Here is a 57,671-nt window from a genome sequence, read left to right as displayed (position 1 = left end):
CACCGACTCCGGCGCGGCCGAACTGGCCCGGCGCCACGAGGAGTCCGGCGCGTGACCCCGTAACCCGCCCCTCGGGGCCCCGACCCCGCCCGGCGGACGGCCGCGCTCACGCGCCGCCCGCCGGGCGGCCACCACCCGCCGCGCACCGCGAAGAAGGGGCGCCTCCTCCGCCGCGGCGGAGGAGGCGCCCCCAGGGGTGCGCCGCCGGTTACGCGGTGGCCGCCGCCGCGTCCGCCGCCTGGGCCCTCAGGGCGCGCTCCACCCCGGACCGGGACTCCGACATCAGCCGGCGCAGCGCCGCGCTCGGCTCGGCCGACGCCAGCCAGGCGTCGGTGGCCTCCAGCGTCTCGGGGGAGACCTGGAGGGCCGGGTAGAGGCCCACCGCGATCTGCTGGGCCATCTCGTGGCTGCGCGCGTCCCAGACGCCCTTCACCGAGGCGAAGTACTTCTCCGTGTACGGGGCCAGCAGCTCGCGCTGGTCGGACTGGACGAAGCCGCTGATGACCGCTTCCTGGAGCGAGTTGGGCAGCGTGTCGGACTCCACGACCGAGGCCCACGCCCGCGCCTTGGCCTCCTCGGAGGGCTGCGCCGCACGAGCGGTGGCCGCGTGGCGCTCGCCCGCCGCCGTCCGGTCGCGCTCGTACTCGGCGGCGATCTCCTCCTCGTCCAGCAGCCCGGCCGCGGCCAGCCGCTCGACGAACGCCCACCGCAGCTCGGTGTCGACGCTCAGGCCCTCGATCGCGTCCGTGCCGTCCAGCAGCGACTGGAGCAGGTCCAACTGCTGCGGGTTGCGGGCGGTCGCCGCGAAGGCGCGGGCCCACGCCAACTGGTGGTCGCTGCCCGGCTCGGCCGCGCGCAGGTGGGCCAGGGTCGCCTCGGTCCACCGGTTGAGCGCGTTCTCCCGGCTCTCCGGGGCCGCGTACAGGTCCACCGCCAGCTTCGCCTGGCGGTGCAGCGACTGCACGACGCCGATGTCCGTCTCCTTGCCGATGTTCGCCAGCACCAGCGCGAGGTAGTCGCGCGTCGCCAGCTCGCCGTCGCGCGTCATGTCCCAGGCCGAGGCCCAGCACAGGGCGCGCGGCAGCGACTCGGCGAAGTCGCCCAGGTGCTCGGTGACGACCCGCAGCGACTCCTCGTCCAGGCGGACCTTGGCGTAGGAGAGGTCGTCGTCGTTGAGCAGGACGACCGCCGGGCGGCGCGTGTCCGCCGGGAACGGCACCGCGGTGCGCTCGCCGTCGACGTCCAGCTCGATCCGGTCCGTGCGGACCAGCTTGCCGTCCGCGTCCAGGTCGTAGCAGCCGACGGCGATCCGGTGCGGGCGCAGCGTCGGCTCGCCCTTCGCGCCGGCGGGCAGCGCCGGGGCCTCCTGGAGCACGGCGAAGGAGGTGACGCGGCCGTGTTCGTCGGTCGCGATCTCCGGGCGCAGGACGTTGATGCCGGCCGTCTCCAGCCACGCCCGCGACCAGGTCCGCAGATCGCGCCCGGAGGTCCTCTCCAACGCGCCCAGCAGGTCCGACAGGCGGGTGTTGCCGAACGCGTGCGCCTTGAAGTACGCCTGCACGCCCTCGAAGAACGCGTCCTTGCCGACGTAGGCCACGAGCTGCTTGAGCACCGAGGCGCCCTTGGCGTACGTGATGCCGTCGAAGTTGACCAGGACGTCGTCCAGGTCCCGGATGTCCGCCATGATCGGGTGCGTGGAGGGGAGCTGGTCCTGCCGGTAGGCCCAGGTCTTCATGGAGTTGGCGAACGTGGTCCAGGAGTGCGGCCACCTGGAGCCCTCGGCGTCCGCCTGGCAGGCGATCGAGGTGTAGGTGGCGAACGACTCGTTGAGCCAGAGGTCGTTCCACCACTCCATCGTGACGAGGTCGCCGAACCACATGTGGGCCAGCTCGTGCAGGATGGTCTCGGCCCGCACCTCGTACGCCGCGTCCGTCACCTTGGAGCGGAAGACGTACTGGTCGCGGATGGTGACCGCGCCCGCGTTCTCCATCGCACCCGCGTTGAACTCGGGGACGAAGAGCTGGTCGTACTTGGCGAACGGGTAGGCGTAGGCGAACTTCTCCTGGAACCAGGCGAAGCCCTGCCGGGTGACGGCGAAGATCTCGTCCGCGTCCAGGTACTCCGCGAGCGAGGGGCGGCAGTAGATGCCGAGCGGGACGGTCTGGCCGTCCTTCTCGTAACTGCTGTGCACGCTGTGGTACGGGCCGGCGATGAGCGCCGTGATGTACGTGGAGATGCGCGGCGTCGGCTCGAACGCCCAGACGTCGTCCCTCGGCTCGGGCGTCGGGGAGTTGGAGACGACCGTCCAGCCGGAGGGGGCCTTCACGGTGAACCGGAACGTGGCCTTCAGGTCCGGCTGCTCGAACGAGGCGAACACCCGCCGGGCGTCCGGGACCTCGAACTGCGTGTACAGGTAGACCTGCTCGTCGACCGGGTCGACGAACCGGTGCAGGCCCTCGCCGGTGTTGGTGTACGAGCAGTCGGCGACGACCTTCAGCTCGTTGGCGCCCTCGCGCAGGTGCGGCAGCCTGATCCGCGCGTCGCGGAAGACGGCGGCCACGTCCAGGTCCTTGCCGTTCAGCACGACCTCGTGGACGGCCGGGGCGACCAGGTCGATGAAGGACTCCGCGCCCGCCTCGGCGCAGTCGAAGCGCACGGTGGTCACGGACCGGTAGGAGCCGCCCTCCCGCGCTCCGGAGAGATCGAGGTCGATCTCGTACGCGTCCACGGTCAGCAGGCGCGCCCGCTCCTGTGCCTCTTCGCGGGTCAGATTCGTGCCAGGCACGCGGTCATCTCCTAGGGTGCGACTTGATATGCGGCGTTTTCGGCCATCCTTCCACGGACCGCGCCCCCCGCGCGATCTCCGTCTCCCGTGCCGCCGGGGGAGGACGCCCCCTGCGCCGGCGGGCACGCGGAGGGGCGGCCACCGGACACCGGTGGCCGCCCCTGCTCCGTCCGCGTACGGCGGCGGGTCAGCCCTTCAGCTCGGCCGCCACCAGCTCCGCGATCTGCACGGCGTTCAGCGCCGCGCCCTTGCGGAGGTTGTCGCCGGAGACGAAGAGCGCGAGACCGTTCTCGACCGTCTCGTCCACCCGGATGCGGCCCACGAAGGAGACGTCCTTGCCGGCCGCCTGGAGCGGGGTCGGGATCTCCGAGAGCTCGACGCCCTCGGCGTCCTTCAGCAGCTCGTACGCGCGCTCGACGGCGATCGGCCGGGCGAAGCGGGCGTTGATCTGGAGGGAGTGGCCGGAGAAGACCGGGACCCGCACGCAGGTGCCGGAGACCTTCAGCTCCGGGATCTCCAGGATCTTGCGGGACTCGTTGCGGAGCTTCTGCTCCTCGTCCGTCTCGAACGAGCCGTCGTCCACGATCGAGCCGGCCAGCGGGACCACGTTGAAGGCGATCGGGCGGCGGTAGACGGTCGGCTCGGGGAAGGCCACGGCCTCGCCGTCGTGGGCGAGCTTGTCGGCCTCGGCGACGACCTTGGCGGCCTGGCCGTGCAGCTCGGCGACGCCGGCGACCCCGGAGCCGGAGACCGCCTGGTAGGAGGCGACGGTCAGCGCCTGGAGGCCGGCCTCGTCGTGCAGCGGGCGCAGCACGGGCATCGCGGCCATGGTGGTGCAGTTCGGGTTGGCGATGATGCCCTTGGGGCGGACCCGGACCGCGTGCGGGTTGACCTCGGAGACGACGAGGGGGACCTCGGGGTCCTTGCGCCAGGCGGAGGAGTTGTCGATCACGACGGCGCCCTGGGCCGCGACCTTCTCGGCCAGCGCCTTGGAGGTCGCGCCGCCGGCGGAGAACAGGACGATGTCCAGCCCGGTGTAGTCGGCCGCGGAGGCGTCCTCCACGGTGACGTCCGTGCCCTTCCAGTCGATCGTGGAGCCCGCGGACCGGGCGGAGGCGAACAGCCGCAGCTCGTCGACCGGGAACCCGCGCTCGGCCAGGATTGTGAGCATGACAGTGCCGACCTGACCGGTGGCGCCGACGATTCCGACCTTCACGAGGACTCCTTGGGTGTGTGCGTCTGGGTGGTCCGCTTGGCGCTCCATGATGCGTATGTCCTGGCCCACCTTGTCCAATCCATTGTCCGACCTGCGGGCTCTCCGTCCGGGGGCCGCAGGTTCTGCCGTGCCCGCGTGCCGGGAGCAGAACATCTTCGACGCGGCGGGCGGGCTGTGACGAGGGACACGCACGGCGGGGCAGGGGCTCGTGAGAGCGCCTGCCCCGCCGTCGTTCGGGTGGGTTCCGCTACGGCGCGACCTTGCCGATCACGACGCTGCCGGCGCCCGCGGCGGTGCCGCGGGAGTTGACCAGCCGGACCTCGCCGAAGAACTGCCGGCCCTCGGGGGCGGCCCCGGCGACCACGACCTCCGCGCCGACCCGCGCCGACGCGCCGTTGGCCAGGTCCACGGTCTTCGCGGCGTCGACCTTGATCGTGCCGAGCGACGCCGCGTAGTACACGTCGCGGTAGTCGTACGCGGTGCTCCCGGAGGGGACCGAGTAGCCGTCGACGACGATCGTGTACGTGCCCGCGGCGGGCTTGACCAGGCTGACCGACTCCTCGGAGCCGGCGGTGGTCGAGCTGCCGACCTCCGTCGCGCCCCGGAAGACGTACAGGTCGACGTCGGCGTTGGCGTCCGAAGTGCCCCCGACGGCGACGTCGAGCTTCTCGACGCCCGCGCCGATGGTCACCGTGGTCTGCTGCGACTGGCCCGTGGAGATGGTCGGCCGGGCCACCTTGGCCGAGCCCAGCGAACCGCCGGCGAGCTTGCCGCGCAGCGCCGCCGCGGTGTTGGTGACCTTCCAGTCCACCGCCGCCGGAGCGCCGATCTTCGCCTCGGCGATGGTCTGCACCGCCGGGTCGAAGGTGACGCCGAGCAGCGAGACGTCCAGCTTGTACGGGTTGTCCAGCAGCGGCGACGTACGGCGCGACTCGACCTCGATCTCCCACACGCCGGGCTGCGGGTCCTTGTAGGAACGCGCGTCCGGGCGGCAGGTGTTGGCCGGGTACTCGTAGTTCGCGTAGCAGTTGACCGTGGAGGTCGGGTCGACCGGCGTCCCGTACGGGTGCAGGGCGACGAACCGGGTCTGGCTGCCCGAGCGCAGTGCGCTGAGGGCGACCTCGAGGGTCTTCGCGCCCTCCGGCACGTCGACGAAGTACGACGTGGTGCCGTTGCGCCGGACCGAGCCGGACGCCTTGACGGCGTAGCCGGGCTGCTCCAGCTCCTGCGCGACCACGACCGTGGTCATGATCTGGTGGTCCACCCCGGCGGTCTTCTTGTCGTCGACCTGGAGGATGGCGCTGTGCACCCCGGCGGCCGGGGCCTGCGCCCTGACCTTCACCTTGACCGGCTCGTCCAGCGGCAGCGAGACGTACTGGGGGCTGCTCAGCTCGAACGCGCCGCCGTTGTTCTTCCACGACAACCGGTGCTGGACCGGGCGGTCCGGGCCGGTGGTGCGGGTGACGACGACGTCGTAGACCTTGCTCTCGCCGGCCTTCAGGCCGCCCTCGCGGTCGTAGAGGCCGGTGCCGAAGCCCGGCTCCTTGAGCGCGAAGTCGATCGCGGTGTCGACCGGGGCCTTCACCGAGAACTCGTGGGCGGGCGTGCCCTGCTTGGCGATCTGCTTCCACGCCTTGACGATGTCGATCAGCCCGGAGCCCTGGACGTGCGCGGGCACGTCCTCGATGTGGGAGGCGGTGCTGGTCAGCGCAGAGCGCAGGTCGGCCGGGGGCAGTTCGATGCCCTTCTGCTTCGCGGCCGACAGCAGCAGCGCCGCGGCGCCCGCGGCCTGCGGGGAGGCCATCGAGGTGCCCTGGAGCATGGAGTAGCCGGCCGGCAGGGCGTAGCCCGCCTCCTTGACCGGACCGCCCGGCGCCCACGTCTGGGTGGTGTTGATGGCCGCGCCCGGAGCCGAGAGGACCGGCGCGAAGCCGCCGTCCTCACGCGGACCGCGCGAGGAGAACGGCAGCATGTCGTACTTCTTGGTGACCTTGGAGCCGTAGTTGGCGGCCCAGGTCTCCCGGGAGATCGACGCGCCGACCGAGATCACGTGGTCGGCGAGCGCGGGGTCGCCGATGGTGTTCAGCCCCGGACCGCTGTTGCCGGCGGAGATGACGAGCTGCACGCCGTAGATGTCGACCAGGCGCTTGTACAGCTCGGCGCGGGCGTTGTTGCCGTCGTTCAGCGGCGGCAGGCCGCCGATCGACATGTTGACGATGTCGACGCCGCGGTTGACGACGAGGTCGATCATGCCCTCGGTCAGCGCGATGTTGGTGCAGCCGCCCGACCAGGTGCAGGCGCGCGAGGAGACGATCTTGGCGCCGGGGGCGGCACCGTCCATCTCGCCGCCGAACAGGCCGTTGGCCGCGGTGATGCCCGCGACGTGCGTCCCGTGCGAGCCCTCGATGACGCCGATGTTGACGAAGTCGGCCTTGTCGCCCGCCGCGTTGTGGACCACGTTCCTGCGGGTCTCGACGACGAACGGGATGCGCTCGACGACCTCGGTGCGCGGGTCGTCCTCGCCGAAGTGGGAGACCTGGAACTTCTCCTTGTACGGCTTGAGGGCCGTGTCGTCGGTGAAGTCCGCGTTCTCGTTCAGGTCGACCCGCGTGGCGCCGGTGACCGGGTCGTACAGCACGCCCCAGACGTCGGTGGTGTCGCCGTCGCGGTTGAGGTCGCCCGCCATGTCGCCGCCGGTGGTGGCCGCCTCCCCGAACGTGGCGAACCGGTACGAGCCCGCGGGCGCCGCGTAGGTCTTGCCGCCGGAGGTGAACGTCGGGCCGGTGACGGCCTGGTCCATCCGCAGCCAGGTGCCGTCGGCGTCGGTGACCGGGTCGGTCGCGGTCACCCAGTCGACGATCTTGCGCTCGCCGGTGGTGGTCTTCCGCAGGGCCGGGTGGCCGAGGTCGACGCCGGAGTCCAGGACGCCGATGGTGATCCCGCGGCCGTCGGCCTCCGGGTGCTTCTCGACGAAGTCCACCGCGCCCGTCTCGAACGACGGGTTGTACGGGTTCTTCGCCGGCGTCGTCCTGTCCGGCGCCGGGTAGTCGCCCGTGGCCCTGGCCGGCTTCGCCGCGGCGGCCCGGTCGCCCGCGGGCGTCGGGTCGTCCAGCTTGATCTCCTGCTTGAGATCGATGCCGAGGACGGACGTGAGCTTGGAGGCCGCCTTGATGGTGGCCTCGGCGGTGCGGGTCGGGACCGTCGCCCGGACGTAGCCGAGCCGGTCGTAGGTCCGACCCGGCAGGGACCCCTTGACGGCGTCCAACTGCGCGGCGACCTGCTCGGTGGCCCCCGGCGTGGTGGCGACCATCAGGGTGACGTTCTTCTCGCCCTTGGCCTCGGCCCTGGCCAGCAGGTCCGCGTCGGCCTCGCCGAGCTTGTCGCCCGGACCGCTCGCGGCGGCCGGCTTGACCGGGGCCGGAGCCGGGTCCTCGGCCGCGAAGGCCGGAGCGGCTCCGGAGGCGGCGAGTGCGGCCGCGAGGCCCGCCGCGGCCGCGATACGCGCCGCGCGTCTGGCCCCGGTTATGGAGCCGGGGGATTCCTTGGTCATCAGCACCCCTGCAAGTGAAAGAGAGAGTCCGGAATTCGGTACCGGATGACCGCTCAGCTTGTCGTAAATGACAGAGGTTTGTGGAGGGTTGACGAAGACGAGTCAGGTGCATGGCAGAAATCCGCCACGAGGCGCGATACGTCACGGGGGACGAACGAGGCGAAAGCGCACGGGCGGAGCGACGGCCGGGGGCCATCGGGCCGGGCCCGCTGGGTCGTACCGGCTCCACCGGGCCGGTCCGGCAGCACCGGGCCGGTCGGGCAGCACCGGGCCTGTCCGGCTCCACTGGGCTCCACCGGGCCGGTCGGGCAGCACCGGGCCTGTCCGGCTCCACTGGGCTCCACCGGGCCGGTCCGGCTCCACTGGGCTCCACCGGGCCGGTCCGGCTCCACTGGGCCGATCCAGCCCCATCGGACCCGGTCCAGTCCCACCGGGCCGTGCCAGGACTCGCCGGCCCGGTCCTGCCTTCGCCAGCCCGGACCGGCCTTCACCGGCTCGGACCGCGCCTCGGACCGCCTTCACCGTCTCGGACCTGCCCTCACCGGCCCGGACCTGCCCTCCCCGGCTCGGACCGGCCCTCCCCGGCCCGTCTCCGGCTCCACCGTGCAGCCCCACCCCCCCTCAGCGCGGCGCGATCACCAGGTACGCGGCCGGTTCCCGGTCGTTCGCCGCCATCAGCGCCGTACGCACCACCGCGGCCTGCTGGCCCGCCGCCTCGCGGAGCTTCCTCGGGGCCAGGGGGACGACCGTGACCCCGAGCCGCTCCAACCGGTCCCGCCGGGCGCCGTCCGCCAACCACCGCGGGCCCTCCGCGTACGCCGGGGCGCGCCGCCCCCGCTCCGGCGCGCCGAACCGGGGAGCCGGGACGTCCAGCTCGACCGCGACGGCCTGTTCCGGCCAGTACGCGTCGACCCCGCCCACCTCCGGCCCGTCCGGCAGCCGCAGCTCCACGTTCCACAGCGGCTCCGGCAGCCCGTGCTCGCGCACCATCGCGTACAGCCGCGCCTCCGCGGCCGACCGCCCCTCGGCCAGCAGCACGTCCACCGCACCCGCCACGGCCGGCCGCCCCAGCAGCTTCGCCGCGCCCAACTCCCGTACCAGCGGAACCGGGTCGCTGTGCCCGCCGCGCACGGCCTCGGTCAGCAGCCGCCGTACGAGCGCCGGATCGCCCAGCCCCGCCACCGCGTCGGCCAACGCCCGCTCGACCGGGGCGACGGGCATCCCCGCCAGCCGCACCGGGGCCGGCAGCGCGGAGGCCCGCACCACCTCCACGAACCGGGTGGACCGCAGCCGCCGGGTGCGCGGCACCAGGACCTCGACGCGGGGCAGCGCCTCCGGGTCCGGCGCCGCCACGAAGCCGTGCAGCGCGAGCGCCGCCAGCCCGGTGACCATCGCCTCGCCGTACCCCGCGCCCGACGGCTCCGGGGACGCGCGCCGGGAGGAGGCCGGCGGGCGGCCCGCGTACAGCAGGGCGCCGCGCAACCGCTCCTGGCCGCTCGGCGCGCCCCTGTGCAGCAGGAAGACCCCCGGCAGCAGGTGCTGCCAGGGGCCGCCCGGCAGGCACCGGGCCGACGCCTGCGAGGCCAGGACGCCCCGCGCCCGGAGCTGGGCGGCGGACAGGACGCGGTGCGTCACGTCCCGGAGGTCGTGCGAGGGGTGGGGCGGGAGGGGGGTGTTCTGGGTCATGTCCGGCAGTCTCCCGCCGTCCGGGCGCGCCCCGGCCGCTGTTACACGTCCGTCGACGATTCCGGACAACACCGCCCCGAAGGGCAGATGTTCGACAGCCGCAAAGGCCCGTCACGCCGGATTCGCACCGGCAGGCGCACCGGGCAGGTGTGCGAGCGCCGCGCGCGCCGCGCGCACACCGAGCCCGTGCGCCCCGGTCAGACCGCCTCCTGCGCCCGCCGGTCGCACTCCTGGCCGCGCAGCGCCCGCGCGAGATCGTCCCGCGCCTCCAGCACCAGCCGGCGCAGCGCCGGAGCGGCGTCCGGGTGCTCGCCCAGCCAGGCGTCCGTCGCCGCCAGGGTCCGCGGACCGTCCTGGAGACCGGGGAACATCCCCCGCACCACGTGCATACCGATCTGGATGGACCGCTCCGCCCAGACCCGCTCGATCGCCGCGAAGTACCGGTCCGCGTACGGGGCCAGCAGCTCGCGCTGCGAGGGCTGGTCGAAGCCCGCGATCGTCGCCTCGACCAGCGCGTTGGACAGCGCGTCCGACTCCACGACGTCCGCCCACGCCCGGTCCTTCACCGCCTGCGACGGCCGCGAGGCCAGGCACCGTACGTGGTGGCGCTTGCCGGACGCGGTGTCGTCGCGGGCCAGCTCGGCGTCGATGGCCGCCTCGTCGGCCACCCCGTGCGCGGCCAGCGGGGAGAGGAGGGCCCAGCGCAGCTCCTGGTCGACGTCGAGGCCGTCGACGCGGTCCGTGCCCGCCAGCAGCCCGCCCAGCAGCGGGAAGTCCTCCTCGCGGGAGGCGACCGCCGCGAAGAAGCGCGCCCAGGTCAACTGGTGCTGGCTGCCCGGCTCCGCGAGCCGCAGCTCGCGCAGCGCGCCCTCGGCCAGCGCCCGGCCGCCCTCCTCGCGCCACTCGGGGGCGGCGTAGTGCACCAGCGCCGACCGCGCCCAGGCGTGCAGCATCTGGAGGACCCCGATGTCGCTCTCCCGCCCGGCGTGCGCCAGCACCAGGGCGACGAAGTCGCGGGCCGGCAGCAGCGCGTCGCGGGTCAGGTTCCACAGCGCCGACCAGCACAGGGCGCGGGCCAGCGGGTCCGCGATGTCGCCCAGGTGGTCGCGGAGGGTGGCCAGGGACGCGTCGTCGAAGCGGACCTTGCAGTACGTGAGGTCGTCGTCGTTCACCAGGATCAGGTCGGGCCGCTCGGCCCCGGCCAGCGACTCCACCACGGTCCGCTCCCCGGCCACGTCCGCCTCGGCGCGCGTGTACCGGGTCAGCCCGCCCTCGGGCGTGCGCCGGTACAGGCCGACCGCGACCCGGTGCGGGCGCAGCTCGGGGTGGGAGGCGGCGGCCTCCTGGACCACGGCCAGCTCGGTCAGCCTCCCGGCCTCGTCGTACGCGGCGACGGGGGTCAGCGCGTTGAGGCCGGCGGTCTGGAGCCACGCGCGGGACCAGGCCGTCATGTCGCGCCCGGAGGTCTCGGCGAGCACCGAGAGCAGGTCGCCCAGCCGGGTGTTGCCGTAGGCGTGGCGCTTGAAGTAGCGCCGCGCGCCCTCCAGGAACGCGTCCCGGCCCACGTACGCCACCAACTGCTTGAGCACGGAGGCGCCCTTGGCGTACGTGATGCCGTCGAAGTTCAGCTTGGCGTCCTCCAGATCGCGGATGTCGGCCGTGATCGGGTGCGTGGAGGGGAGCTGGTCGGCCCGGTAGGCCCACGCCTTGCGGTTGTTGGCGAAGGTGATCCAGCCGTTGGTGAAGCGGGTCGCCTCGACCATCGAGAAGGTGCCCATGAAGTCCGCGAAGGACTCCTTCAGCCACAGGTCGTCCCACCACTCCATGGTGACCAGGTCGCCGAACCACATGTGCGCCATCTCGTGCAGGATGACGTTGGCGCGCCGCTCGTAGGCGGCCGAGGTGACCTTGCCGCGGTAGATGTACTCCTCGCGGAAGGTGACCATGCCCGGATTCTCCATGGCCCCGAGGTTGTACTCGGGCACGAACGCCTGGTCGTACTTCCCGAAGGGGTACGGGTAGTCGAAGTGGTCGTGGAAGAAGTCCAGGCCCTGCTTGGTGACGAGGAAGACGTCGTCCGCGTCGAAGTGGCGGGCCAGCCCCTTGCGGCACATCGCGCCGAGCGGGATCTCCAGCTTGGTGCCGTCGTCCAGGGTGCGGGTGTAGTGGTCGCTCACGTAGTGGTACGGACCGGCGACGACGGCGGTGATGTACGTCGAGATCGGCTGCGTCGGCTCGAACCGCCACTCCTCGCCCTCGTGCTCCTCCTCCGCCCCGTTGGACCAGACCCGCCAGCCCTCGGGCGCGGTCACCCGGAAGCGGAAGGGGGCCTTGAGGTCCGGCTGCTCGAAGTTGGCGAAGACGCGGCGGGCGTCGGCCGGCTCGTACTGCGTGTAGAGGTAGACCTCGCCGTCCTCCGGGTCGACGAAGCGGTGCATCCCCTCGCCGGTCCGGCTGTACGCGCAACGCGCGTCGACCACGAGGACGTTCTCGCCCTCCAGCAGCCCGTCCAGCGCCACGCGGGTCCCGTCGAAGACGGCGGCCGGGTCCAGCGCCGTGCCGTTCAGCGTCACCGCGTCCACGGCCGGGGCCACCAGGTCCGCGAAGGTCGAGGCGCCCCCGCGGGCCGACCGGAACCGGATCGTGGTCAGCGAGCGGAAGGTCCGCGGGCCGCCCTCCCCGTCGCCGCCCTCGGGCCCGCCGACGGCGGACCGCAGGTCCAGAGCGATGTCGTAACCGTCGACGGTCAGCAGCTCGGCCCTGCGCTGGGCCTCGTCGCGGGACAGGTTTTCTCCGGGCACGGGCACTCCTTCGTGACGCGCGTCATGTGTCGTGTTCGAACCCATTGATCCTTGCACGCGTCCCCGGATGTCCGACGTCCGGGAATGGCCGGCCCCTCGGCGCGGTTTCCCCCCACAGTCGCAACACGCCTTTCAGAGGAGACTCATGTCCGAGAACACCCCGGCGAACGGCAAGACCCCGGTCGACTTCTGGTTCGACCCGCTCTGCCCCTGGGCGTGGATGACCTCGCGCTGGATGCTGGAAGTGGAGAAGGTCCGTGACGTCGAGGTCCGCTGGCACGTGATGAGCCTGGCCGTGCTGAACGAGGACAAGTTGGACGAGCTGCCCGCGGAGTACCGCGAGATGCTGGAGACCAAGGCCTGGGGCCCGGTCCGGGTCGTCGTCGCCGCCCGGCAGAAGCACGGCGACGAGGTCGTCGGCCCCCTCTACACCGCGCTCGGCACCCGCTTCCACAACAACGGCGAGGGCCCCACCCCCGAGGCCGTCGCCGCCGCCCTCCAGGACGTCGGCCTCCCGGCCGAGCTGGCCGAGTACGCCGACTCCGACGCCTACGACACCGAGCTGCGCGCCTCCCACCAGGAGGGCATCGACAAGGTCGGCCAGGAGGTCGGCACCCCGGTCATCGCCGTCCCCGGCGCGGACGGCGAGCAGATCGCCTTCTTCGGCCCCGTCGTCACCCCCGCCCCCAAGGGCGAGGACGCGGCGAAGCTCTGGGACGGCACGCTGCTGGTCGCCTCCATCCCCGGCTTCTACGAGATCAAGCGGACCCGCACGCAGGGCCCGATCTTCGACTGACCCGCCCGCTCCGACCGGCCCCGCGCGCCCGCGCGGGGCCGGTCGCGCGTCAGCCGCCGCCCCGGCGCGGGGCGGAGACCCCCGGCAGACCGGCCAGTCCGGCGAGGCGGCGGCGCAGGCCGAGGTGCGAGGGGGCGAGGCCCGCGAGGCTCTTCTTGGTCCGGTCGGTCACGGCCGTGGGGAGGAGGGCGTTGGAGGCCACGCTGAACCGCGCCGCCGCCCCCGCCCGGTAGCAGGCCCTGGGCCGGGCGGCTCCCAGCGCCCGGACGATCGCCGCGGCGGCGACGTCGGGGCCGCGGTAGCGCTCGGGGCGGCGCAGGGCGGCCGCGGTGGCGCCGTAGCTGGCGGTGAAGCGGTCGCTGACGACGCTGGGCTCGCGCAGGGCGCGCGCGGCCTGCTCCAGGAGCGCCGTGGTGTGGAAGCCGGGCTCGACCAGGACGACGTGGACGCCCAGAGCGGCGTTCTCCATGCGCAGCGCGTCGGTCAGCGCCCGCAGGGCGAACTTGCTGGCGCAGTACCAGCCGTTGAGCGGCAGGGACACCCGCCCGCCCATCGACGCCACGTTGACGATGCGGCCCTCGCCCCGGTCCCGCATCCCCGGCAGGACCAGCCGGGCGATCCGGGCCGGGGCGTGCACGTTGACGTCCATGACCCTCCGCGCGTCGGCCTCGGTGACGTCCTCGACGGCCCGAGGGGTGACGATGCCGGCGTTGTTGACCACCGCCCACGGGCCGCCGCCGGTGTCCTCGGCGATGCCGGCGAAGACCTCCCGGCAGGCGTCGGGGTCCGTCAGCTCCAGCGCGACGGTGCGCAGGCGCGCCCCGCGCTCCTGGGCGTACGCGGCCAGTTTCTCCGCCTTCTCCGGGGTGCGGGCGGTGCCGATGACGTCGTACCCGGCCCTTGCCAGCAGCAGTGCGGTCGCCAGCCCGATGCCGCTGCCGGCCCCGGTGACCACGACACTTCGTCCCATGGTGCGTCCTCGTCCGTACGGGGGCCCGGCGCGGACCGGGCCCGGATGGTCGCGGCGGCCGGCGGGGGCGGTCACGCGCCGGTGAAGATCAGGGCGGCGTTCTGGCCGCCGAACCCGAACGAGGTGCTCAGGGCCGCGCGCATACGGTGCGGGCGCGGGATCTTGGCGACGACGTCCAGGTCGATGCGGCTGTCGACGGCGTCGAGGTTGGCCGTCGGCGGGATCTGCTGGTGCTTCAGCGTCAGGACGGTCAGGGCGGCCTCGATGGCCCCGGCGCCGGCGATGGAGTGGCCCAGCACCCCCTTGTTGGCCGTCACCGGCGGCGGCGACCCGAAGACCGTGCGCAGCGCGCGTGCCTCGGAGAGGTCGTTGAGCTCCGTGGAGCTGCCGTGGGCGTTGACGTGGTCGATGTCGGCGGCGTCCAGCCCGGCGGAGGCGAGTGCGGCGCGGATGGTGCGGGCCGCGCCGCTGCCGTCGGGGGTCGGGGCGGTGGAGTGGTGGGCGTCGCAGCCCAGCGCCCCGCCGGCCAGGTAGGCGTGCACGGGCGCGCGGCGGGCACGGGCGTGCTCCGCGCGCTCCAGGACCAGCACCGCGGCCCCCTCGGAGAGGACGAAGCCGTCGCGGTCGGCGTCGAAGGGGCGGCTGGCCGCCTCCGGCGCCTGGTTGCGGCGGGAGAGGGCCCGCAGCTTGTCGAAGCCGGCGGACGCCAGGGGGGAGCAGGCGGAGTCGCTGCCGCCGGCCACCACCACGTCGCAGGTGTCGGAGCGCAGCAGGTCGCGGGCGAGGCTGATGGCGGAGGAGCCGGAGGCGCACGCGGTGCTGACGCAGAATCCGGGGCCCTGGGCCCCGAGGTCGAGACTGACCTCGCCGGCCGCCATGTTGGCCGAGCCGCCGGGGATCGTCGTGGGCGAGATGCCCTGGGGCCGGTTGTCGAACAGCTTCCGCCACGCCGTGCCGTTGGTCGCGGTGCCGCCGCTGGCTCCGATGACCACGCCCAGCCGCGTCGGCTCGACCGTGCCGCGCTTCAGCCCCGCGTGGACGGCCGCCTCCCGCGCGGCGGCCAGGGCGAACTGGATGAAGCGGTCCATGCGCCAGGTGTAGTTGGGCCCGAGGACGTGCTCGGGGCGGAAGGCGTCCGCCCGGCAGGAGAAGGTGACGGCGAGGCCCTGGAGCCGTGCGTCGTACGAGGCGGTCCCCAGGCCCTCGCTGACGCACTCCCAGGTGGACGCGGTGTCGTGTCCCCCGGCGGTCACCATGCCCAGCCCGGTCACCGCCACGGCCGAGGTGCTCATACGGCGGCCGGCCCGGTCATCGCGGCGCTCCTGGACGCGTCCGGTTGCACGCTCTGGAGGAAGTCGGCGACCTCGGAGAGGGTGGGGTTGTCCCGCAGCGCGGTGATGTCGTCGGGCATGTGCAGGTGGTGCTCGTCCTCCAGGACGGTCAGCAGCTCCAGCATGGCGATGGAGTCGACCTCCAGCTCCTCCAGCCGGGTGCCGGGCCCGAACGCGCCGGCGGTCTTGCCGAAGTGGTCGGTGAGGGTGGTGACGAGCAGGGTCAGCATGGGGGACACGGCGGAGGTCCTTCCGAGAGGGGGCGGGCGGGCGTCAGAGGCGGGGTGCGCGCAGCGGGCCGGTGTTCTGGACCACGACGCAACTGGCGGTCATGCCGGTGCCGAGGGAGAGCAGCAGGGAGAGCGGGGCCTTCGGCGCGTGCCCGGCGGGCGGCTCCGCGGCGTGCAGGGTGGCGAGGTCGGCCAGCAGGTCGCCGGAGCCCAGGTGGCCGGCGCCCTGCCCGATGGCGCTGACCTTCACCCGCAGCGGGGGCGGCAGCGCGGGGAGGACCGCCGCCCGCAGGAACGGCTGGCCCAGGCGCGGTAGGTGCACCGTCGCGATGGACGGGTCGTCCGGCCCCGTGTCGATGTCCTCCAGCGCCCGGCGGATCACGGCGCCGATGAGGCGACGCATCTCCCACGCGTGCGCCAGGTGCTGCTTGACGGTGTCCCTCGCCGCCGTCTCCCGGGCCTCCGGCGCCGGGTCCGCCGGCAGCGCGAGGGTCCCGCGCGAGGCCACGGACCGGATGAGGAGCCGGCCGGGCACGACCCGGCTCAGCACCACCGCCGCCGCGCCGTCCTCCAGCGCGACCCCCTCGCCGGTGGCGCTGGTCCAGTGCTCGGCGGGCAGGTCGGCGAAGGAGTCGGCGGCTGCCACCACGGCGTGCTCCAGGGCGGGGTCGGCCATCATCCGGGCCACGGCGTGCTCGATCCCGGCCGCTCCGCCGCACGACATCTGCTGCACGCCCAGGACGGTCGCGTGCACCGCACCGCACGCCCGCGCGAGGTGGAAGGGGGCCAGCCGCCACTCGTCGCCGTTGTCGAAACCGGACGCGAGGACCAGCAGCTCCACGTGCTCGGGCTTCAGGCCCGCCTGGTCGAGCGCGGCGAGGGTCACCCGCCGCGCCATCCGCGGGCCGCTCAGCCCCCGCTCCCCGCCGCGTGCGGAGGGCTCCGCGCCACCGCCGCCCGGCCGGCCCGGAGGCGCGTGCACCAGGCCCGGCAGCAGTTGCCCGGCCCCGGCGACGCCGATCGCCTCGACGACCTTCATCGGCGGCCTCCCGCGTGCTCGCGCCGGGGCGAGGCAGTGACCGGGTTCGGCATGGGGGTGTCCTTACGCGACGGTTGGGGCTGGTGGGGGAGAGGCGCGGTGCGGCGCTGCCATGGACCGCTAGGGATCGCGGGGCTCGGGCAGGGGGGCGGCCGCCCGCTCCGCCGCCAGGCGGGCGCGGCGTTCGTCGAAGCGCGCGGCGGCCCCGGCGAGGTCCTCCACGTACCGCGTGATCCGGTCGCGGGCGATCTCGCCCGCGGCGGAGAGGCCCGGCGACTGCCACACGCGCAGGTGGCGCAGGAGGGGGAGGAGGACGTCCCGGTGGTGCACCCCCTGGTCGTAGATGCCGGCCACCGCCACGTGCACGGTGAGGCGGCGGAAGCCGGGCATCTCGGCGCCGGGCATACGGAAGGAGGTGACGGCCTCGGCCAGGGCGCACATCGCCTGGTCGGGCCAGCGTTCGAGCGCGGCGGCGAACAGGTCGCGGTAGAAGAGCATGTGCAGGTTCTCGTCCACCGCGATGCGCGACAGCAGCAGGTCGCAGACCGGATCGCCGCTCTGGCGGCCGGTGTTGCGGTGCGACACGCGGGTGCCCAGCTCCTGGATCATGAGGTACGCCGCGTTCGCCAGCAGGTCGTCGTGGTGGTGCGGGGTGAACCCGCGGCTCAGATGGGCCATCCGCGAGCGTTCCAGGACGAGCGGGTCGACGCACCGCGAGGCGTGGACGTAGGCGCGCATCGCCGTCGCGTGCCGGTCCTCCTCCGCGGTCCACCGGTGCAGCCAGGCCCCCCACGCGCCGTCCTGGCCCAGCTCCTGGGCGACGGCGTGGTGGTAGGAGGGCAGGTTGTCCTCGGTGAGCAGGCCGACCAGCAGGGCGCTGCGCACGGGCGCGGACAGGTCCGACTGGGTCTCCTCCCACGGCTCGCCCCCCAGCGGGCCGTCGAAGTCCCGGCCGCGCCCCCACGGCACGTAACTGTGGGGGAGCCAGTCGGTGACGCGGTCCAGGTGGCGCGACAGGAGCTGCTCGACGACGGGTTCCAGTTCGCGCAGAAGGCTCCGCGGTCCGACCGCGCCGTCGGCGAGGGAGTGCTGACTCATCGGCCTGCCCTGGTTCGTGAGGTGCTGCGGCGTGACCGCTGGTGAAGGGGACGAAGCCCCGGCCGCAGCGCGCTCGGCGCGCCGTGGTGGACGGGTCCATGGCCTCAACGACCGCTCCGGCGGCCGTGACACGCTCCGGGGCGGTGATCGGCCCGTATCGGTGATCCCGGTCCGCGCGCTTGACGTCCGGGCGTCGCGCCGGCCGGACGCGCGGCGCGCGGACAGGGGAGAGCCCCCGCGAGTCACGTCCTCGCGGGGGCTCTCCGTTGTTCCGCCTGCCGGTGTGAAGGGTGAGAAGACGATCACGAGGCAGGACGCGCCGTCCGCCGGAGCGGAGCCGGGGGCGGGGTCAGGGGGCGAGCAGCAGGACGTCCCCGCGCTCCTTGGCGGCGGCGTAGCGCTTCGCCACGTCCTGCCAGTCGACGACCTGCCACATCGCCTCGATGAAGTCGACCTTCTGGTTCTTGTACTGGAGGTAGAAGGCGTGCTCCCAGGCGTCGAAGACGAGGATCGGGACCGAGCCCTGGCCGACGTTGCCCTGGTGGTCGTAGACCTGCTCGACGATGAGCCGGCCGCTGAGCGGCTCGTACGCCAGCACGCCCCAGCCGGAGCCCTGGGTGGTGGCCGCGGCCTTGGTCAACTGGGACTTGAAGCCCGCGAAGGAGCCGAAGGACTCGGCGATCGCGTCGGCGAGGTCGCCCACGCCGTCCGCCGCGAGGGGCTCGCCGCCGCCGTCGCCGGCCATGTTGTGCCAGTAGATCGAGTGCAGGATGTGGCCGGACAGGTGGAAGGCGAGGCTCTTCTGGAGGCCGTTGATCGCGCCCCAGGCCCCCTTCTCGCGGGCCTCCTCCAACTGCTCCAGGGTGTCGTTCGCGCCCTTGACGTACGCGGCGTGGTGCTTGTCGTGGTGCAGCTCGATGATCTGCGGATTGATGACCGGTTCGAGCGCCGCGTAGTCGTACGGGAGTTCCGGGAGCGTGTACGTGGCCATGATGCGAACCCTTCGACTGCTGGGAATGCCGTCCAGTTGTTATTGCAACCTCTATGCAGGAGCAGGCTAGCAGCAGGAGGGGTGGGCGGTGATCGGTCCTTCGGACCAGGACCGGGGACCTGGGCCCCCGCCCTCACCCGTACGGCCCCGTGCGCCCCGGCCGCCGGGGCGTCGTGTGTTTGGGCGCCGCGTTACGGGGGACCCGCCGGAAACGGCCGGACGGCCGTCCGCGACCCGGAACGCGACAGGAGGAGGCGTGCCCCGATGAACGAACATCCCGACCCGGTCTCCGAGGGGACCGCCGGGAGCCCGGCCGCCTCCACGTCCCCGGCCGGCTGGATCGTCCCCCTCCTGGTCGGCGGCGCGGCGGCGGCCCCGCTCATCGGTCCCGTCGGACGGGGCGCCCGCCGCCGGGCGCGCTCGCACGGGACCCTGTCGACCCCCGGCGACCGCCCGCCGAGCGGGCGCGCCCGCCCGCACGGGGAGACCGCGCGGGAGCCGGCCGGCCTCGGCGCCGGCGCACGCCGGACCGCCCACCGACGCGTGGGGCACGGGAACCTCGGCCCCCGCCCCGCACCGCCGGGTCCCCGCCCCTCGCGGGACGAGGGCGGCGCCTTCCGCGGCGGCGGCCCCGGAGCCTGAGCGAGGGCCACGGGGCCCGCGCCCCCACCGCACGCAGCACCCCGCCCCACCGACCAGGAGGACTTGATGGCACCCCCCAACGCCCCCGACGACCGGGACCGCGCACCGCGCGGCCGCGACCCGAAGCTCGCCCCGCCCGTGGCGGACGCCGCGGGCTGGGGCCCGCTCGACGTCCGGGCCGTCGACACCGCGCGGCTGCTGGCCGCCGACGCGGTGCAGAAGGCGGGCCACGGCCACCCCGGCACCGCGATGAGCCTGGCCCCGCTGGCGTACCTGCTGTTCCAGCAGGTGATGCGGCACGACCCGGCCGACGACCAGTGGCTCGGCCGGGACCGCTTCGTGCTGTCCTGCGGCCACACCAGCCTGACCCTGTACGTCCAGCTCTACCTGAGCGGTTACGGCCTGGAGCTGGAGGACCTGAAGGCCCTGCGCACCTGGGGCTCGGCCACCCCCGGCCACCCGGAGTACCGCCACACCCGAGGCGTGGAGATCACCACCGGCCCCCTCGGCCAGGGCCTCGCCTCCGCCGTGGGCATGGCGATGGCGGGCCGCCGGGAGCGCGGGCTGCTGGACCCGGACGCGCCGCGCGGGAGCAGCCCGTTCGACCACCACGTCTACGTCGTCGCCTCCGACGGCGACCTGATGGAGGGCGTGACCTCCGAGGCCAGCTCCCTCGCCGGCCACCAGGAGCTGGGCAACCTGATCCTGTTCTACGACTCCAACCACATCTCCATCGAGGACGACACCGACATCGCCTTCAGCGAGGACGTCGCCGCCCGGTACACCGCGTACGGGTGGCACGTCCAGACCGTCGACTTCACGCGGACCGGCGACTACGTCGAGGACGTCGACGCCGTGCTGGCCGCCGTGCGGGCGGCCAAGGAGGAGACCGGCCGCCCCTCCCTCATCCTGCTGCGCACGATCATCGGCTGGCCCGCGCCCACCAAGCAGAACAGCGGCAAGGCCCACGGCTCCGCGCTCGGGGACGACGAGGTCGCCGCCACGAAGGCCCTGCTCGGCTTCGACCCGGAGGCGGACTTCGCGGTCGACGAGGACGTCCTGCGCCACGCCCGCCAGGTCCGCGAGCGCGGGGCCGAGGCCCACCGCGCCTGGGAGACCGGCTACCAGGAGTGGCGCTCCGCCCATCCCGAGCGCGCCGCGCTGCTGGACCGGCTGCGGGAGCAGCGGTTCCCCCAGGGGTGGACCGACAGCCTCCCCGTCTTCGAGCCCGACCCCAAGGGCATGGCGACCCGCAAGGCGTCCGGCGAGGTGCTGACCGCCCTGGCCCCCGTGCTGCCCGAGCTGTGGGGCGGCTCGGCCGACCTCGCGGGGAGCAACAACACCACGATGGACGGCGAGCCGTCCTTCGTCCCGGAGTCCCGGCAGACGGGCGAGTTCCCCGGCAACCCCTACGGCCGCACGCTCCACTTCGGCATCCGCGAGCACGCCATGGGCTCGATCCTCAACGGCATCGCCCTCCAGAGCCTCACCCGCCCCTACGGCGGCACGTTCCTCATCTTCAGCGACTACATGCGCCCGGCCGTCCGGCTCGCCGCCCTGATGGAGCTGCCGACGATCTACGTCTGGACCCACGACTCCATCGGCCTGGGCGAGGACGGCCCGACCCACCAGCCGGTGGAGCAACTGGCCGCGCTCCGCGCCATCCCCGGCCTCGACGTCGTACGGCCCGCCGACGCGAACGAGACCGCCGTCTGCTGGCGCACGGTCCTGGAGCACCAGGACCGGCCCGCGGGCCTCGCGCTGACCCGGCAGGCGCTGCCCGTGCTGGAGCGGGGCGAGGGCGCGTACGCCCCGGCGCGGGAGGCGGCCCGAGGCGGCTACGTGCTGGCCGACAGCCGGGCCGAGACCCCCGACGTCATCCTCGTCGCGACCGGCTCGGAGGTCCACATCGCCCTGGAGGCGCGCGAACTGCTGGCCGCCGAGGGGCACGACGCCCGCGTGGTCTCCATGCCCTGCCGCGAGTGGTTCGCCGAGCAGCCCTACTCCTACCAGGACGCGGTGCTGCCGCCCGAGGTGCGGGCGCGGGTGAGCGTCGAGGCGGCCGTCGCCCAGGGCTGGCGGGACGTGGTCGGCGACGCGGGCCGCATGGTCAGCCTGGAGCACTTCGGCGCGTCGGCCTCCTACCAGCGCCTCTACGAGGAGTTCGGCATCACGCCCCGCGCGGTGGCCGACGCCGCCCTCGACAGCATCCGGGCGGCGTCCGGACCGGTCCGGCCCGGCGGGGAGCGCTCCGGCGCGGCCCCGACCGAGGGCGGCGCCGGCGACATCGCCTGAGAACCGTCCCGCGCGCCCGACGGGCGCCCTCCGCGCGCACGCGCGGCGGGCGCCCGGCACCGGGCAGCGGACACCACCACCCCTCACCACCCCAGAAGGAGTCCCGTGTCCCCCTCGCAGCCCACCCCCCGCTACACCGTCCCCGGCCTCGACGTCGAGGAGGGGAAGCAGGTCATCGACCTCCTGGTGCCGCGCCTGCACGCGCTCAACGACCTCGCGCTCACCCTCAAGCACATCCACTGGAACGTGGTCGGGCCGCACTTCATCGCCGTCCACGAGATGCTCGACCCGCAGACCGCCGCCGTACGGGACATGGCCGACACCGCCGCCGAACGCATCTCGGCCCTCGGCGGCGAGCCGCAGGGCACACCGGGGGCCCTGGTCGCGGGGCGCACCTGGGACGACTACAGCGTGGGCCGCGCCGACGCCATCGCCCACCTCGGCGCCCTGGACCTCGTCTACACGGGCATCATCGAGGACCACCGCGAGGCGGCGGAGAAGGCCGCCGAGATCGACCCCGTCACCGAGGACCTGCTCATCGAGCACCTGCGCGGGCTGGAGCAGTTCCAGTGGTTCGTCCGGGCCCACCTGGAGTCCAGCTCCGGGACCCTCGCGAACGCCGACGCGGCGACCGAGGAGCAGGCGGCACGGGCCGCCGCGCCCCGCAAGGCGGCCGGGAAGCGCTCGCCGGGCAAGAAGGCGGACGCGCCCGCGGCGGACGAGAAGGCCGCCAAGCGGACGGGCAAGAAGACGGCGGCGGGCCGGCGCACCACCCGCTGACACCGGCCGCGCGGCCGGCCGGCTCCCGGCCGGCCGGTCGCCCGGCTACCGGCGCAGGTCCTCCCTGGCCTGCGCCGCGAGGTCGGGGAAGTCCGTCACGACGGCGTCCACGCCCTGCTCGTAGTGGAAGGCGTACTCGGCGAACGCGTCCCCGAATCCGGTCGGCGCCGTGCCCCTGCGGTACGCGGCGGGGAGGTACTGGTTCTCCGCGCGGAAGGTGTACGCGCCGACCTTCAGGCCCGCCGCGTGCGCGTCCCGCAGCAGCGTGCCGGGCGGGAGCAGCGAGGACTTGTCCGGGCCGATCCACTGCGCGTACGAGGCGATCTCCCGCAGCCCGGCCGGGCTCATCATGTCCCGGTAGGTGACGGCGTGCCCGTACGGGCCGCCGCTCGTGCCGAGCGCCTGCCACAGCGGCAGCCCGAGGCGCGCGGCGGCCACCCGGCGCAGGCTGTCCGGGTCGAACGACTGGACGACGCAGTCGCGGGCGGTCAGCCCGTTGCGGCGGACCACCCGGATCAGCTCCTCCTCCAGCGGCAGCCCGATCGAGCGGAAGTACGCGGGGTGCTTGGTCTCGGGGAACACCGTGATCCGCCGGCCCGCCTCCCGCGACAGGCGCCGGGCCAGGTCGACCACCTCCTGGAAGGTCATCACCCGGCCCCGGCCGTCGAAGACCGTGTTGCGGTCGCGGACCAGCGGCAGCCGCTCGACCGTGCGCAGCGTCCGCAGCTCGCGCAGGGTGAAGTCCTCGGTGAACCAGCCGGTCACCGCCTTGCCGTCGACCGTCCGGGTGGTGCGGCGGTCCGCGAACTCCGGGCGGGCGGCGACGTCCGTGGTGCCGCCGATCTCGTTCTCGTGCCGGACGACCAGGACGTGGTCCTTCGTCGCCACGAGGTCCGGCTCGATCCAGTCGGCCCCGGACCGCACGGCGTAGGCGTAGGCCTCGGCGGTGTGCTCCGGCCGCCAGCCCGCCGCCCCGCGGTGGCCGATGACCAGGGGGCCGGCGGGGCGGCGCGGGCGGTGGCCCGCGGGGGCGGACGCGGCGGCCGGGGCGGTGGCGGCCGCGGTGGCGGCTGCCGTGGCCAGGAGGATCGAACGACGCCGTGGCGCGACGGGCATGGCAGCTCCTTCGGTGGTGGGACCACCACCGAAGCGAGGGCGGATGACGGCCCGGCGTACGCCGCCTGGCCTTGTCATGTCCTCCTGGAACCGTTCGCGCCGCCCCTACGGACGCGGCTCGGGGGCCCCGGCCGCGGTCCGGCCGCGTCGCTGGCGCACCAGTCCGACGACGCTCAGCACGAGGGTCAGCGCACCGGTGGCCAGGAGTTGGTCACGGGTGCCCGGCTGGCGCAGCATCAGCAGGAAGATGCCCGCCATGGCGGCCAGGGCGAGGATGGTCCCCGCGGGGAAGAACCACATCCGCACCACCAGCTTCTCCGGCGCCTCCCGCTCCGTCCGGCCGCGCAGGACGAGCTGGGAGACCGCCGTGAAGATCCACACGACCAGGATCACCGCGCCGATCATGTTCAGCAGCCAGGGGAAGACGTCGTCGGGCCGCCAGTAGCTGAGCAGCACGCACAGGAACCCGAAGACGGAGGAGAAGAGCACGGCGTTGCGCGGCACCCCGGAGGAGATCCGGCCCAGCACCGCCGGCCCCTGGCCGCGGGCGACCAGGGAGCGGGCCATCCGGGAGGCGCCGTAGATGTTGGCGTTCATCGCGGAGAGCAGGGCGATGAGGATGACCACGTTCATGATCTGCGCGGCCCCGCCGATGCCCAGGTGGTCGAGCATCGCGTAGAACGGGCCGACCTCGGCGACCTTCGGGTCGTCCCAGGGGACCAGCGTGACGATGACGGCCATGGAGCCGATGTAGAACACCGCGATGCGCCACATGGCCGTGCGGACCGCCTTCGCCACGCCCCGCACCGGGTCCTCGGACTCGGCCGCGGCGATGGTGACGGTCTCCAGACCGCCGTACGCGAAGACGGAGGCGAGGAGCCCGATGATGAGGCCGTCCATGCCCTTGGGCAGGAAGCCCCCGTCACCGGTGAGGTTGGACAGGCCGGGCGCGTCCGTGTCGGGCAGCAGGCCGAAAATGGCGAGCAGGCCGAGCACCAGGAAGAGCGTGATCGCGCCGACCTTCAGCGCGGCGAACCAGAACTCGAACTCGCCGAAGTTCTTCACGGCGGCGAGGTTGGTCCCGAGGAAGATCACCATGAACAGCGCCACCCACGCCCACTCGGGCGTCCCCGGCAGCCATCCGCCCACGATCTGCGCGGCCCCGATGCCCTCCAGGCCGACGGCGACGCAGAGCAGGAACCAGTAGGACCACCCCGCGGCGAACCCGGCCCACGGGCCGATCGCCCGCTCGGCGTGCACGGAGAAGGAGCCGGAGGCCGGGTTGGCGGCCGACATCTCGCCGAGCATCCGCATCACGAACATGACGAGCAGTCCGGAGACGGCGTACGCGACGACGATCGAGGGCCCGGCTGCGGCGATGCCGGCCCCCGAGCCGACGAACAGCCCGGCGCCGATCACCCCGCCGAGGGCGATCATCGACAGGTGCCGCTGCTTGAGGCCGTGGGCGAGCGCCGAGTCCGCCGACGCGGTGGCCGCGGAGTCGTCGGGGGCGGGAGAGGCGGAGGTCCGGGACATGGACGAACTCTGTTCGGTAGCCGACAGGGGGACGAGCCCACAGTGTGGACAACCCCACCGTTCGCGGGGAACAGACGTCCGCTATGCGAGCACCCGTCTCACACACCGTACGCACACGATCACCGAACGGTGACAGCGGGCCGGCCGGCCCGTCCCGCTCAGCGGCCCCCGGCCCCCGGACCGCGCCCGCTCCGCCCCTCCCGCGCCGCCCGGCCCACCGCCACCAGCAGCACCAGCGCCGTCGCCCCGGTCGACCACAGCACCTGCGGGCGCGCCGCGTCATCGGCCAGCATCAGCACGAACACCCCCAGCAGACCGGCCAGCGTCAGCCAGGTCAGATACGGGAAGCACCACACCCGCAGGGCGAGCGCCCCCGGAGCCTCCCGCTCCAGCCGCCGCCGCAGCCGCAGTTGCGAGGCGGCGATCAGCGCCCAGACGAACAGCAGCACCGCGCCGACCGAGTTGAGCAGGTAGAGGAAGACGGTGTCCGGCCACACCAGGTTGAGCAGGACCGAGGCGAAGCCGAAGGCCACCGACGCCAGCACCGCCCGGCGCGGCACCCCGCCGCCCGCGACCTTCAGCAGCCCGCGCGGCGCCTCGCCGCGTTCGGCCAGCGAGAAGACCATCCGGGAGGAGCCGTACAGATTGGCGTTGAGCGCCGAGAGGAGCGCCACGAACACCACGATGTTCATGATCTGCCCCGCCGACGGAACCCCGATCGCGTCCAGGACCTTCACGTACGGGCTCAGTCCGGCCCGCTGCGCGGTCCACGGCAGCACGGCGACGATGACCAGCATCGAGCCCACGTAGAAGAAGAGGATGCGCACCACCGCGCTGCGCACCGCCCGCCCCACCGCCCGCGCCGGGTCGTCGGTCTCGGCGGCGGCGATGGTGACGACCTCCAGGCCGCCGAAGGCGAACACCACCGTCAGCACGCCGGAGACGACGCCGCTCCAGCCGTTCGGCAGGAAGCCGCCCTGCCCGGTGAGGTTGCCCATCCCGACCGGCTCGGTGTCGGGGAGCACGCCGAACACGGCCAGCAGCCCCAGGACCAGGAAGACCACGATCGCGCCGACCTTCAGCGCGGCGAACCAGAACTCGAACTCGCCGAAGTTCCGCACCGCCGCCAGGTTCGCCGCGGTGAAGACCACCATGAACAGCAGCACCCAGGCCCACGGCTGGACGCCCGGCGCCCAGCCGTGGGCGATCTGCGCGGCCGCCGTCGCCTCCACCGCCAGGACGACCACCAGCAGGAACCAGTACAGCCAGCCGACGCTGAACCCGGCCCACCGCCCGAGCGCGCGCTCGGCGTGCACGGAGAACGAGCCGGAGGCGGGCATCGCGGCGGACATCTCGCCGAGCATCCGCATGACCATCATCGCCAGCGCCCCCGCGATCAGGTACGAGACGACGATCGCCGGTCCGGCCACCGCGATCCCGGCGCCCGAACCGACGAACAGCCCGGCCCCGATCACCCCGCCGAGCCCCAGCATCGTCAGATGCCGCTGCTCGAGTCCGTGGGAGAGCGGCTCGGAGGAGACGAGGGCGGACGTGGGGGGCGGGGCCTCGTGCATGGGGGAGGGTCGCTCTCGGGTCATTCGCGGCCGATCGGAGGACGCTGATCGTTTATGGGGAAGCTACAGTCTCGCGCCCCGGAGCGTTCGTCTCCAAAACCCGCCACTTCCGTGTTCACCTCCGTGATGAGCGTCACGCCGGAACGCGATTGCGCCGGGCGCTTTGTGCGAACCCCACCAAGCCGTCAACTGCCGCTTTGTGGACGGCTGATGGTGGTCGGGCGCACGCCCGTGGGCTAACGTCGGCGGGAGCCCGACCCGTACCCGTCTGCCCTCACCCGCGGAGTCCCGATGAGCACTGCTGCCGCCCCCGTCCGCTCCGGAGCGGTCCTCGCCGACCTGCTGCCCGCAGTCCGGCACCGCTACGCCGTGGACGCGGCCCTCGTCCTGGGCGGCGCCGCCCTCACCGGCATCGCGGCGCAGATAGCCGTCCCGGTCCCCGGCTCGCCGGTCCCGGTCACGGGCCAGACGTTCGCCGCGCTCCTCGTCGGCACCGCGCTGGGGGCCCGCCGCGGCTTCCTCTCCCTCGCGCTGTACGCCCTCGTCGGGATGGCCGGGATGCCGTGGTTCGCCGAGGGCGCCGCGGGCGTCACGATGCCGTCCCTGGGCTACGTCTTCGGGATGCTGCTGGCCGCCACCGTGGTCGGCGCCCTGGCCCGGCGCGGCGGCGACCGCTCGATGCTGCGCACCGCGGGCACGATGGCCGTCGGCTCCGCGATCATCTACGCCGTCGGCGTGCCCTACCTGGCGCTGTCCACCGGGATGCCGCTGGGCGCGGCCGTCGCGGCCGGCCTCACCCCGTTCCTGATCGGCGACGCGCTCAAGGCGGCGCTGGCCATGGGCGCGCTCCCCGCGGCCTGGAAGCTCCTCGGGCGCCGCGGCTGACCCCGCCCCGTACGGACGGAGAGGCCCGCCCGCGCACGCGTACGCCGGTCTCGGTCAGCGGCCGGGGGTCACTGTGCGGCGGCCTTGCGGTCGCGCCTCTCGCGGAAGAGCGCGATGCCCACCACGAGGGCGGCGACCAGCACCGACAGCACGACCTGCTCGCGGGCGGCGTCGTCGGTCAGCATGTACACCAGGACGAAGGAGATCATCGCGATCGTCGCCCAGGTGAGGTAGGGGAAGAGCCACATCCGCACGACCAGCTTGTCGGGGTCCTCGCGCAGGATGATCCCGCGCATCCGCAACTGGGTGAAGCAGATGACCAGCCAGACGAACAGGGCGACCGCGCCGGAGGAGTTCAGCAGGAACTGGAAGACGGTGTCGGGCCACTGGTAGTTGAAGAACACCGCCACGAAGCCGAAGACGACCGAGGACAGGATCGCCGCCTGCGGCACCCCGCGCCGGTTGACCTTGGCGAAGGACTTCGGCGCGTCGCCGCGCTCACCGAGCGAGAACGCCATCCGGGAGGCGGTGTAGAGGCCGGAGTTGAGGCAGGACAGCACGGCGGTCAGCACGATGAAGTCCATGACCCGGCCCGCGTGCGGAATGCCGATCACGTCGAGCGCGGCGACGTAGCTGCCCTTCTCCAGGATCGAGGGGTCGTTCCACGGCAGCAGCGTCAGCACCACGAAGATCGAGCCGAGGTAGAAGACGGCGATGCGCCAGATCACGCTGTTGGTGGCCTTGGACACGGCCCGCTGCGGGTCCGTCGACTCCCCGGCCGCCAGGGTGACGATCTCGCTGCCCATGAACGAGAAGACGACCATCAGCACCCCGGTCAGGATCGCGCCGGCCCCCTTGGGGAAGAAGCCGCCGGTGTCCGTCAGATGCGCCAGCCCCGAGCCGGCGTGGTCCGAGCCGGGCAGGACGCCGAAGACGGCGAGCAGCCCGACCACCACGAACGCGGCGATCGCCACGACCTTGATCCCGGCGAACCAGAACTCGAACTCGCCGTAACTGCCCACCGAGACCAGGTTGGTGGCGGTCAGCACGACCATCACGATCAGCGCCCAGGCCCACTGCGGCACACCGGGGACCCAGCTCTCCAGGATCTTGGCGCCCGCGGTCGCCTCGACGGCGAGCACCACGACCCAGAAGAACCAGTAGAGCCAGCCGATGGAGAACCCGGCCCAACGGCCCAGCGCCTGGTCGGCATAGGCCGAGAAGGAGCCCGAACTCGGGCGGGCGGCGGCCATCTCGCCGAGCATCCGCATGACGAGGACGACCATCAGGCCGACCAGCGCGTAGGACAGCAGGATCGCCGGGCCCGCGGCCGCGATCCCCGCGCTCGACCCCACGAAGAGGCCCGCGCCGATCACACCGCCGATCGCGATCATCGAGAGGTGGCGGTTCTTCAGGCCTGCCTGAAGGCCGCCCGACGAATCCGGGCGTCCCGGCTCACCGGGCTCCTGGCCCGACTTCGCCAGCGTCGTCTGCGACGTCATGGGGAATCCTTACGTGTCCATGCATGGGGGGCGCCCCGTGCTCCGCCGGGCGGAGCGAGGGGACGAGCCCACGCATTCAAGCCCGTGGGGGAACAGAAACGGAACCCCCTCTCTCAGATCGTTTGCCCGATCGTTGCCCGAGTGGCCTTGACCACACCGGGCGGGGACACAGGGCTCCGACCCCGCTGATCGCTACCCGGATAAGTCCGTGCCACACTTCCCACCATGCGCGTGTACCTCGGATCGGACCATGCCGGTTACGAACTCAAGAACCACCTCGTCGAGTGGCTCGGCGCCCACGGCCACGAGGCCGTCGACTGCGGCCCCCACGTCTACGACGCCCAGGACGACTACCCCCCGTTCTGCCTGCGCGCCGCCGAGAGGACGGCCGCCGACCCGGACAGCCTCGGCATCGTGATCGGCGGCTCCGGGAACGGCGAGCAGATCGCCGCCAACAAGGTCAAGGGCGTCCGCGCCGCACTGGCCTGGAGCGAGCAGACCGCCGCCCTCGGCCGCGAGCACAACGACGCCAACGTCGTCGCGATCGGCGGCCGGATGCACTCGGTCGAGGAGTCGACGAGGTTCGTCGAGATCTTCCTCTCCACGCCGTACTCGCAGGAGGAGCGCCACACGCGCCGCATCGAGATGCTCTCGGCGTACGAGGCCACCGGCGAACTCCCCCCGATCCCGGCCCACCACCCCCAGCAGGGCTGACCCCGCCCCGCAGCCCCGCCTCCTCCCGTGCCGCCGGGTCCCCGGACCCGGCGGCACGGCCGTGCCCGCCCGCCCAGCCGCAGGAGCCCCGCCGTGCCCGAGGGACACACCATCCGCCGCCTCGCCGACGACCACGCCGAACGGTTCGCGGGCGCACCGGTGCGGGTGAGCAGCCCGCAGGGCACGTTCCGCGACAGCGCGGCCCTGCTCGACGGGCGGACGCTCACCGCCGCCGACGCCCACGGCAAGCACCTCTTCCTCGGCTTCGGCGAGAGCGGCTGGGTCCACATCCACCTCGGCCTCTTCGGCAAGCTCGGCTTCGGGACCGCCCCGCCCCCGCCGCCCGCCGACACGGTCCGCCTCCGCCTGGTGAACGCCTCCCACCACGCCGACCTGCGCGGCCCCACCACCTGCGCCCTGATCACCGACCCCGAGAAGCGCGCGATACACGAGCGGCTGGGCCCCGACCCGCTGCGCGGCGACGGCGGCGAACGCGCCTGGCAGCGGATCTCCCGCAGCCGGACCACCCTCGCCGCCCTGCTGATGGACCAGAAGGTCATCGCGGGCGTCGGCAACGTCTACCGCGCCGAGGTCCTCTTCCGCCACGGCATCGACCCCTACCTCGCGGGCCGGGACCTCACCCGCCCCGCGTGGGACGCGATCTGGGCCGACCTGGGGGAGCTGATGCGCGCGGGGGTGCGGAACAACCGGATCGACACGGTCCGCCCCGAGCACCTCCCCGAGGCCATGGGCCGCCCGCCCCGCGTGGACGACCACGGCGGCGAGGTCTACGTCTACCGCCGCACCGGCCTGCCCTGCCACATCTGCGGTACGGAGATCCGCACCGCGGACCTCGCGGCCCGCAACCTCTTCTGGTGCCCGAGGTGCCAGCCCCCCGGCCCGCCCGGCGCCTGAGACGCCCCGTCCGCGTCCATCCGGTGGCATATGCCCCCGATGCCCGTTCGCGCCGTCCGGACGCCCCCCTTTCGCGCGCATTGTCACCGGGGTCCCCCTGCACCGGAGGCGTCCGGGTGGATAGGGTCCCCGCAGTGGCCCGTAGCGGAGGAGCAGAAGACCTCGGGGCCCGGTGGCGCAGAAGGACGCACCGGGCCCGCATCGCGCTGCGCAGATCCGGGGTCGACTACTTCCGCGGCGACGGTTCCGACTGGATCGCCCTGGCCGGACTGCTGCTGACGATCCCCGCCATCACCTTCGCCACCGTCGTCAGCCCCCTGTGGGTCGCCCCGACCGCCCTCGTCCTGCCGATCGTGGCCGGCGGCCTGCTGCTGCGCCCCGCCAGCCTGCTCGGCCTGTACGCCACGGCCGCCGCCGCCCTGATCCTGGAGGCGCTCACCCTCGGCCCGTACGAGGACGGCCCCGGCCGGGTCACCCCCGGCACCGTGCTCGTGGTCGCCGCCTGCGGGTTCTTCGGGCTCGTCCTCGCCCAGTTCCGGGCGCGGGTCGGCGTCCCCTGGCGCCGCGGCGGCACGATGCTCTTCGACCTGCGCGAGCGCATCCGGGTGCAGAGCGCCCTGCCCCGGCTGCCCCAGGGCTGGCACCGCGAGATGGCCCTGCGCCCGGCGGGCGGGCAGTCGTTCTCCGGGGACTTCGTCGTCGCCGCCCGCACCAACGGCGGGCGCACCCTGGAGGCCGTCCTCACCGACGTCTCCGGCAAGGGCATGGACGCGGGCTCCCGCGCGCTGCTGCTCTCCGGGGCCTTCGGCGGCCTGCTGGGCTCCCTGCCCCCGCACGGCTTCCTGCCCGCGGCCAACGGCTACCTGCTGCGCCAGGACTGGGAGGAGGGCTTCGCCACCTCGATCCACCTGGTGCTGGACCTGGACTCGGGGGACTACGAGATCTACTCGGCCGGCCATCCCCCCGCCCTGCAACTGCACGCGAGCAGCGGGCAGTGGGAGGAGAAGGCGGGGGAGGGCCCGCTGCTCGGGGTCTACGACGGGGCCGAGTTCGACGCCGTCAAGGGGTCGCTCGCGCCGGGGGACGTGCTGATGCTCTTCACCGACGGCCTGGTGGAGGCGTCCGACCGGGACATCTCCGAGGGCATCGACCGGCTGACGGGCGAGGCCGACCGCTACGTGACGACCGGGTTCGAGGGCGCGGCCTGGCATCTGATCGAGGCCTGCGCCAAGGACGTCAACGACGACCGGGCCCTGCTGCTCCTCTCGCGCCGGGGCTGAGCGGCGCGTCCGAGCGCCCCCGGTCAACGCGGAGGCGTCCGACACCCGAAGTCGGTGTCGGACGCCTCCGCGTTGACGTTCAGACCGAGACCGGTACGTGCTCCCGGTCCGGGTCCCCGTCCTTGCCGCGTCCGCCGGGCAGGACGCGGGCCAGCCAGTGCGACCGCCCGGCCGCCAGGGGCGCGAGGACGGCGAGCAGCAGGACGTAGCCGGCGATGAACGGCGAGAGCCGGTCGTCCAGCCCCGCGGCCGCGGCCATGGTGGCCAGGATGAGCGCGAACTCGCCGCGGGCGACCAGCGTGGTGGCGATGTTCGCCGTGGCCTGCGCGCCGAAGGAGTACACCTTGGCGGCGGCGAGCCCGGCGAGGACGTTCATCACGAGCGTCACCGCCACGGCCGCCAGCACGGGCCAGAGCACGCTCGGCAGGTCGCCCGGATCGATGGAGAGGCCGAAGGCGAAGAAGAAGATCGCGCCGAAGGCGTCCCGCAGCGGGTGGACCAGCTTGAGGATGCGGTCGCCGGACGCGGTGGAGCCGAGCATCAGGCCGACCATGAAGGCGCCGATCGCGTCGGCGACGCCGAACATCTCCGAGACGCCGGCGACGAAGACGGCCGCACCGAGGAAGGAGATGACCAGCAGCTCGTCGTCCTTGGTGTCCATGAGCTTGCCGATGACCTTCGTGCCGAAGCGGGCCGCCAGGGCGAGCAGCAGCAGGAAGCCGAAGGCCTTGCCGCCGTCCACCGCCGCGGCCGCGAGGCTGTCCGCACCGGACAGGATCGGCTGGAGCGCGGCGAGGTACAGCGCGAGGAAGACGTCCTCGACGACGATGATGCCGAGGATCGGCCTGGTCTCCGGATTCCCGATGCGCCCCAGGTCCACCAGGACCTTGGTGACGATCGCGGACGAGGAGATCCCGAGGACGCCGGCGAGCACCAGCGCCTCCGAGGTGCCCCAGCCCAGCGCGAAGCCGAAGGCGAGGCCCGCGCCGACGTTCAGGGCGAGATACGTCCCGCCCGCGACGGCCATCTTGCGGCCGCCCGTCCTGAGGTCGTCCATGTGGAACTCGAGCCCCAGGTAGAAGAGCAGGAGGACGAGTCCCAGCGCGGAGAGCATCTCCAGGTCGTGCGGGTTGGAGAGGAGCGTGTAACCGGGGGTGTGGGGGCCGAGGAGGATCCCGGCCAGGATGAACAGGGGGATCGTCGGCAGCCCGATGCGGCCGCCGAGGCGGGCGAGGACGGCAGCGGCCAGGAAGGCGCCACCCATGGCGAGGAGTGTGTCTGCGTGTCCGATGAGCCTGGTCCTTGGGGTAGGTCAAGAGCGCGTCAAGGGGGTGTCAATAATCCATCAGTAATTAGTTTACCGAAGGATTGACGTTGCAACGATAGCCCGGTGATATTGTCCGCTTATGTTCGTAAGGTCCGGAACGGGGAGGGGGGGCGACACCGCGCGCCCCCGCGGCCGTTCCGATCCGGGGCCACGGCGCAGGGGCTCCCGGCGGCCCGGCGGCGGCCGTACAGTCGGCCCATGACCGACCGTGATCTGTCCCTCGCCGAGGTGGAGGCCATCGCCCGCGAGGCGCACGCGGCCCAGCGGGACAAGGCGGGCCGCCCGTACGTCGAGCACCTGGCGGCGGTGGCCGAAGGCGTACGGGCGCGGGGCGGCGGCGAGGAGCAGATCGCCGCCGCCTGGCTGCACGACGCGATCGAAGACGGCGTCCTCTCCCCGAGGTGGCTGGACGGGGCCGCCCTGCCCCAGGGGGTGAAGGACATGGTCATGGCGGTGACCAGGCGGCCGGGCGAGGGGCCGGCCTCGTACGCCGGGCGCGTCCTCGCCGTTCCGGGGGCCCTGCTCGTCAAGGAGGCGGACCTCGCGCACAACGCGGACCCCGCCCGCCTCGCCCTCCTGGAACCGGAGGTGCGTACCCGGCTCGCGGCGAAGTATGCGCAGGTGCGGGGCCTGCTCGGGCTGAGCGCGGACGCATCGCCCCCGTACCGAAAGGATCAAGCCAACCCGACGGCGGGGTGAGCCGCCCCCCACCGGGGCCCGCGGCCGGGCCGCCGGAAGCGGGTGGGGCCGCGGGCCGCCGGAGTCCCGGCGTCAGTGCCGGGCGGGTTTCTCGCGGAACGCCCAGCGCATCTCCGGCTCGGTGGCCCACCTCATGGCCCGGCCGACCGACGGCGTGCACAGGAGCGTCACCGCCGCCGCGGCCACGACCGTGACGAGGACGAGCCCGGCCGGGTCCGAGAGCCAGGCGAAGCGGTCGAACAGCCCCGCGTACCCGGCCCCCTTGATCAGGAAGCCGTGCAGCAGGTAGCCGCAGATCGTGCCGGCGCCCAGGGCCGTGAACCACGTCCTCCCACGCGGCGCCCACGCCAGGAAGGCGACGGTCAGCAGCAGCGCGCAGCCGAACATGGCCAACGTCATCACCGCCCCCGCCCACCACGGCGCGCCCATCTCCTGGGCGCTGTTGGCGCGGTAGAGCCATCCGAGCCGCATCCGCGGGGCGATCCAGTACGCGAGGACCAGCGCACCCGCGAGCAGCGGCGCCGACAGCAGCCGCACCTCGCGCCGCCGGACCAGGTGGAAGTGCTCGGGCCGCAGCAGCAGGCCGAGGACGAAGAACGGCAGGAACTGGAAGACCCGCTGGAGGTCGAGGTCGTCGCCGATGTCGGGGGAGACGGAGGCGAGCACCGCGACGGCGAGCGCCACCGGCAGCGGGTGGCGCAGGGAGCGCCAGATCGGCGTCGTCATCCGCCAGACGAACAGGGCGACCAGGAACCAGGTCAGGAAGAGCGGGTCGACCAGGCTGACCGGTGTGTCGGGGGCGTCGCCCGCGTACCGCTTGAACAGCGCGTAGGCCGTCTCGAACAGCAGGTACGGCACGGCGACCCCGGTGATCAGCCGCCGCACCCTGGCCGGGGTCGCCTCGAACGAGCGGGAGAAGTAGCCGGAGACGAGGACGAAGGCGGGCATGTGGAACATGTACACGACCAGGTACAGCGCCCGAGTGGCCCGGCTGCCGTCCATCACCGGTTCCCAGGCGTGCGCCACGGCGACGAGGACGATGGCCAGATACTTCACGTTGTCGAAGTAGGGATCGCGTCCCCCGGCCGCGGCGGGCGGCGCGGCGGCGGTCGGCGTCCGCGTGCGTCTGGGCTCCGGCTCCCGGTTCACCGGGGGGATCGGGGCCCTGGGGAATGCGCTCGGAGCTTGGAACATCTCAGGCACCCTAGACCGGTCGATTGCCTCGCGTAAAACCACGCAGAAATACTGCGTGTTCCCCGGTATTCGCAGGGAAAACCCCTGAGAGCTGACCGTTATGACCTGCTTGATACCCCTTAAATGGGGCATATCGGCGGGGAGTTGGGTAGGGGATATTCCCTCGGGCCTTGCCGTACGGGGCTGTGGACGACGTGTGGGGATAAGGAAACGATCGGCGGCGCGCTATGCGGCCGCAGGGAATTGCCCGCGGTTCCGCCGGCGTAGGGCGCGGCCTCCGCACGAGGCCCGCCCGCCCGGCGCGCACCCCGGCGCGCGCTCGGCGGTGTACAGGCCCCGAAGCGGTGAAGGATGGCGGGATCCGGTCACCCTGTTCCGTCACCCGGCAGCGACCAGGGGGTAGTTGGTGGCACGATGGGGGCGACGGGGCGCGCTCTGGTGCACGCTTCCGGGCCGGCAAGGCGGACCGACCGAGGGTGTGATCAGACGTGGCTATTTCACTGTCTATGGTGCTGCTGTTCGCGGTCATCCTGGTGGTAATGATCCGCGGGGGCTCGATCAAGCCCGGCCCGGCGCTCGTCGCCGTGCTGTTCGGCTTCTTCCTGGCGTCGACGGGCATGGCGCCCTCGATCAACAGGTTCATGAACTCGATAGCCGAGACCATCAACCAGATCAGCTTCTGAACGGCGCCGCCCCGGACGGCGGCGGACGGCAGGGCGACGCCGAAGGGCCGGACGGAGGATCATCCTCTGTCCGGCCCTTCGGCGTTCCGCGTGGAGCGGGCGACGGGAATCGAACCCGCGTAGCTAGTTTGGAAGACTAGGGCTCTACCATTGAGCTACGCCCGCGTGCACCGCGCCGCAGGTCCGAGGACCGCGGCACGAGAAGCATCGTAGCGGGTCGGCGGCGGTGCCCGCACACCCGTCGCGCCGACCGCCGGCCGGACCCCGTCGGCCGCCCCGCGAAGCGGCGGAAAGCGGCGTAAGCACGGCCCCCGTGCATGTACCCTTCGTGTCGCACCGACGGGGTGTGGCGCAGCTTGGTAGCGCGTCCGCTTTGGGAGCGGAAGGTCGTCGGTTCGAATCCGGCCACCCCGACCACCGGCAAGATCGCGTTGTGGGACTCCTGCCGCTTGCCGTTACTATGCAAAATGCGTGCCCGTGTGTCTGATGTACCGGGCTCGGTCCGCGAAGCCGCCGATCGGCGGCCCAGCAGAACCCCTAGAAGTCAGCCACCAAGGAGACCGAACCGTGAAGAGCGCCGTGGAGACCCTGAACCCGACTCGGGTTCGGCTCAGCATCGAGGTGCCCTTCGAGGAGCTCAAGGACAGCCTCGACGCGGCGTACAAGAAGATCAACCAGCAGGTCACGGTGAAGGGCTTCCGCAAGGGGAAGATCCCCGCCCGCGTCATCGACCAGCGGTTCGGCCGCGGTGCGGTGCTGGAGGAGGCCGTCAACGACGCCCTCCCGAAGTTCTACACCGAGGCGGTCAACGAGGGTGAGCTGAACGTCCTCGGCCAGCCCGAGGTCGACATCACCGAGCTGAAGGACGGCGAGCTGCTGGCCTTCACCGCCGAGGTCGACGTGCGCCCCGAGATCGAGATCCCGGACTACTCCGGCATCGAGGTCACCGTCGACGCCCTCGAGGTCACCGACGAAGAGGTCGAGAAGGCCGTGGAGCAGCTCCGCGAGCGCTTCGCCTCCACCAACCCGGTCGAGCGCGCCGCCGCCGAGGGCGACGTCGTCACGATCGACCTGGAGGCCAAGGTCGACGGCGAGGTCCTGGAGGACGGCGTGGCCGCGGGTGTCTCGTACACCATCGGCTCCGGCGAGCTCCTCGACGGCATCGACGAGGCCGTGACCGGCCTGGAGGCCGGTGGCGAGGCCACCTTCACCTCCGAGCTGAAGGGCGGCTCCGCCGAGGGCAAGGAAGCGGAGGTCACCGTCAAGGTCACCGCCGTCGCCGCCCGCGAGCTCCCCGAGCTGGACGACGACTTCGCCCAGATGGCCAGCGAGTTCGACACGCTGGAGGAGCTGAAGGCCGACAGCCGCAAGCGCCTGGAGACCACCAAGCAGTACGACCAGGCCACCCAGGCCCAGGAGCGCGTCCTGGAGGAGCTGCTGAAGCTCGCCGAGGTCCCGATCCCGGAGAAGCTGCTCGCGGACGAGATCCAGACCCGCAAGCACAACCTGGAGCACCACCAGCTCGGTCAGATGGGCCTCGACCTCGAGAAGTACCTCGAGATCCAGGGCAAGACCCTGGAGGAGTTCGAGAACGAGACCTCCGAGCAGGCGATCAAGGGCATCAAGACCCAGTTCATCCTGGACGAGCTGGTCAACAAGGAGAAGCTGAACGTCAACCAGGAGGAGCTCACCGAGCACCTCATGCGGCGTGCCGCCTCCTCCGGCATGAGCCCCGACCAGTTCGCGCAGGCCGTCGTCGAGGGCGGCCAGGTGCCGATGCTCGTCGGCGAGGTCGCCCGCGGCAAGGCGCTCGCCGTCGTCGTCGAGGCCGCCAAGGTCGTCGACACCAACGGCGAGGTCGTCGACCTGGAGGACGACGAGGAAGCCGCGGAGACCGCCGAGACCCCGGAGCCGGCCGAGGCCGCCGCCGAGGGCGAGGCGGAGAAGAAGGACGAGGCCTGAGCCTCGCGCTGATCCGTACGGCAGCTCCGCGCTGCCGCCCGGCGGGCCCCGGACGCACCACGCGTCCGGGGCCCGCCGTCTTCGCGCCCCGCGCCCCGGAACCCCGGTGCGCCGTGCGGACCTTGCGCTCCCAGCGAACAGTTGCGGAAGCGGGATGGCGTTGTCCCACCTGCGCGTTAGGGTCCATGAAGAGGAAGGGTGGGGGACGTCCCTCGCCCGCCCGGTACGAAGACGCTGAGACGGCCGGAGCCGTCAGAGACGAGCAGGTGGATACGTGACGAATCTGATGCCCTACGCCGCCGGAGAGCCGTCCCTCGGTGGAGGCCTCGGTGACCAGGTCTACAGCCGACTGCTCGGCGAGCGCATCATCTTCCTCGGCCAGCAGGTCGACGATGACATCGCCAACAAGATCACCGCGCAGCTCCTCCTCCTTGCCGCCGACCCGGACAAGGACATCTACCTCTACATCAACAGCCCCGGTGGTTCGGTGACGGCCGGCATGGCGGTCTACGACACCATGCAGTACATCCCCAACGACGTCGTCACCATCGGCATGGGCATGGCCGCCTCGATGGGCCAGTTCCTGCTCACCGGCGGCGCGGCGGGCAAGCGCTTCGCGCTCCCGAACACCGACATCCTCATGCACCAGGGTTCGGCCGGCATCGGCGGCACCGCCTCGGACATCAAGATCCAGGCCGAGTACCTGCTCCGCACCAAGACCCGGATGGCGGAGATCACCGCCCGCCACTCCGGCCAGACCGTCGAGACGATCATCCGCGACGGCGACCGCGACCGCTGGTACACGGCGGAGGAGGCCAAGGACTACGGCCTCATCGACGAGATCATCACGTTCGCCTCGGGCATTCCGGGCGGCGGCGGCACCGGTGCCTGACCCGGTTCCCACCGGACCGGCGGCGCCTCCCGCACCCCTCTCGTACGCCGAGACCTCCAGCCCACAGAACGCCACCAGGATGGTGAACACCCACATGAACAACTTCCCCGGCGCCTCCGCGAGCGGCCTCTACACCGGCCCGCAGGTGGACAACCGCTACGTCGTCCCGCGCTTCGTGGAGCGCACCTCGCAGGGCGTGCGCGAGTACGACCCGTACGCCAAGCTCTTCGAGGAGCGCGTGATCTTCCTCGGCGTCCAGATCGACGACGCCTCGGCCAACGACGTCATGGCGCAGCTGCTGTGCCTGGAGTCGATGGACCCCGACCGCGACATCTCGATCTACATCAACAGCCCCGGCGGCTCGTTCACCGCGCTCACCGCGATCTACGACACGATGCAGTTCGTGAAGCCGGACATCCAGACCGTCTGCATGGGCCAGGCCGCCTCCGCCGCCGCCGTCCTGCTCGCGGCGGGCACGCCGGGCAAGCGCATGGCGCTGCCGCACGCGCGCGTGCTCATCCACCAGCCGTCCTCGCAGACGGGCCGCGAGCAGCTCTCCGACCTGGAGATCGCGGCCAACGAGATCCTGCGGATGCGCACGCAGCTCGAGGAGATGCTGGCGCGGCACTCGACCACCCCGCTGGAGAAGATCAGCGAGGACATCGAGCGCGACAAGATCCTCACGGCCGAGGACGCCCTGGCGTACGGTCTGGTCGACCAGATCGTGTCCACCCGCAAGACCACCGCGGGCGCATCGCTCTGACGTCGGTCTTTTCCCCTTGGCACCTGCCGTTCGCACGACCAGGCCGTGTGAACCGTGCCAAGGGGGGCCCGTTCCGGGCCACAGGCAAGGTACCGTCGGATAGAGGCACCAGGAGCCGCTGAACCAGGCGTCTCCCAGGCGAAGGGGAAGCACCTCGTGGCACGCATCGGTGATGGCGGCGACCTGCTCAAGTGCTCGTTCTGCGGAAAGAGCCAGAAGCAGGTGAAGAAGCTCATCGCGGGACCCGGTGTGTACATCTGCGACGAGTGCATCGATCTCTGCAACGAGATCATCGAGGAGGAGCTCGCGGAGACGAGCGAGGTCCGCTGGGAGGAGCTTCCCAAGCCTCGTGAGATCTACGAGTTCCTGGAGGGGTACGTCGTCGGGCAGGAGCCCGCGAAGAAGGCCCTCTCGGTCGCGGTGTACAACCACTACAAGCGGGTCCAGGCCGGGGAGAACGGCGGCGGCGCCGGTCGTGAGGACGCGATCGAGCTGGCCAAGTCGAACATCCTCCTGCTGGGCCCCACGGGCTCCGGCAAGACGCTGCTGGCGCAGACGCTGGCCCGGATGCTCAACGTCCCGTTCGCCATCGCGGACGCGACGGCGCTGACGGAGGCCGGCTATGTCGGCGAGGACGTCGAGAACATCCTGCTCAAGCTGATCCAGGCCGCGGACTACGACGTCAAGAAGGCCGAGACCGGGATCATCTACATCGACGAGATCGACAAGGTCGCCCGCAAGAGCGAGAACCCGTCGATCACCCGCGACGTCTCCGGCGAGGGCGTGCAGCAGGCGCTGCTGAAGATCCTGGAGGGCACCACCGCCTCCGTGCCGCCGCAGGGCGGCCGCAAGCACCCGCACCAGGAGTTCATCCAGATCGACACGACGAACGTGCTCTTCATCGTGGGCGGCGCGTTCTCCGGCCTGGAGAAGATCATCGAGTCCCGCGCCGGCGCCAAGGGCATCGGCTTCGGCGCCACGATCCGCTCCAAGCTGGAGATCCAGGCGAGCGACCAGTTCCAGGAGGTCATGCCGGAGGACCTGGTGAAGTTCGGGATGATCCCCGAGTTCATCGGCCGCCTCCCGGTGCTCACCTCGGTCCACAACCTGGACCGCGAGGCCCTGCTCCAGATCCTCATCGAGCCGCGCAACGCGCTGGTCAAGCAGTACCAGCGCCTGTTCGAACTCGACGGTGTGGAGCTGGACTTCGAGCGCGGCGCGCTGGAGGCCATCGCGGACCAGGCGATCCTGCGCCAGACCGGGGCGCGCGGGCTGCGCGCCATCATGGAGGAAGTCCTCCAGTCCGTGATGTACGAGGTCCCGTCCCGCAAGGACGTCGCCCGCGTCGTCATCACCGCGGACGTCGTCCGCGACAACGTCAACCCCACGCTGGTCCCGCGCGAGCCGCGCACGATCGGCAAGAACGACGGCGGCCGCCACGAGAAGTCCGCGTAGCCGCACGCGACACCCCGTACGCCGAAGGGGCGCCCACCGGTCGACCGGTGGGCGCCCCTTCGGCGTGGCGGATCGGACGTGGCGTCAGATCTTGGTGCGGGAGGTGTTGTAGAGCTTGGCGGCGAGGGCGGCCGCGTCCTCCTGCGGCACGGACTTGCCCGTCAGCGCCGAGCCGACGTCGGTGCTGCCGACGATGCCGACGGTGCTGTAGTCGGCCCAGATGCAGATCGGCATGGTCATCTCCTTCGGCGCCTTCGTGGTGCCGCCGGCCCCGCCGTTGACCATCTTGAAGTCCTGGCACTTCATCAGCGCGCCCTCGAAGCCGGCCGGCTTGAACTCCTTGGGGCTGCCCACCAGGGAGACCTTGCCGTTGCCGTTCTTCGCCATGTTGGCCTCGGCCGCGGCGAAGGCGTCGTCGAGCGTCTTCTCCGGGTCCGCGACCTCACCCCAGAGGCCCTCGAAGATGAGCATCTTCTGGGCGAGGGGGTTGTCCTTGCTGCCGCTCTGGTACTGGGCCGCCGCCTTGTTGGCGTTCTTGATCCCCATGGCCTCGGCCTCGGCCTTGTCGTCCCCGGTGACCGGGCCGGACTCCGCGGACTTGGAGCCCTCCTTCTTGTAGGCGTCCACGGTCTCCGGGGGCGTCAGCTTGTACCCCTTCGTGGAGTCCGCCACCGCGCTGCCGGAGCCCGAGGTGAGGAAGTACGCCCCGCCCGCGATGACCGCCAGCGCCACCACGGCCACGCCGACGATCAGCCCGGTCTTCTTCTTCGGCTGCTGCGGCGCGTACGGGGCCTGGCCGCCGTACCCCTGCTGGCCGCCGTACGGGGGAGCGGGCGGCTGCTGGCCGTACGGTCCCGGCTGCTGGGCCTGCGGGTGGCCGTAACCCTGCTGGGGCGGCTGGGCGTACGGGTTCGGCTGCTGCTGCGGGACGCCCTGGGGGGCCTGCTGCGGGTAACCGTAACCGGGCTGGCCCTGCGGGGGGCCCTGCGGCGGCGGGGCGCCGTAGGGGCCCGGCTGCTGTCCGTACGGTCCGGGCTGGCCCTGCGGCGGCTGCCCACCGTACGGGCCCGGCTGGTTGTAGCTCATTGGGGTTCCCCTCCGAAATCCTGTGCGTCGCGAACATCCTGACGGAAGCCGACCTGACATGGGACATCGGACCGGACACCGTTACTGAAACAACCCGTTTCAATGCAGGACTGTGACGGCCCTAAACTGTCCGCGTGACCGAGAACGCTCAGCAGCAGCCAGCCAGCCCCCCCGAACTGCCGACCCAGTACGCGCCGGCCGATGTGGAGGGGAAGCTGTACGAGCGCTGGGTAGAGCGCGGGTACTTCGAAGCCGACGAGCACAGCGAGAAGCCGCCGTACTCCATCGTCATCCCGCCGCCGAACGTCACCGGCTCCCTCCACCTGGGCCACGCCTTCGAGCACACCCTGATCGACGCCCTGGTCCGCCGGAAGCGGATGCAGGGCTACGAGGCGCTCTACCAGCCGGGCATGGACCACGCCGGCATCGCCACCCAGAACGTCGTCGAGCGTGAGCTGGCCAAGGAGGGCAAGTCCCGCCACGACCTGGGCCGCGAGGCGTTCGTCGAGCGCGTCTGGCAGTGGAAGGACGAGTCCGGCGGCCAGATCTCCGGCCAGATGCGCCGCCTCGGCGAGGGCGTCGCCTGGTCCCGTGAGCGCTTCACGATGGACGAGGGCCTGTCCAAGGCCGTCCAGACCGTCTTCAAGCGGATGTACGACGACGGGCTGATCTACCGCGCCGAGCGCATCATCAACTGGTGCCCGCGCTGCCTCACCGCGATCTCCGACATCGAGGTGGAGTACCAGGAGGACGACGGCGAGCTGGTCTCCATGACGTACGGGGAGGGCGAGGAGACCATCGTCGTCGCCACCACCCGCGCGGAGACGATGCTCGGCGACACCGCCGTCGCCGTCCACCCCGACGACGAGCGCTACCGGCACCTGGTCGGCACGCGGATCAAGCTGCCCCTCACGGACCGGACGATCCCCGTCGTCGCCGACCACCACGTGGACCCGGAGTTCGGCACCGGCGCGGTCAAGGTGACCCCCGCCCACGACCCGAACGACTTCGAGATCGGCAAGCGCCACGACCTGCCGTTCCTCACGGTCATGGACGAGCGCGCGGTCATCACCGTCCCCGGCCCGTTCGAGGGCCTGGACCGGCTGGAGGCCCGCTCCGCGATCGTCGCCGCGCTGCGCGCCGAGGGCCGGATCGTCGCCGAGAAGCGCCCCTACGTCCACTCCGTGGGGCACTGCTCGCGCTGCAAGACCACCATCGAGCCGCGCCTCTCCCTCCAGTGGTGGGTCAAGGTCGCCCCGCTCGCCAAGGCCGCCGGCGACGCGGTCCGCGACGGCAGCGTCAAGATCCACCCCCAGGAGATGGAGAAGCGCTACTTCGACTGGGTCGACAACCTCCACGACTGGACGATCTCGCGCCAGCTCTGGTGGGGCCACCGCATCCCCGTCTGGTACGGGCCGAACGGCGAGGTCGTCTGCGTCGGACCGGACGAGGAGGCGCCCACCGGCGAGGGCTGGACCCAGGACAGCGACGTCCTGGACACCTGGTTCTCCTCCGGCCTGTGGCCGTTCTCCACGCTCGGCTGGCCCGAGCGGACCGACAGCCTCGCGAAGTTCTACCCGAACTCCGTCCTGGTCACCGGCTACGACATCCTCTTCTTCTGGGTCGCCCGGATGATGATGTTCGGCCTGTACGTCAACGACGGCGTCCCGCCGTTCGGGACCATCGTCCTGCACGGCATGGTCCGCGACGAGCACGGCAAGAAGATGTCGAAGTCCTTCGGCAACGTGGTCAACCCGCTGGACTGGATGGACAAGTACGGCTCCGACGCCCTGCGCTTCACCCTCGCGCGCGGCGCCAACCCCGGCACGGACGTGCCGATCGGCGAGGAGTGGGTCCAGGGCTCGGCGAAGTTCTCCAACAAGATCTGGAACGCCACCCGTTTCGCCCTGATGAACGGCGCCACGATCGAGGGCGAACTGCCCCCGGTCGAGGAGATGTCGGTCACCGACCGCTGGATCCTGTCCCGTCTGAACAAGACGGTCGCGGAGGTCGACGCGTTCTACGACGACTTCCAGTTCGCCAGGATCAGCGAGTCGCTGCGCCACTTCGCCTGGGACGAGGTCTTCGACTGGTACGTCGAGCTGTCCAAGACCACGTTCTTCGCGGGCGGCCGCCCGGCCGAGGTCTCGGGCCGGGTCCTGGGCGAGGTCCTGGACGTCATGCTGCGGCTGCTGCACCCGATCGTCCCCTTCGTCACCGAGGCGCTGTGGACCGCGCTCACCGGCCGCGAGTCGATCGTCATCGCCGAGTGGCCGGGCGACTCCGGCTTCCGCGACGACGCCGCCGAGCAGGAGATCGAGCTGGTCCAGCAGGTCGTCACCGAGGTCCGCCGCTTCCGCAACGACCAGGGCCTCCAGCCCGGCCAGAAGGTCCCGGCCGAGCTGACCCTGACCGGCACGGCGCTCGCCCCGCACGAGGCGGCCATCCGCCAGCTCCTGCGCCTCCAGCCCGCCGGGGACGGCTTCCAGGCCACCGCCTCGCTCCCGGTCGCCGGGGCCACCGTCGCCCTGGACCTGTCCGGCACGATCGACGTGGCGGCCGAGCGCAAGCGCCTCACGAAGGACCTGGAGGCGGCGCGGAAGGAGAAGGCCCAGGCCACCGGGAAGCTCGGCAACGAGGCCTTCCTCGCCAAGGCCCCGGACAACGTGGTCGACAAGATCCGCGGCCGGCTCGCCAAGGCCGAGGCCGACATCGAGCGCATCAGCGCCCAGCTCGCGGGCCTGCCCCAGAGCTGATGAGCTGAGCCGCGAAGCCCCCGTGCCCCGACCGACCGGGCGCACGGGGGCTTCGCCGTACGCCGGACCTGTACGTCCGTACGCGTACGCCTCGCCCCGCAAGCCGGAAGCCGGAAGCCGGAAGCCGGAAGCCGGGAGCCGCGTGCCCGATCCGTACGCCCCGGCCCGTAAGCCGTACGCCCCGGCCCGTGCGCCGGAAGCCGCGCCCCCGGTTCCGTGCGCCGGAAGCCGCGTGCCCGCCCCCGTACGCCCGAAGCCGCGCACCCGGTTCCCTGCGCCGGAAGCCGCGTGCCCGCCCCCGTACGCCCGAAGCCGCGCGCCCCACCCGTACGCCGCAACCCACGCGCCCCGCCCGTGCGCCCGCCCGAGGGCCCGTGCCTCCCGCGCCCCCGGTCGGCCGGGAGCGGCGGGCGCTGCGCGCGATGGCGGCGCCCATCCGTAGACTGGCCCCGTGAGTGAGCCCCGCCCTTCAGACCGGCACGACGCGTCCGATCCCGACGACACCTTCGAGGGGATCGTCGACGAGGCGACCCAGCGCGACCCCGACCTGGCGGTGATCGAGGCCGGGAGCCGCACGTTGCGCGCCCACACGGGGCTGCCCCAGGGCGACGCGGTCCCCGCCCGCCCGACCGACCCCGAGACCGACCGGGCGCTGCGCGCGGTCGAGCAGGAGCTGGCCGGCCGCTGGGGCGAGACCAAGCTGGAGCCCTCCGTCACGCGCATCGCCGCCCTGATGGACGTCCTCGGCGAGCCGCAGCGCGCCTACCCCTCCATCCACATCACCGGGACGAACGGCAAGACCAGCACGGCCCGCATGATCGAGGCCCTGCTCAACGCCTTCGACCTGCGCACCGGCCGCTACACCTCCCCGCACGTCCAGTCGATCACCGAGCGGATCAGCCTCGACGGCTCCCCGATCGACGCCGAGCGGTTCATCGCGACGTACGAGGACGTCAAGCCGTACGTCGAGATGGTCGACGCCCAGCAGCCCTACCGGCTCTCCTTCTTCGAGGTGCTCACCGGCATGGCGTACGCGGCCTTCGCCGACGCGCCCGTCGACGTGGCGGTCGTCGAGGTCGGCATGGGCGGCACGTGGGACGCCACCAACGTCATCGACGCCTCGGTCGCCGTCGTCACCCCCATCTCGCTGGACCACACCGACCGGCTCGGCACCACCCCCGGCGAGATCGCCGGGGAGAAGTCCGGGATCATCAAGCCCGGCGCCACGGTCGTCCTGGCCCAGCAGCCGGTGGACGCCGCGCAGGTGATGCTGAAGAAGGCCGTCGAGGCGGACGCCACCGTGGCCCGCGAGGGCATGGAGTTCGGCGTCGTCTCGCGCGAGGTCGCGGTCGGCGGGCAGTTGCTGACGCTGCGCGGACTCGGCGGCGCGACCACCGAGTACACCGACGTCTTTCTCCCGCTGTACGGGGCCCACCAGGCGCACAACGCCGCGGTGGCGCTCGCCGCCGTCGAGGCGTTCTTCGGCATCGGCCAGGAGCAGGCCCGCTCGCTCGACGTCGAGGCGGTCCGCACGGCGTTCGCCTCGGTCCTCTCGCCCGGCCGCCTGGAGGTCGTGCGCTCCAGCCCCACGGTCGTGCTGGACGCCGCCCACAACCCGGCGGGGGCGCGTGCCGCCGCCGAGGGGATCTCCGAGGCGTTCGGCTTCTCCCGGCTGATCGGCGTGGTCGGCACGAGCGGCGACAAGGACGCGCGCGGCCTCCTGGAGGCCTTCGAGCCGATCTGCGCCGAGATCGTGGTCACGCAGAACTCCACCGACCGCGCGATGGACGCGGACGAGCTGGCCGCCGTCGCCGTCGAGGTCTTCGGCGACGACCGGGTCCAGGTCGAACCGCGGCTCGACGACGCGCTGGAGGCGGCGATCACGCTGGCCGAGGAGGAGGACGAGTACGCGGGCGCCGGGGTCCTGGTGACCGGATCGGTGATCACGGTCGGCGAAGCCCGGCTGCTGCTGGGAAGGGGCTGAGGAAGGGATGCGGACGCTCTGCGCCTCGACGCTGCTCGGCGAGTTCTTCGTGATCGGCTTCGCCGGACTCGTCGCGATGAAGCTGGACGACGTCTCCATGGCGGCGGTCTGGACGGTGTGCGGCGCCGGCATGGCGCTCTCCGTGCTGCTGTGCGGGATGATCACCCGTCCCGGAGGCGTGCAGTTGGGCTGGGCGCTCCAGGTCGCGCTGGTGCTCAGCGGCTTCGTCGTCCCGATGATGTTCGTCCTCGGGCTGGTCTTCGGCGGACTGTGGTGGGCCTCGGTCCACTACGGCCGGAGGATCGACGCGGTGAAGGCCGACTGGGCCGCCCGCCAGGAGACCGGCGAAGCCGCGGCCTGACGCCCCTCCTGGCGGGCCGGTCCCGCGAGCGGAGGGCCGGGGGTGACGCTGGGTGACCCGGACGCCGGCCCGTTCCCGTACCCCTGTAATCTCGCCCTCACCGCACCCGTATGCCTGGCCTGCAAGGAGCCCGTACATGTCCCAGCGCACTCTCGTCCTGCTCAAGCCCGACGCTGTCCGCCGCGGCCTGATCGGCGAGATCGTCGGCCGCATCGAGCGCAAGGCCGACTGGCGCGTCGTCGCGCTGGAGCTGCGCACCCTGGACCAGGAGACGCTGGAGCAGCACTACGGCGAGCACAAGGGCCGCCCGTTCTACGAGCCGCTCATGGAGTTCATGGCCTCCGGCCCCGTCGTCGCCCTGGTGGCCGAGGGCGAGCGGGTCATCGAGGGCGTCCGCGCCCTCGCCGGCCCCACCGACCCGATCGCCGCCGCGCCCGGCTCCATCCGGGGGGACTTCGGCACGATCACCCGCGAGAACCTCATCCACGCCTCGGACTCCGAGCAGTCCGCCGAACGGGAACTGAAGCTCTTCTTTCCGGGGCTCTCCTGACCCGATCGGCCAAACAGCGCTGTCCGTCCGGGGCGACCGAAGTAATTCGGTCGCCCCTCGGCATAGGGTTCGGGTTCGCGGGAACGCATCCCTCCGACGTAACGTCACCCTGGGTGGAACGGGAATCCGTTCCGCCCGCAACGGCGAAGGACCCTCGCGCTGTGTCCGTGCATACGGCACTACGATGGAAGCTTCCACGCCCGCAGCGCCAACCTCGCCTACCAGAACAAGCCACATCGCTTCTTCGGGAAGGCCCGACGCATCCTCATGGGGAACAAGGGGAACTCAATGTCGTTCATCGGCCGTGACATGGCTATCGACCTCGGGACTGCCAACACGCTGGTGTACGTCAGGGGGCGCGGCATCGTCCTGAACGAGCCGTCCGTCGTGGCCATCAACACCAACACCGGTGGAATTCTCGCGGTCGGTTCCGAGGCCAAGAAAATGATCGGCCGCACGCCCGGCAACATCGTCGCCGTACGGCCGCTGAAGGACGGCGTGATCGCCGACTTCGAAATCACCGAGCGGATGCTCCGCTACTTCATTCTCAAGATCCACAAGCGCCGTTACCTGGCCCGCCCGCGCGTCGTCGTCTGCGTGCCCTCCGGCATCACCGGGGTCGAGCGCCGCGCCGTCATCGAGGCGTCGACGCAGGCCGGCGCGCGCCAGGTGCACATCATCGAGGAGCCCATGGCGGCGGCCATCGGCTCCGGCCTGCCGGTCCACGAGGCCACCGGCAACATGGTCGTCGACATCGGCGGCGGCACCACCGAGGTCGCCGTGATCTCGCTCGGCGGGATCGTCACGGCCCAGTCGATCCGGACCGCCGGCGACGAGCTGGACAACGCGATCATCCAGCACATCAAGAAGGAGTACTCCCTCCTCCTCGGTGAGCGGACCGCGGAGCAGATCAAGATCACCATCGGTTCGGCGTACGACATGGACCAGGACGAGCACACCGAGATCCGCGGCCGCGACCTGGTGTCCGGGCTGCCCAAGACGGTCGTCGTCTCGGCCGCCGAGGTCCGCAAGGCCATCGAGGAGCCGGTCAACGCGATCGTCGACGCCGTGAAGACGACGCTCGACAAGTGCCCGCCCGAGCTGTCCGGCGACATCATGGACCGCGGCATCGTCCTCACCGGCGGCGGCGCGCTGCTGCGCGGCCTGGACGAGCGGCTGCGCCGCGAGACGGGGATGCCGATCCACATCGCCGAGGACCCGCTGGACTCGGTGGCGCTCGGCTCCGGCAAGTGCGTCGAGGAGTTCGAGGCGCTCCAGCAGGTGCTGGACGCCCAGCCCCGCCGCTAGAGCACCACCCGATCCGGTGGGCGGACGCCGCGACGCCCCGCCCACCGGATCGTTGACAGAGACCCGCCGCCGTACGCCTTCGGGCGTGCGGACGCGTACACACAGGCACGAACATTCCGACGAGGAAGGCACGGCCGCCGCACGTGAGGGACACACGAGAGAGCCGGCTGCTCCTGGTGCTGCTGATCGCCATCGCATTCGCCCTGATCACGGTGGATATCCGAGGCGGCGAGGAGTCACCGGTCGACGGTGCGCGGCAGGCCGCCGCGACGGTATTCGGTCCGGTCGAGAACGGGGTGGCGGCCGCCGTCGACCCCGTGGGCAACGCCATAGGGGCCGTACGGGACTCCGGTGAGCGGCACGACCGGATCACCGTCCTGGAGCGGGAGAACGCCGCCCTGAAGGCGAGGCTCGGCAGCGACGACCGCACCGACAGCCGGGTCCGCCAGCTCGACGCCATGCTGAAGAAGGCGGGCGCCGGGCAGTACGGCATCAAGGGCGCCGAGGTCATCGCCATAGGAGCGGCCCAGGGCTTCTCCTGGACGATCACCATCGACGCCGGGTCGGACGACGGCATCCGCCGCGACATGACCGTCCTCAACGGGGACGGGCTGGTCGGCCGGGTCACCACCGTCGGCCCCCGCACCGCGACGGTCCTGCTGGCCAACGACCCGGACTTCACCGTCGGCACCCGGATGGAGAAGACCGACGAGCTGGGCTTCGCCACCGGCCAGGGCTCGCGCCCGCTGTCGGTCCAGTTCCTCAACGGCAAGGCGAAGGTGGAGAAGGGCGACCGGCTGGTCACCTTCGGCTCCAGCAGGGACAAGCCCTTCGTGCCCGGCGTCCCCGTCGGCGAGGTCGTCCGGGTCGACCCCTCCGGGGGCGCGCTGACCCGGACGGTCTACGTCAAGCCGTACGTCGGGTTCACCAAGCTCGACATCGTCGGCGTCGTCGTCCAGGCCCCGCGCGAGGACCCCCGCGACCTGGTCCTGCCGCCGCGGCCCGCCAAGGCGAAGCCCAAGCCGGTCCCCACGGTCACCGTCACCGTCCAGCCCGACGGCGACCTCGTGGACGGCTCCGGCAAGGTCGTCGGCAACATCAACGACGAGCCGGGCGGCGACGCCGCGGCCGACACCCCCGGCAACGCGGCCGGCGACCAGGAGGAGAGCTGATCCCCATGCGCCTCAACCGGACCCTGCTCTCCACCGCCCTGGTCGTCGTCGCCCTGGTCGTCCAGGTCTCCGTCCTCGCCCGCCTCCAACTCCCCGGCGCCGTCCCCGATCTGCTGCTCCTGACCGTCGTCGGGCTCGCGCTCGTCTACGGGCACGTCAGCGGCGCGCTCATCGGCTTCGGCGCGGGCCTCCTCGCCGACCTGGCGCCGCCCGCCGACCACGCCGCCGGGCGCTACGCCCTGGTGCTCTGCCTCATCGGCTACCTCGCGGGCCTGGCCCGGCCGGAGAACGGGCAGCTCAAGTCGGCGTTCGCCCCGATGGCCGTGGTCGTCGCCGCCGCGATCGGCTCGACCCTGCTGTACGCGGGGGTCGGCGCCCTCGTCGGCGACACCGCCGCCCGCCATGTCGGGCTCACCAGCCTGCTGTTCACCGCCGTGGTCTACGACCTGCTGCTGGCGCCCTTCACCGTCCCGCTGATCATGGCGCTGGCCCGGCGCACCGAGCACGACCCGGTCAGCGAGGCGTCGGGCGGCCGGCACGACGTCGCCGCCGGCTGGCTCGCCTCGGGCACCGGGCTGCGGATCGGCAACCAGCGCGGCGGCCTGCGCGTCAAGGCCGCCCGCAACCGCGCCGCCCGCGCCGGAAGGATCAAGGGGGTCAAGCGACTGTGACACCGCGCAGGACGCCCGACCGCCCCCGCCCGACCACCACCGGGGGCGCCCCGTGAGCAACATCCCCGAGACCGGCCGGACCCAGCGGGTCCAGATCCGGCTCATCGTGATCCAGGTCCTCGTCTTCTCCCTGCTGCTCACCCTCGGCGGCCGCCTCTGGTACCTCCAGATCCGCAACGGCGACGAGTACACCGCCGAAGCCGCCGGCAACGGCGTCCAGCAGGTCGTCCAGCCCGCCGTGCGCGGCTCGATCCTCGACGCCCGCGGCGTGGCGCTCGCCGACAACGAGACCCGGCTCGTGGTCTCCGCGAGCCGCACCGAGCTGCTGAAGATGAAGGACGACGGCGTCGGCGTCCTCACCCGGCTCGCCGACGTCCTGGAGATGGAGCCCCGGGAGGTCCGGGACAAGGTCCGGCTCTGCGACGCCAAGACCCCCCAGCCCTGCTGGAACGGCTCCCCCTACCAGCCGATCCCGGTCACCGACGAGGCCACCACGCAGCAGGCGCTCCAGATCCGGGAGCGCGCCGAGGACTTCCCCGGCATCACCGCCGAGCCCACCGCCGTACGCCGCTACGCCGCGCCCAGCAAAGCCAGGACCGCGCAGGTCCTCGGCTACCTCTCGCCGGTCACCGACGAGGAGATCACCAAGGCCCAGGACAGCGACTCGCCCTACCTCCGCTCCGACCAGGTCGGCCGCTCCGGCCTGGAGCGCACCTACGACAAGGAGCTGCGCGGCAAGGCGGGCGTCACCCGCTACGAGGTCGACAACCTCGGCCGCGTCATGGGCGAGGCGGAGAACGACCCGGCCGTGCCCGGCTCCAACGTCGTCACCAGCATCGACGCGCGGGTCCAGGCGGTGGCCGAGTACGAGCTGCACGAGGCGATGAAGACCGTCCGCAAGGAGACCGACAAGATCACCGGCCGCCCGTACGAGGCCGACTCCGGGGCGGTCGTCGTCATGGAGTCGCGGACCGGGCGCGTGGTCGCGATGGCCTCCCAGCCCGACTACGACCCCAACGCCTGGGTCGGGGGCATCTCCGGCAAGGAGTACGCCAAGCTCACCGGCAAGAAGTCCAACTACCCGCTGCTCAACCGGGCCATCCAGGGCCAGGCCCCCGCGGGCTCCATCTTCAAGGTGGTCTCCGCGAGCGCGGCCGTGCGGGCCGGGTACCCCTTCGACGGCCGCTACGACTGCAGCAGCTCCTACAGCCTCGGCAGCCGCAGCTTCGCCAACTTCGAGTCGCAGGGGCACGGCCCCATCTCCCTCGGCGACGCGCTCAAGTACTCCTGCAACACCGTCTTCTACCGCCTGGGCCACCAGGAGTGGCAGCGCGACGGCGGCATAAAGCCGAAGAAGGACGCCAAGAACTGGTTCTACCGCACGGCCCGCGACTTCGGCCTCGGCGCGGAGAGCGGCATCGACCTGCCCAACGAGGTCAAGGGCCGCATCCCCGACCGCGAGTGGAAGCAGGCGTTCTGGAAGGCCAACAAGGGCGCCTGGTGCAAGGAGGGCAAGAAGGGCGGCACCTACGTGCAGCAGATCGCCTACGAGAGCTGCCTGGAAGGCAACCAGCTCAAGGCCTACGACAGCATCAACTACGCCATCGGCCAGGGCGACGTCCTCGTCACCCCCATCCAGATGGCCACCGCCTACGCCGCCATCAGCAACGGCGGCACCCTGCACGCGCCCACGGTCGGCAAGGCCGTGATCAGCCCCGACGGCCAGCACGTCCGGGAGATCGAGCCGAAGGTCAACGGCAGGCTCCCCGTCGACGCCAAGACCATCAGGGACCTGGACAAGGGCCTGCGCTCGGTCGTCGAGCCCGGCGGGACCGCGGCCTGGCGGTTCGGCGGCTGGCCCCAGGACAAGATCCCCATGCGGGCCAAGACCGGCACCGCGCAGGTCTACGGCAAGCAGACCACCTCGTGGTTCGCGACCTACACCGACGACTTCACGATCGTCATGACCATCTCCCAGGGCGGCACCGGCTCCGGCGCCTCCGGCCCCGCCGTCCGCAAGATCTACGACGCGCTCTACGGCCTCGACGCCGAGGGCAACCAGGATGTGAAGAAGGCCCTGCTGCCCACGCCGCAGAAGACGCTGCCGAGGATCCAGCCCGACGGCTCGATCCACGCCCCCTCGATCAAGCCCTACACCCCCCGTCCCGAGCAGCCCGAGGGGCAGCCCGCACTCGCCGGAGCACCGGCGGCCGGGAGGCGGGACTGATGGCCGGCTTCTCCGTCCCGCGCTACGGCCCCGAGCAGGGCTCCTGGGCCAAGCTGACCGCCCGCGACTCCGTCGTGCGGCGGCTGGACTGGCCGCTGCTCGGCTCCGCGCTGGCCCTCTCCTTCCTGGGCGCGCTGCTCGTCTGGTCCGCCACCCGCAACCGCGACGCGCTCACCCAGGGCGACCCGTACTTCTTCCTCTTCCGGCACGTCCTCAACACCGGCATCGGCCTCGCCCTGATGATCGGCACCATCTGGCTCGGCCACCGCACCCTGCGCGGGGCCGTCCCGATCCTCTACGGCCTCTCCGTGCTGCTGGTCATCGCCGTCCTGACCCCGCTCGGCGCGACCGTCAACGGCGCCCACGCGTGGATCAAGCTCGGCGCGGGCTTCTCGATCCAGCCCTCCGAGTTCACCAAGATCACCATCATCCTCGGCATGGCGATGCTGCTGGCCGCCCGCGTCGACGCGGGCGACCAGACCCACCCCGACCACCGCACGGTCGCCAAGGCGCTGGCCCTCGCCGCCGTCCCCATGGCCGTCGTCATGCTGATGCCGGACCTCGGCTCGGTCATGGTCATGGTGGTCATCGTCCTCGGCGTCCTGCTGGCCTCCGGCGCCTCCAACCGCTGGGTCTTCGGCCTGCTCGGCGCGGGCGCCGCCGGGGCCGTCTCCGTCTGGCAGCTCGGCCTGCTCGACGACTACCAGATCGCCCGCTTCGCCGCCTTCGCCAACCCCGCCCTCGACCCGGCGGGCGTCGGCTACAACACCAACCAGGCCCGCATCGCGATCGGCTCCGGCGGACTCACCGGCACCGGGCTCTTCCAGGGCACCCAGACCACCGGCCAGTTCGTCCCCGAGCAGCAGACCGACTTCGTCTTCACCGTCGCCGGCGAGGAGCTGGGCTTCCTCGGCGCCGGGCTGATCATCGTCCTCCTGGGCGTCGTCCTGTGGCGCGCCTGCCGGATCGCCCGCGAGACCACCGAGCTGTACGGGACGGTCGTCGCCGCCGGGATCATCGCCTGGTTCGCCTTCCAGTCCTTCGAGAACATCGGCATGACGCTCGGCATCATGCCGGTCGCCGGACTGCCGCTGCCCTTCGTCTCCTACGGAGGGTCCTCGATGTTCGCCGTCTGGGTCGCGATCGGACTGCTCCAGTCCATCAGGATGCAGCGGCCGCTCTCCGCCTGAACCGGCCCCGAGCGGGTAGAAGCCGGTACATGGCGGACATCAAACGAGAGATCGAGCGGAAGTACGAAGCCACCGACGCCACCCGGCTGCCCGACCTGGGCCGGGTGGCGGGGGTCGACCGGGTGGTGCACCGGGGACCGACCGAACTCGACGCCGTCTACTACGACACCGCCGACCTGCGCCTGGCCGCGGACTCGCTCACGCTGCGCCGCAGGACCGGCGGGGACGACGAGGGCTGGCACCTGAAGCTGCCCGTCTCCGACGGCGTCCGCGACGAGATCCGCGAACCGCTCGGCGACACCCTGCCGCGCCCCCTGGCGGGCCTGCTCCGCTCCCGGCTCCGCGGCGCCGAGCCGATCCCCGTCGTCCGCCTGGTCTCCGCCCGCGACGTCCACCACCTCACCGCCGCCGACGGCACCCTCCTCGCCGAGGCCGCCGTCGACCGGGTGCGCGCCGAACGCCTCGCGGGCGACGGCGCGGGCGCCACCGCCGCCTGGACGGAGATCGAGGTCGAGCTGGCCGACGGCGGCGACCCCGCCCTCCTGGACGCCGTGGAGAAGCGGCTGCGCAAGGCCGGGGTGCGCCGCGCGCCCTCCGCCTCCAAGCTCGCCAGGGCCCTGGCCGAGACCGCCCCCGCGAGCGGCGGGCGGACCCGGCGGACGAAGGACCGGCCGCGCACCGCGGGCGAGTACGTCCTCGCCTACGTACGGGAGCAGATCCGCACGATCGTCGCCCTCGACCCCGCCGTCCGCCTCGACCTGCCCGACTCCGTGCACGGGATGCGCGTGGCCACCCGCCGGCTGCGCAGCGCCCTCACGACGTACCGCAAGGTCCTCGACCGCGAGGTCACCGACCCCCTCGGCGCGGAGCTGAAGTGGCTCGCGGGCGCGCTGGGCGTCGACCGCGACCGGGAGGTCCTGGACGAGCGCCTGGACGCCGGCGTCCAGGGGCTGCCCCGCACCCTGGTCCTCGGCCCGGTGCGCGGCCGGCTCCGCGTCCGGTCCGCCGCCGGTCGCACCGGATCGCGCCGCGCGCTCATCGAGGTGCTGGACGGCGAGCGCTACCAGGACCTCCTGGCCGCCCTCGACGCCCTGAGCGCCGGCCCGCCGCTGCGCCCCGCCGCCGACCGCGCCCCCGGCGAGGTGCTGCCCCGCGCGGTGCTGAAGGAGTACGAGCGGCTGGCGCACCGCGTGGACCGCGCCCTGCGGCAGCCCGCGGGGCCCGAGCGCGACCGGGCGCTGCACGAGGCCCGCAAGGCCGCCAAGCGCGCCCGGTACGCGGGCGAGGCCGCCCGGCCCGCGCTCGGCCGGCCGGCCCGGCGCTTCGCCAAGCGGATGAAGGCCCTCCAGACCGTCCTCGGCGACCACCAGGACAGCGTCGTCGCCCGCGAGGCCCTGCGCACGCTCGCGATCCAGGCCCACGCGGCGGGGGAGACCGCCTTCACCTGGGGCCTGCTCTACGGCCGGGAGGAGGCCGAGGCGGACGCCCGCGAGCGCGAACTGCCCGAGGTCTGGGCCCGCGCCGCCGCCCCCGCGCTGCGCGCGGATCTGAGCCGCTGACCGCCGGGGTACGCTGGGTGGTCAACCCTGCCGGCTCACGAAGGTTCGCGAGATGTCTGCCGCATCGGTCTTCCCACAGCTCGAAGCTCTGCTTCCGCATGTGCAGAAACCCATCCAGTACGTCGGCGGTGAGCTGAACTCCACCGTCAAGGAGTGGGACGGCTGCGACGTCCGCTGGACCCTCATGTACCCCGACGCCTACGAGGTCGGGCTGCCCAACCAGGGCGTCATGATCCTCTACGAGGTGCTCAACGAGCGCGAGGGCGTCCTCGCCGAGCGCACCTACAGCGTCTGGCCGGACCTCGAAGCGCTGATGCGCGAGCACGGGGTCCCGCAGTTCACCGTGGACAGCCACCGGCCCGTCGGCGCGTTCGACGTCTTCGGGCTCAGCTTCTCCACCGAGCTGGGCTACACCAACATGCTCACCGCCCTGGACCTCGCGGGCATCCCGCTGGAGTCCAAGGACCGCACCCTCGACCACCCGATCGTCCTCGCGGGCGGCCACGCCGCCTTCAACCCCGAGCCGATCGCGGACTTCATCGACTGCGCGGTCGTCGGCGACGGCGAGCAGGCCGTCCTGGAGATCACCGAGATCATCCGCGCCTGGAAGGCCGAGGGCCGCCCCGGCGGCCGGGACGAGGTGCTCTTCCGGCTCTCGAAGACCGGCGGCGTCTACGTCCCGCGCTTCTACGACGTCGAGTACCTCCCCGACGGCCGCATCGGCCGCGTCGTGCCCAACCGGTCCGGCGTGCCGTGGCGGGTCTCCAAGCACACCGTCATGGACCTCGACGAGTGGCCCTACCCCAAGCAGCCCCTCGTCCCGCTCGCGGAGACCGTCCACGAGCGGATGTCCGTGGAGATCTTCCGCGGCTGCACCCGCGGCTGCCGCTTCTGCCAGGCCGGCATGATCACGCGCCCCGTGCGGGAGCGAAGCATCACCGGCATCGGCGAGATGGTCGACAAGGGGCTCAAGGCGACCGGCTTCGAGGAGGTCGGCCTGCTCTCCCTCTCCTCCGCCGACCACAGCGAGATCGGCGACATCGCCAAGGGCCTCGCGGACCGCTACACCGAGGACAAGATCGGCCTGTCGCTGCCCTCCACCCGCGTCGACGCCTTCAACGTCGACCTGGCCAACGAGCTGACCCGCAACGGCCGCCGCTCGGGCCTCACCTTCGCCCCCGAGGGCGGCTCCGAGCGGATGCGCAAGGTCATCAACAAGATGGTCTCGGAGGAGGACCTGATCCGCACGGTCGCCACCGCGTACGGCAACGGCTGGCGCCAGGTCAAGCTGTACTTCATGTGCGGCCTGCCCACCGAGACCGACGAGGACGTCCTCCAGATCGGCGACATGGCGGTCAACGTCATCGCCAAGGGCCGTGAGGTCTCCGGACAGAACGACATCCGCTGCACCGTCTCCATCGGCGGCTTCGTGCCCAAGCCGCACACCCCCTTCCAGTGGGCCCCGCAGCTCAGCGCCGAGGAGACCGACGCCCGGCTGAAGAAGCTCCGGGACAAGATCCGCGACGACAAGAAGTACGGCCGCTCCATCGGCTTCCGCTACCACGACGGCAAGCCCGGCATCGTCGAGGGCCTCCTCTCGCGCGGCGACCGCCGCGTCGGCTCCGTCATCCGCGCGGTCTACGAGGCGGGCGGCCGCTTCGACGGCTGGCGCGAGCACTTCAGCTACGACCTCTGGATGGCCTGCGCCGACAAGACGCTGCCCGCCTTCGGCGTGGACGTCGACTGGTACACCACCCGCGAGCGCACCTACGAGGAGGTCCTGCCCTGGGACCACCTCGACTCCGGCCTGGACAAGGACTGGCTCTGGGAGGACTGGCAGGACGCCCTCGACGAGACCGAGGTCGAGGACTGCCGCTGGACCCCCTGCTTCGACTGCGGCGTCTGCCCGCAGCTCGACCTGGACATCCAGATCGGCCCGACCGGCAAGAAGCTCCTGCCGCTCAGCGTCGTCCAGAAGTGACCGACCGCCGGGGGGGGGGGGGGGGGGCCCCGCGGCGGGGGGGGGGGGGGGGGGGGGGGGGGGTGGGGGGGGTGGGGGGGGGGGGGGGGGGGGGGGGGGGGGGGGGGGGGGGGGGGGGG

General features: G+C 72.4%; 44 protein-coding genes and 2 tRNA genes (1 of these 46 running past the window's edge). 27 read left to right on the top strand and 19 right to left on the bottom strand.

Going from position 1 to position 57,671, the window contains the following annotated elements; all coding sequences use genetic code 11:
- Positions 1–55 carry the end of an allantoicase gene (gene alc / locus ACZ6EJ_RS12265; protein WP_469266604.1) on the top strand. It extends 1,100 nt beyond the left edge of the window, so only the last 55 of its 1,155 coding nucleotides appear in the window; the start codon falls outside the window, past its left edge; it ends in the stop codon at positions 53–55.
- 153 nt (positions 56–208) lie between these two features.
- Here alc and pepN (ACZ6EJ_RS12260) read toward each other — a convergent pair whose 3' ends face one another.
- From pepN (ACZ6EJ_RS12260) to pepN (ACZ6EJ_RS12240), 5 genes are all read right to left on the bottom strand, one after another.
- Positions 209–2,785, bottom strand: a complete 2,577-nt coding sequence (gene pepN / locus ACZ6EJ_RS12260) for an aminopeptidase N (protein WP_469266602.1) — start codon at positions 2,783–2,785, stop codon at positions 209–211.
- 187 nt (positions 2,786–2,972) lie between these two features.
- Entirely contained in the window at positions 2,973–4,001 is a 1,029-nt protein-coding gene (locus ACZ6EJ_RS12255) for an aspartate-semialdehyde dehydrogenase (RefSeq protein ID WP_469266600.1), read from the bottom strand.
- A 247-nt stretch (positions 4,002–4,248) separates the two neighbouring features.
- Complete coding sequence (locus ACZ6EJ_RS12250; RefSeq protein ID WP_469266599.1) at positions 4,249–7,551, bottom strand: S8 family serine peptidase; 3,303 nt, start codon at positions 7,549–7,551, stop codon at positions 4,249–4,251.
- A 621-nt stretch (positions 7,552–8,172) separates the two neighbouring features.
- Positions 8,173–9,237: a hypothetical protein gene (locus ACZ6EJ_RS12245; protein WP_469266598.1), complete on the bottom strand. Its 1,065-nt coding sequence runs from the start codon at positions 9,235–9,237 to the stop codon at positions 8,173–8,175.
- Between the two features lie 197 nt (positions 9,238–9,434).
- Positions 9,435–12,038, bottom strand: a complete 2,604-nt coding sequence (gene pepN, locus ACZ6EJ_RS12240) for an aminopeptidase N (protein WP_469266597.1) — start codon at positions 12,036–12,038, stop codon at positions 9,435–9,437.
- Positions 12,039–12,183: 145 nt separating this feature from the next.
- Here pepN (ACZ6EJ_RS12240) and ACZ6EJ_RS12235 point away from each other — a divergent pair, with 145 nt between their 5' ends.
- Positions 12,184–12,834, top strand: a complete 651-nt coding sequence (locus ACZ6EJ_RS12235; RefSeq protein WP_469266595.1) for a mycothiol-dependent nitroreductase Rv2466c family protein — start codon at positions 12,184–12,186, stop codon at positions 12,832–12,834.
- Between the two features lie 49 nt (positions 12,835–12,883).
- Here the strand turns inward: ACZ6EJ_RS12235 and ACZ6EJ_RS12230 are convergent, their stop codons facing one another.
- The 6 genes from ACZ6EJ_RS12230 to ACZ6EJ_RS12205 form a co-directional block, all read right to left on the bottom strand.
- A complete protein-coding gene (locus tag ACZ6EJ_RS12230; protein ID WP_469266593.1) occupies positions 12,884–13,804 on the bottom strand; it encodes an SDR family NAD(P)-dependent oxidoreductase in 921 nt (306 codons plus the stop codon).
- A 71-nt stretch (positions 13,805–13,875) separates the two neighbouring features.
- A complete protein-coding gene (locus ACZ6EJ_RS12225; RefSeq protein WP_469266591.1) occupies positions 13,876–15,096 on the bottom strand; it encodes a beta-ketoacyl-[acyl-carrier-protein] synthase family protein in 1,221 nt (406 codons plus the stop codon).
- Positions 15,093–15,365 carry an acyl carrier protein gene (locus ACZ6EJ_RS12220; protein ID WP_469266652.1) on the bottom strand — a complete coding sequence of 91 codons (273 nt, stop codon included), beginning with the start codon at positions 15,363–15,365 and terminating at the stop codon, positions 15,093–15,095. Before ACZ6EJ_RS12220 ends, ACZ6EJ_RS12225 begins: the two co-directional genes overlap by 4 nt.
- A 43-nt stretch (positions 15,366–15,408) precedes the next feature.
- Positions 15,409–16,404, bottom strand: a complete 996-nt coding sequence (locus ACZ6EJ_RS12215) for a beta-ketoacyl-[acyl-carrier-protein] synthase family protein (protein WP_469266589.1) — start codon at positions 16,402–16,404, stop codon at positions 15,409–15,411.
- Positions 16,405–16,524: 120 nt separating this feature from the next.
- On the bottom strand, positions 16,525–17,502 hold the full coding sequence (locus tag ACZ6EJ_RS12210) for an acyl-ACP desaturase (protein ID WP_469266587.1): 978 nt from the start codon (positions 17,500–17,502) through the stop codon (positions 16,525–16,527).
- Between the two features lie 349 nt (positions 17,503–17,851).
- A complete protein-coding gene (locus ACZ6EJ_RS12205) occupies positions 17,852–18,493 on the bottom strand; it encodes a superoxide dismutase (protein ID WP_469266585.1) in 642 nt (213 codons plus the stop codon).
- Positions 18,494–18,757: 264 nt separating this feature from the next.
- Between ACZ6EJ_RS12205 and ACZ6EJ_RS12200 the strand changes: the two genes are divergently transcribed.
- The 3 genes from ACZ6EJ_RS12200 to ACZ6EJ_RS12190 all read left to right on the top strand — a co-directional run bounded on the left by ACZ6EJ_RS12200 (position 18,758) and on the right by ACZ6EJ_RS12190 (position 22,210).
- Complete coding sequence (locus ACZ6EJ_RS12200; protein ID WP_469266583.1) at positions 18,758–19,135, top strand: hypothetical protein; 378 nt, start codon at positions 18,758–18,760, stop codon at positions 19,133–19,135.
- Positions 19,136–19,201: 66 nt separating this feature from the next.
- Entirely contained in the window at positions 19,202–21,430 is a 2,229-nt protein-coding gene (gene tkt / locus ACZ6EJ_RS12195) for a transketolase (RefSeq protein WP_469266582.1), read from the top strand.
- Positions 21,431–21,535: 105 nt separating this feature from the next.
- Entirely contained in the window at positions 21,536–22,210 is a 675-nt protein-coding gene (locus ACZ6EJ_RS12190; RefSeq protein WP_469266580.1) for a Dps family protein, read from the top strand.
- Between the two features lie 45 nt (positions 22,211–22,255).
- Here the strand turns inward: ACZ6EJ_RS12190 and ACZ6EJ_RS12185 are convergent, their stop codons facing one another.
- The 3 genes from ACZ6EJ_RS12185 to ACZ6EJ_RS12175 all read right to left on the bottom strand — a co-directional run bounded on the left by ACZ6EJ_RS12185 (position 22,256) and on the right by ACZ6EJ_RS12175 (position 26,436).
- Positions 22,256–23,326, bottom strand: coding sequence for a glycerophosphodiester phosphodiesterase family protein (locus tag ACZ6EJ_RS12185; protein ID WP_469266579.1), 1,071 nt, complete (start codon positions 23,324–23,326; stop codon positions 22,256–22,258).
- A 105-nt stretch (positions 23,327–23,431) separates the two neighbouring features.
- Complete coding sequence (locus ACZ6EJ_RS12180) at positions 23,432–24,862, bottom strand: amino acid permease (protein WP_469266577.1); 1,431 nt, start codon at positions 24,860–24,862, stop codon at positions 23,432–23,434.
- 158 nt (positions 24,863–25,020) lie between these two features.
- Positions 25,021–26,436: an amino acid permease gene (locus tag ACZ6EJ_RS12175; RefSeq protein WP_469266651.1), complete on the bottom strand. Its 1,416-nt coding sequence runs from the start codon at positions 26,434–26,436 to the stop codon at positions 25,021–25,023.
- Between the two features lie 291 nt (positions 26,437–26,727).
- Between ACZ6EJ_RS12175 and ACZ6EJ_RS12170 the strand changes: the two genes are divergently transcribed.
- Positions 26,728–27,321 carry a biotin transporter BioY gene (locus ACZ6EJ_RS12170; RefSeq protein WP_469266576.1) on the top strand — a complete coding sequence of 198 codons (594 nt, stop codon included), beginning with the start codon at positions 26,728–26,730 and terminating at the stop codon, positions 27,319–27,321.
- Positions 27,322–27,389: 68 nt separating this feature from the next.
- On the opposite strand, the gene ACZ6EJ_RS12165 is transcribed toward ACZ6EJ_RS12170, so the two are convergent.
- Entirely contained in the window at positions 27,390–28,823 is a 1,434-nt protein-coding gene (locus tag ACZ6EJ_RS12165) for an amino acid permease (RefSeq protein ID WP_469266574.1), read from the bottom strand.
- Positions 28,824–29,048: 225 nt separating this feature from the next.
- Between ACZ6EJ_RS12165 and ACZ6EJ_RS12160 the strand changes: the two genes are divergently transcribed.
- The 3 genes from ACZ6EJ_RS12160 (at position 29,049) to ACZ6EJ_RS12150 (ending at position 31,732) form a co-directional block, all read left to right on the top strand.
- Positions 29,049–29,537, top strand: coding sequence for a ribose-5-phosphate isomerase (locus tag ACZ6EJ_RS12160; protein ID WP_469266572.1), 489 nt, complete (start codon positions 29,049–29,051; stop codon positions 29,535–29,537).
- A gap of 93 nt (positions 29,538–29,630) precedes the next feature.
- Entirely contained in the window at positions 29,631–30,452 is an 822-nt protein-coding gene (locus tag ACZ6EJ_RS12155; protein ID WP_469266571.1) for an Fpg/Nei family DNA glycosylase, read from the top strand.
- A 134-nt stretch (positions 30,453–30,586) separates the two neighbouring features.
- Positions 30,587–31,732, top strand: coding sequence for a SpoIIE family protein phosphatase (locus ACZ6EJ_RS12150; RefSeq protein WP_469266570.1), 1,146 nt, complete (start codon positions 30,587–30,589; stop codon positions 31,730–31,732).
- A gap of 79 nt (positions 31,733–31,811) precedes the next feature.
- On the opposite strand, the gene ACZ6EJ_RS12145 is transcribed toward ACZ6EJ_RS12150, so the two are convergent.
- Positions 31,812–32,996: a cation:proton antiporter gene (locus tag ACZ6EJ_RS12145; protein WP_469266568.1), complete on the bottom strand. Its 1,185-nt coding sequence runs from the start codon at positions 32,994–32,996 to the stop codon at positions 31,812–31,814.
- A gap of 261 nt (positions 32,997–33,257) precedes the next feature.
- On the opposite strand from ACZ6EJ_RS12145, the gene ACZ6EJ_RS12140 reads away from it, so the two are divergent.
- Entirely contained in the window at positions 33,258–33,758 is a 501-nt protein-coding gene (locus tag ACZ6EJ_RS12140; protein ID WP_469266567.1) for an HD domain-containing protein, read from the top strand.
- Positions 33,759–33,830: 72 nt separating this feature from the next.
- Here ACZ6EJ_RS12140 and ACZ6EJ_RS12135 read toward each other — a convergent pair whose 3' ends face one another.
- Positions 33,831–34,952 carry an acyltransferase family protein gene (locus ACZ6EJ_RS12135; protein ID WP_469266565.1) on the bottom strand — a complete coding sequence of 374 codons (1,122 nt, stop codon included), beginning with the start codon at positions 34,950–34,952 and terminating at the stop codon, positions 33,831–33,833.
- A gap of 539 nt (positions 34,953–35,491) precedes the next feature.
- Here ACZ6EJ_RS12135 and ACZ6EJ_RS12130 point away from each other — a divergent pair.
- Entirely contained in the window at positions 35,492–35,635 is a 144-nt protein-coding gene (locus ACZ6EJ_RS12130) for a hypothetical protein (protein WP_469266656.1), read from the top strand.
- 91 nt (positions 35,636–35,726) lie between these two features.
- On the opposite strand, the gene ACZ6EJ_RS12125 is transcribed toward ACZ6EJ_RS12130, so the two are convergent.
- Positions 35,727–35,800 (bottom strand) — tRNA-Gly (locus ACZ6EJ_RS12125).
- A 175-nt stretch (positions 35,801–35,975) separates the two neighbouring features.
- Here ACZ6EJ_RS12125 and ACZ6EJ_RS12120 point away from each other — a divergent pair.
- The 5 genes from ACZ6EJ_RS12120 to clpX all read left to right on the top strand — a co-directional run bounded on the left by ACZ6EJ_RS12120 (position 35,976) and on the right by clpX (position 40,707).
- A tRNA-Pro gene (locus ACZ6EJ_RS12120) sits at positions 35,976–36,052 on the top strand.
- 150 nt (positions 36,053–36,202) lie between these two features.
- The gene (gene tig / locus ACZ6EJ_RS12115) at positions 36,203–37,597 is read left to right on the top strand and encodes a trigger factor (protein ID WP_469266563.1); all 1,395 of its coding nucleotides are present in this window, start codon (positions 36,203–36,205) and stop codon (positions 37,595–37,597) included.
- Positions 37,598–37,883: 286 nt separating this feature from the next.
- Positions 37,884–38,489 carry an ATP-dependent Clp protease proteolytic subunit gene (locus tag ACZ6EJ_RS12110; protein WP_366817271.1) on the top strand — a complete coding sequence of 202 codons (606 nt, stop codon included), beginning with the start codon at positions 37,884–37,886 and terminating at the stop codon, positions 38,487–38,489.
- A 79-nt stretch (positions 38,490–38,568) separates the two neighbouring features.
- Positions 38,569–39,252: an ATP-dependent Clp protease proteolytic subunit gene (locus ACZ6EJ_RS12105; protein WP_124268245.1), complete on the top strand. Its 684-nt coding sequence runs from the start codon at positions 38,569–38,571 to the stop codon at positions 39,250–39,252.
- Between the two features lie 156 nt (positions 39,253–39,408).
- Complete coding sequence (gene clpX / locus ACZ6EJ_RS12100) at positions 39,409–40,707, top strand: ATP-dependent Clp protease ATP-binding subunit ClpX (protein WP_469266561.1); 1,299 nt, start codon at positions 39,409–39,411, stop codon at positions 40,705–40,707.
- Positions 40,708–40,791: 84 nt separating this feature from the next.
- On the opposite strand, the gene ACZ6EJ_RS12095 is transcribed toward clpX, so the two are convergent.
- On the bottom strand, positions 40,792–41,793 hold the full coding sequence (locus ACZ6EJ_RS12095) for a hypothetical protein (protein WP_469266560.1): 1,002 nt from the start codon (positions 41,791–41,793) through the stop codon (positions 40,792–40,794).
- 134 nt (positions 41,794–41,927) lie between these two features.
- Here ACZ6EJ_RS12095 and ACZ6EJ_RS12090 point away from each other — a divergent pair, with 134 nt between their 5' ends.
- From ACZ6EJ_RS12090 to ACZ6EJ_RS12040, 11 genes are all read left to right on the top strand, one after another.
- Positions 41,928–44,549: a valine--tRNA ligase gene (locus tag ACZ6EJ_RS12090; protein ID WP_469266558.1), complete on the top strand. Its 2,622-nt coding sequence runs from the start codon at positions 41,928–41,930 to the stop codon at positions 44,547–44,549.
- Positions 44,550–45,000: 451 nt separating this feature from the next.
- Positions 45,001–46,533, top strand: coding sequence for a bifunctional tetrahydrofolate synthase/dihydrofolate synthase (gene folC / locus ACZ6EJ_RS12085; protein ID WP_469266556.1), 1,533 nt, complete (start codon positions 45,001–45,003; stop codon positions 46,531–46,533).
- A 7-nt stretch (positions 46,534–46,540) separates the two neighbouring features.
- On the top strand, positions 46,541–46,894 hold the full coding sequence (locus ACZ6EJ_RS12080; protein WP_469266554.1) for a DUF4233 domain-containing protein: 354 nt from the start codon (positions 46,541–46,543) through the stop codon (positions 46,892–46,894).
- A 136-nt stretch (positions 46,895–47,030) separates the two neighbouring features.
- Entirely contained in the window at positions 47,031–47,444 is a 414-nt protein-coding gene (ndk, locus tag ACZ6EJ_RS12075) for a nucleoside-diphosphate kinase (RefSeq protein WP_469266553.1), read from the top strand.
- Between the two features lie 288 nt (positions 47,445–47,732).
- Positions 47,733–48,752, top strand: a complete 1,020-nt coding sequence (locus tag ACZ6EJ_RS12070) for a rod shape-determining protein (protein WP_469266551.1) — start codon at positions 47,733–47,735, stop codon at positions 48,750–48,752.
- A 143-nt stretch (positions 48,753–48,895) separates the two neighbouring features.
- On the top strand, positions 48,896–49,924 hold the full coding sequence (gene mreC / locus ACZ6EJ_RS12065) for a rod shape-determining protein MreC (protein WP_469266550.1): 1,029 nt from the start codon (positions 48,896–48,898) through the stop codon (positions 49,922–49,924).
- Positions 49,925–49,929: 5 nt separating this feature from the next.
- Positions 49,930–50,595 carry a rod shape-determining protein MreD gene (gene mreD / locus ACZ6EJ_RS12060; RefSeq protein WP_469266549.1) on the top strand — a complete coding sequence of 222 codons (666 nt, stop codon included), beginning with the start codon at positions 49,930–49,932 and terminating at the stop codon, positions 50,593–50,595.
- Between the two features lie 52 nt (positions 50,596–50,647).
- A complete protein-coding gene (gene mrdA / locus ACZ6EJ_RS12055) occupies positions 50,648–52,822 on the top strand; it encodes a penicillin-binding protein 2 (RefSeq protein ID WP_469266547.1) in 2,175 nt (724 codons plus the stop codon).
- Positions 52,822–54,012, top strand: a complete 1,191-nt coding sequence (gene rodA / locus ACZ6EJ_RS12050; RefSeq protein WP_469266545.1) for a rod shape-determining protein RodA — start codon at positions 52,822–52,824, stop codon at positions 54,010–54,012. The genes mrdA and rodA overlap by 1 nt, the downstream gene beginning before the upstream one ends.
- Before the next feature lie 29 nt (positions 54,013–54,041).
- The gene (locus ACZ6EJ_RS12045) at positions 54,042–55,571 is read left to right on the top strand and encodes a CYTH and CHAD domain-containing protein (protein WP_469266543.1); all 1,530 of its coding nucleotides are present in this window, start codon (positions 54,042–54,044) and stop codon (positions 55,569–55,571) included.
- Between the two features lie 52 nt (positions 55,572–55,623).
- Entirely contained in the window at positions 55,624–57,552 is a 1,929-nt protein-coding gene (locus ACZ6EJ_RS12040; RefSeq protein WP_469266541.1) for a TIGR03960 family B12-binding radical SAM protein, read from the top strand.
- The last annotated feature ends 119 nt before the right edge of the window (positions 57,553–57,671 follow it).

This window comes from Streptomyces sp. NPDC041970 (genome assembly GCF_055588985.1).
This window is presented reverse-complemented; position numbering and strand designations above follow the sequence as displayed.

Excerpts from the sequence above, each read along its gene's own strand:
- ACZ6EJ_RS12250 (WP_469266599.1), bottom strand. The coding sequence starts at position 7,551 with ATGACCAAGGAATCCCCCGGCTCCATAACCGGGGCCAGACGCGCGGCG.
- ACZ6EJ_RS12245 (WP_469266598.1), bottom strand. The coding sequence starts at position 9,237 with ATGACCCAGAACACCCCCCTCCCGCCCCACCCCTCGCACGACCTCCGG.
- ACZ6EJ_RS12235 (WP_469266595.1), top strand. The coding sequence starts at position 12,184 with ATGTCCGAGAACACCCCGGCGAACGGCAAGACCCCGGTCGACTTCTGG.
- ACZ6EJ_RS12230 (WP_469266593.1), bottom strand. The coding sequence starts at position 13,804 with ATGGGACGAAGTGTCGTGGTCACCGGGGCCGGCAGCGGCATCGGGCTG.
- ACZ6EJ_RS12225 (WP_469266591.1), bottom strand. The coding sequence starts at position 15,096 with ATGAGCACCTCGGCCGTGGCGGTGACCGGGCTGGGCATGGTGACCGCC.
- ACZ6EJ_RS12220 (WP_469266652.1), bottom strand. The coding sequence starts at position 15,365 with ATGCTGACCCTGCTCGTCACCACCCTCACCGACCACTTCGGCAAGACC.
- ACZ6EJ_RS12215 (WP_469266589.1), bottom strand. The coding sequence starts at position 16,404 with ATGAAGGTCGTCGAGGCGATCGGCGTCGCCGGGGCCGGGCAACTGCTG.
- ACZ6EJ_RS12210 (WP_469266587.1), bottom strand. The coding sequence starts at position 17,502 with ATGAGTCAGCACTCCCTCGCCGACGGCGCGGTCGGACCGCGGAGCCTT.
- ACZ6EJ_RS12205 (WP_469266585.1), bottom strand. The coding sequence starts at position 18,493 with ATGGCCACGTACACGCTCCCGGAACTCCCGTACGACTACGCGGCGCTC.
- ACZ6EJ_RS12200 (WP_469266583.1), top strand. The coding sequence starts at position 18,758 with ATGAACGAACATCCCGACCCGGTCTCCGAGGGGACCGCCGGGAGCCCG.
- tkt (WP_469266582.1), top strand. The coding sequence starts at position 19,202 with ATGGCACCCCCCAACGCCCCCGACGACCGGGACCGCGCACCGCGCGGC.
- ACZ6EJ_RS12185 (WP_469266579.1), bottom strand. The coding sequence starts at position 23,326 with ATGCCCGTCGCGCCACGGCGTCGTTCGATCCTCCTGGCCACGGCAGCC.
- ACZ6EJ_RS12180 (WP_469266577.1), bottom strand. The coding sequence starts at position 24,862 with ATGTCCCGGACCTCCGCCTCTCCCGCCCCCGACGACTCCGCGGCCACC.
- ACZ6EJ_RS12175 (WP_469266651.1), bottom strand. The coding sequence starts at position 26,436 with ATGCACGAGGCCCCGCCCCCCACGTCCGCCCTCGTCTCCTCCGAGCCG.
- ACZ6EJ_RS12170 (WP_469266576.1), top strand. The coding sequence starts at position 26,728 with ATGAGCACTGCTGCCGCCCCCGTCCGCTCCGGAGCGGTCCTCGCCGAC.
- ACZ6EJ_RS12165 (WP_469266574.1), bottom strand. The coding sequence starts at position 28,823 with ATGACGTCGCAGACGACGCTGGCGAAGTCGGGCCAGGAGCCCGGTGAG.
- ACZ6EJ_RS12160 (WP_469266572.1), top strand. The coding sequence starts at position 29,049 with ATGCGCGTGTACCTCGGATCGGACCATGCCGGTTACGAACTCAAGAAC.
- ACZ6EJ_RS12145 (WP_469266568.1), bottom strand. The coding sequence starts at position 32,996 with ATGGGTGGCGCCTTCCTGGCCGCTGCCGTCCTCGCCCGCCTCGGCGGC.
- ACZ6EJ_RS12140 (WP_469266567.1), top strand. The coding sequence starts at position 33,258 with ATGACCGACCGTGATCTGTCCCTCGCCGAGGTGGAGGCCATCGCCCGC.
- ACZ6EJ_RS12135 (WP_469266565.1), bottom strand. The coding sequence starts at position 34,952 with ATGTTCCAAGCTCCGAGCGCATTCCCCAGGGCCCCGATCCCCCCGGTG.
- ACZ6EJ_RS12130 (WP_469266656.1), top strand. The coding sequence starts at position 35,492 with ATGATCCGCGGGGGCTCGATCAAGCCCGGCCCGGCGCTCGTCGCCGTG.
- ACZ6EJ_RS12110 (WP_366817271.1), top strand. The coding sequence starts at position 37,884 with ATGCCCTACGCCGCCGGAGAGCCGTCCCTCGGTGGAGGCCTCGGTGAC.
- ACZ6EJ_RS12105 (WP_124268245.1), top strand. The coding sequence starts at position 38,569 with ATGGTGAACACCCACATGAACAACTTCCCCGGCGCCTCCGCGAGCGGC.
- ACZ6EJ_RS12095 (WP_469266560.1), bottom strand. The coding sequence starts at position 41,793 with ATGAGCTACAACCAGCCGGGCCCGTACGGTGGGCAGCCGCCGCAGGGC.
- ACZ6EJ_RS12080 (WP_469266554.1), top strand. The coding sequence starts at position 46,541 with ATGCGGACGCTCTGCGCCTCGACGCTGCTCGGCGAGTTCTTCGTGATC.
- ndk (WP_469266553.1), top strand. The coding sequence starts at position 47,031 with ATGTCCCAGCGCACTCTCGTCCTGCTCAAGCCCGACGCTGTCCGCCGC.
- ACZ6EJ_RS12070 (WP_469266551.1), top strand. The coding sequence starts at position 47,733 with ATGTCGTTCATCGGCCGTGACATGGCTATCGACCTCGGGACTGCCAAC.
- mreD (WP_469266549.1), top strand. The coding sequence starts at position 49,930 with ATGCGCCTCAACCGGACCCTGCTCTCCACCGCCCTGGTCGTCGTCGCC.
- rodA (WP_469266545.1), top strand. The coding sequence starts at position 52,822 with ATGGCCGGCTTCTCCGTCCCGCGCTACGGCCCCGAGCAGGGCTCCTGG.
- ACZ6EJ_RS12045 (WP_469266543.1), top strand. The coding sequence starts at position 54,042 with ATGGCGGACATCAAACGAGAGATCGAGCGGAAGTACGAAGCCACCGAC.
- ACZ6EJ_RS12040 (WP_469266541.1), top strand. The coding sequence starts at position 55,624 with ATGTCTGCCGCATCGGTCTTCCCACAGCTCGAAGCTCTGCTTCCGCAT.